Origin of the sequence: Enterococcus sp. OL5, from assembly GCF_006491895.1 — a bacterium.
Lineage (GTDB): Bacteria > Bacillota > Bacilli > Lactobacillales > Enterococcaceae > Enterococcus_D > Enterococcus_D innesii.
Genome location: NZ_VHIL01000001.1, coordinates 345,609 through 403,279 on the forward strand (window position 1 = coordinate 345,609; position 57,671 = coordinate 403,279).

The 57,671-nt window shown below is 42.5% G+C and carries 43 protein-coding genes and 1 pseudogene (2 of these 44 cut by a window edge); 11 read left to right on the forward strand and 33 right to left on the reverse strand.

Annotated features, from left to right (window positions below; genetic code table 11):
• The 5 genes and pseudogenes from FJU10_RS01665 to FJU10_RS01685 all read right to left on the reverse strand — a co-directional run.
• Positions 1-819, reverse strand: a pseudogene (locus tag FJU10_RS01665) (alpha/beta hydrolase); it reaches 158 nt to the left of the window's first position.
• A 3-nt stretch (positions 820-822) separates the two neighbouring features.
• Positions 823-2,187 carry a glycoside hydrolase family 1 protein gene (locus tag FJU10_RS01670; protein ID WP_140964978.1) on the reverse strand — a complete coding sequence of 455 codons (1,365 nt, stop codon included), beginning with the start codon at positions 2,185-2,187 and terminating at the stop codon, positions 823-825.
• Complete coding sequence (locus FJU10_RS01675; RefSeq protein ID WP_140964979.1) at positions 2,180-3,085, reverse strand: ROK family protein; 906 nt, start codon at positions 3,083-3,085, stop codon at positions 2,180-2,182. Before FJU10_RS01675 ends, FJU10_RS01670 begins: the two co-directional genes overlap by 8 nt.
• An 8-nt stretch (positions 3,086-3,093) precedes the next feature.
• Positions 3,094-4,446, reverse strand: a complete 1,353-nt coding sequence (locus tag FJU10_RS01680) for a PTS sugar transporter subunit IIC (protein WP_140964980.1) — start codon at positions 4,444-4,446, stop codon at positions 3,094-3,096.
• Positions 4,447-4,465: 19 nt separating this feature from the next.
• On the reverse strand, positions 4,466-6,667 hold the full coding sequence (locus FJU10_RS01685) for a glycoside hydrolase family 3 N-terminal domain-containing protein (RefSeq protein WP_140964981.1): 2,202 nt from the start codon (positions 6,665-6,667) through the stop codon (positions 4,466-4,468).
• Positions 6,668-6,826: 159 nt separating this feature from the next.
• Here FJU10_RS01685 and FJU10_RS01690 point away from each other — a divergent pair, with 159 nt between their 5' ends.
• The 3 genes from FJU10_RS01690 to FJU10_RS01700 all read left to right on the forward strand — a co-directional run bounded on the left by FJU10_RS01690 (position 6,827) and on the right by FJU10_RS01700 (position 8,894).
• Complete coding sequence (locus tag FJU10_RS01690) at positions 6,827-8,002, forward strand: helix-turn-helix domain-containing protein (RefSeq protein WP_140964982.1); 1,176 nt, start codon at positions 6,827-6,829, stop codon at positions 8,000-8,002.
• Positions 8,003-8,108: 106 nt separating this feature from the next.
• On the forward strand, positions 8,109-8,366 hold the full coding sequence (locus tag FJU10_RS01695; protein ID WP_086292114.1) for a hypothetical protein: 258 nt from the start codon (positions 8,109-8,111) through the stop codon (positions 8,364-8,366).
• 342 nt (positions 8,367-8,708) lie between these two features.
• A complete protein-coding gene (locus tag FJU10_RS01700; protein ID WP_081117991.1) occupies positions 8,709-8,894 on the forward strand; it encodes a hypothetical protein in 186 nt (61 codons plus the stop codon).
• 50 nt (positions 8,895-8,944) lie between these two features.
• Here the strand turns inward: FJU10_RS01700 and FJU10_RS01705 are convergent, their stop codons facing one another.
• The 3 genes from FJU10_RS01705 to FJU10_RS01715 form a co-directional block, all read right to left on the reverse strand.
• Positions 8,945-10,414 carry a glycoside hydrolase family 1 protein gene (locus tag FJU10_RS01705; protein WP_140964983.1) on the reverse strand — a complete coding sequence of 490 codons (1,470 nt, stop codon included), beginning with the start codon at positions 10,412-10,414 and terminating at the stop codon, positions 8,945-8,947.
• Positions 10,415-10,505: 91 nt separating this feature from the next.
• Positions 10,506-12,407, reverse strand: a complete 1,902-nt coding sequence (locus FJU10_RS01710; protein WP_140964984.1) for a beta-glucoside-specific PTS transporter subunit IIABC — start codon at positions 12,405-12,407, stop codon at positions 10,506-10,508.
• Positions 12,408-12,576: 169 nt separating this feature from the next.
• A complete protein-coding gene (locus FJU10_RS01715) occupies positions 12,577-13,419 on the reverse strand; it encodes a PRD domain-containing protein (RefSeq protein WP_140964985.1) in 843 nt (280 codons plus the stop codon).
• Positions 13,420-14,465: 1,046 nt separating this feature from the next.
• On the opposite strand from FJU10_RS01715, the gene FJU10_RS01730 reads away from it, so the two are divergent.
• On the forward strand, positions 14,466-15,329 hold the full coding sequence (locus FJU10_RS01730) for a helix-turn-helix domain-containing protein (protein WP_140964986.1): 864 nt from the start codon (positions 14,466-14,468) through the stop codon (positions 15,327-15,329).
• A 182-nt stretch (positions 15,330-15,511) separates the two neighbouring features.
• On the opposite strand, the gene FJU10_RS01735 is transcribed toward FJU10_RS01730, so the two are convergent.
• Positions 15,512-17,305, reverse strand: a complete 1,794-nt coding sequence (locus FJU10_RS01735) for an oligopeptide ABC transporter substrate-binding protein (RefSeq protein WP_140964987.1) — start codon at positions 17,303-17,305, stop codon at positions 15,512-15,514.
• Positions 17,306-17,667: 362 nt separating this feature from the next.
• Here FJU10_RS01735 and FJU10_RS01740 point away from each other — a divergent pair, with 362 nt between their 5' ends.
• The 5 genes from FJU10_RS01740 to FJU10_RS01760 all read left to right on the forward strand — a co-directional run bounded on the left by FJU10_RS01740 (position 17,668) and on the right by FJU10_RS01760 (position 22,424).
• Positions 17,668-18,972, forward strand: a complete 1,305-nt coding sequence (locus FJU10_RS01740; protein WP_140964988.1) for a DUF1576 domain-containing protein — start codon at positions 17,668-17,670, stop codon at positions 18,970-18,972.
• Entirely contained in the window at positions 18,965-19,315 is a 351-nt protein-coding gene (locus FJU10_RS01745) for a hypothetical protein (RefSeq protein ID WP_077454575.1), read from the forward strand. Before FJU10_RS01740 ends, FJU10_RS01745 begins: the two co-directional genes overlap by 8 nt.
• Positions 19,316-19,482: 167 nt before the next feature.
• Positions 19,483-19,845 (forward strand): YxeA family protein, encoded by a 363-nt coding sequence (locus FJU10_RS01750; protein ID WP_077454576.1) that lies wholly within the window; start codon positions 19,483-19,485, stop codon positions 19,843-19,845.
• A gap of 7 nt (positions 19,846-19,852) precedes the next feature.
• On the forward strand, positions 19,853-20,605 hold the full coding sequence (locus tag FJU10_RS01755) for an ABC transporter ATP-binding protein (protein WP_081119314.1): 753 nt from the start codon (positions 19,853-19,855) through the stop codon (positions 20,603-20,605).
• A gap of 13 nt (positions 20,606-20,618) precedes the next feature.
• Positions 20,619-22,424, forward strand: a complete 1,806-nt coding sequence (locus FJU10_RS01760) for an FtsX-like permease family protein (protein ID WP_077454578.1) — start codon at positions 20,619-20,621, stop codon at positions 22,422-22,424.
• A gap of 97 nt (positions 22,425-22,521) precedes the next feature.
• Here FJU10_RS01760 and FJU10_RS01765 read toward each other — a convergent pair whose 3' ends face one another.
• The 4 genes from FJU10_RS01765 to FJU10_RS01780 form a co-directional block, all read right to left on the reverse strand.
• On the reverse strand, positions 22,522-23,235 hold the full coding sequence (locus FJU10_RS01765) for a demethylmenaquinone methyltransferase (RefSeq protein ID WP_140964989.1): 714 nt from the start codon (positions 23,233-23,235) through the stop codon (positions 22,522-22,524).
• A 159-nt stretch (positions 23,236-23,394) separates the two neighbouring features.
• The gene (locus FJU10_RS01770) at positions 23,395-24,123 is read right to left on the reverse strand and encodes a GntR family transcriptional regulator (RefSeq protein ID WP_140964990.1); all 729 of its coding nucleotides are present in this window, start codon (positions 24,121-24,123) and stop codon (positions 23,395-23,397) included.
• Positions 24,124-24,223: 100 nt separating this feature from the next.
• Positions 24,224-25,579: a PTS cellobiose transporter subunit IIC gene (gene celB / locus FJU10_RS01775; RefSeq protein ID WP_081119318.1), complete on the reverse strand. Its 1,356-nt coding sequence runs from the start codon at positions 25,577-25,579 to the stop codon at positions 24,224-24,226.
• Positions 25,563-26,075, reverse strand: coding sequence for a hypothetical protein (locus tag FJU10_RS01780; protein WP_140964991.1), 513 nt, complete (start codon positions 26,073-26,075; stop codon positions 25,563-25,565). The genes celB and FJU10_RS01780 overlap by 17 nt, the downstream gene beginning before the upstream one ends.
• Before the next feature lie 418 nt (positions 26,076-26,493).
• Here FJU10_RS01780 and FJU10_RS01785 point away from each other — a divergent pair, with 418 nt between their 5' ends.
• Entirely contained in the window at positions 26,494-26,862 is a 369-nt protein-coding gene (locus FJU10_RS01785) for an iron chaperone (protein WP_140964992.1), read from the forward strand.
• A 78-nt stretch (positions 26,863-26,940) separates the two neighbouring features.
• On the opposite strand, the gene FJU10_RS01790 is transcribed toward FJU10_RS01785, so the two are convergent.
• Positions 26,941-28,272 (reverse strand): peptidoglycan DD-metalloendopeptidase family protein, encoded by a 1,332-nt coding sequence (locus FJU10_RS01790; protein ID WP_140964993.1) that lies wholly within the window; start codon positions 28,270-28,272, stop codon positions 26,941-26,943.
• Positions 28,273-28,556: 284 nt separating this feature from the next.
• On the opposite strand from FJU10_RS01790, the gene FJU10_RS01795 reads away from it, so the two are divergent.
• Positions 28,557-28,988 carry a GNAT family N-acetyltransferase gene (locus FJU10_RS01795; RefSeq protein WP_140964994.1) on the forward strand — a complete coding sequence of 144 codons (432 nt, stop codon included), beginning with the start codon at positions 28,557-28,559 and terminating at the stop codon, positions 28,986-28,988.
• Between the two features lie 197 nt (positions 28,989-29,185).
• Here FJU10_RS01795 and FJU10_RS01800 read toward each other — a convergent pair whose 3' ends face one another.
• The 19 genes from FJU10_RS01800 to FJU10_RS01890 all read right to left on the reverse strand — a co-directional run.
• A complete protein-coding gene (locus tag FJU10_RS01800; RefSeq protein ID WP_140964995.1) occupies positions 29,186-30,592 on the reverse strand; it encodes a glycoside hydrolase family 1 protein in 1,407 nt (468 codons plus the stop codon).
• 13 nt (positions 30,593-30,605) lie between these two features.
• Positions 30,606-32,492 carry a beta-glucoside-specific PTS transporter subunit IIABC gene (locus FJU10_RS01805; protein ID WP_140964996.1) on the reverse strand — a complete coding sequence of 629 codons (1,887 nt, stop codon included), beginning with the start codon at positions 32,490-32,492 and terminating at the stop codon, positions 30,606-30,608.
• A 95-nt stretch (positions 32,493-32,587) separates the two neighbouring features.
• Positions 32,588-33,427 carry a PRD domain-containing protein gene (locus tag FJU10_RS01810; RefSeq protein WP_223272944.1) on the reverse strand — a complete coding sequence of 280 codons (840 nt, stop codon included), beginning with the start codon at positions 33,425-33,427 and terminating at the stop codon, positions 32,588-32,590.
• Positions 33,428-33,656: 229 nt separating this feature from the next.
• Positions 33,657-34,967, reverse strand: a complete 1,311-nt coding sequence (locus FJU10_RS01815) for an alpha-glucosidase/alpha-galactosidase (protein ID WP_140964997.1) — start codon at positions 34,965-34,967, stop codon at positions 33,657-33,659.
• A 19-nt stretch (positions 34,968-34,986) separates the two neighbouring features.
• The gene (locus FJU10_RS01820) at positions 34,987-35,808 is read right to left on the reverse strand and encodes a carbohydrate ABC transporter permease (RefSeq protein ID WP_140964998.1); all 822 of its coding nucleotides are present in this window, start codon (positions 35,806-35,808) and stop codon (positions 34,987-34,989) included.
• A gap of 14 nt (positions 35,809-35,822) precedes the next feature.
• Positions 35,823-36,719 (reverse strand): carbohydrate ABC transporter permease, encoded by an 897-nt coding sequence (locus FJU10_RS01825; RefSeq protein ID WP_140964999.1) that lies wholly within the window; start codon positions 36,717-36,719, stop codon positions 35,823-35,825.
• Between the two features lie 50 nt (positions 36,720-36,769).
• A complete protein-coding gene (locus tag FJU10_RS01830) occupies positions 36,770-38,035 on the reverse strand; it encodes an ABC transporter substrate-binding protein (protein ID WP_140965000.1) in 1,266 nt (421 codons plus the stop codon).
• 136 nt (positions 38,036-38,171) lie between these two features.
• Positions 38,172-39,194: a LacI family DNA-binding transcriptional regulator gene (locus tag FJU10_RS01835; protein ID WP_005235039.1), complete on the reverse strand. Its 1,023-nt coding sequence runs from the start codon at positions 39,192-39,194 to the stop codon at positions 38,172-38,174.
• Positions 39,195-39,413: 219 nt separating this feature from the next.
• Complete coding sequence (locus FJU10_RS01840; protein ID WP_081119330.1) at positions 39,414-40,106, reverse strand: response regulator transcription factor; 693 nt, start codon at positions 40,104-40,106, stop codon at positions 39,414-39,416.
• A gap of 11 nt (positions 40,107-40,117) precedes the next feature.
• Positions 40,118-42,718 carry a sensor histidine kinase gene (locus FJU10_RS01845; protein WP_081119331.1) on the reverse strand — a complete coding sequence of 867 codons (2,601 nt, stop codon included), beginning with the start codon at positions 42,716-42,718 and terminating at the stop codon, positions 40,118-40,120.
• Positions 42,719-42,730: 12 nt separating this feature from the next.
• Entirely contained in the window at positions 42,731-43,267 is a 537-nt protein-coding gene (locus FJU10_RS01850; protein ID WP_081119332.1) for a potassium-transporting ATPase subunit C, read from the reverse strand.
• 41 nt (positions 43,268-43,308) lie between these two features.
• Complete coding sequence (kdpB, locus tag FJU10_RS01855) at positions 43,309-45,354, reverse strand: potassium-transporting ATPase subunit KdpB (RefSeq protein WP_140965001.1); 2,046 nt, start codon at positions 45,352-45,354, stop codon at positions 43,309-43,311.
• Positions 45,351-47,027 carry a potassium-transporting ATPase subunit KdpA gene (gene kdpA, locus FJU10_RS01860; RefSeq protein WP_140965002.1) on the reverse strand — a complete coding sequence of 559 codons (1,677 nt, stop codon included), beginning with the start codon at positions 47,025-47,027 and terminating at the stop codon, positions 45,351-45,353. Before kdpA ends, kdpB begins: the two co-directional genes overlap by 4 nt.
• A gap of 273 nt (positions 47,028-47,300) precedes the next feature.
• Positions 47,301-53,231 (reverse strand): bacterial Ig-like domain-containing protein, encoded by a 5,931-nt coding sequence (locus FJU10_RS01865; protein WP_140965003.1) that lies wholly within the window; start codon positions 53,229-53,231, stop codon positions 47,301-47,303.
• A gap of 28 nt (positions 53,232-53,259) precedes the next feature.
• The gene (locus FJU10_RS01870) at positions 53,260-53,988 is read right to left on the reverse strand and encodes a LytTR family DNA-binding domain-containing protein (protein ID WP_140965004.1); all 729 of its coding nucleotides are present in this window, start codon (positions 53,986-53,988) and stop codon (positions 53,260-53,262) included.
• A gap of 655 nt (positions 53,989-54,643) precedes the next feature.
• A complete protein-coding gene (locus tag FJU10_RS01875) occupies positions 54,644-55,687 on the reverse strand; it encodes a DUF916 and DUF3324 domain-containing protein (RefSeq protein ID WP_140965005.1) in 1,044 nt (347 codons plus the stop codon).
• 111 nt (positions 55,688-55,798) lie between these two features.
• A complete protein-coding gene (locus FJU10_RS01880; protein WP_140965006.1) occupies positions 55,799-56,446 on the reverse strand; it encodes a WxL domain-containing protein in 648 nt (215 codons plus the stop codon).
• Entirely contained in the window at positions 56,443-56,751 is a 309-nt protein-coding gene (locus FJU10_RS01885) for an LPXTG cell wall anchor domain-containing protein (RefSeq protein ID WP_140965007.1), read from the reverse strand. The genes FJU10_RS01880 and FJU10_RS01885 overlap by 4 nt, the downstream gene beginning before the upstream one ends.
• Positions 56,752-56,765: 14 nt before the next feature.
• Positions 56,766-57,671, reverse strand: partial view of an adhesive domain-containing protein gene (locus FJU10_RS01890; RefSeq protein WP_140965008.1) — the 3' portion only. Its footprint extends 564 nt past the window's final position; 906 of the gene's 1,470 nt are visible here — the last part of the coding sequence; its start codon lies beyond the right edge, outside the window — the gene reads right to left on this strand; it ends in the stop codon at positions 56,766-56,768.

Sequence of the window (57,671 nt, forward strand, 5' to 3'; positions counted from 1 at the left end):
GCAACAGCAAGCGTTTGTTTTCATCTGAGTCGAACAATACCCGAATCGGCCACTGGCCAAGATCAGGCAGCAAAGCTGGTTTAGTAACCTTTTCTGCCCAATTCAACTCTAGCCATTCGACGCATTCATCAAACCAGCGAGCAAAGCGCGGATCGACCATTTCTTTACGATTGCCAAAGCGTTCGGTCGCCAAAGAAAGACCGTGACGTCCTTTTTGGAAAATATGACTTTCAAAAGGGACCTCATGCTCTTCTAGGGCTTGTAAGTAGGCCAGCGAGTTTTCGATAGGAACAACATTGTCTTCATAGGTTGAAAACAAAAAGGTGGGCGGCGTATCTTTCGTGACACATTCATTTAATGAAGGCGCGTCGATCTGCATGACTGTGGCAAATGAGGACAAAATCGCTGGATAGCCTAACAAACATAAACTTGGTTTCATAGGGGAGATCGTCGATAGCGCAGCTGCTAGATGACCGCCGGCCGAAAAACCGATCACAGCGATTTTTCGGCGTCGATTCGCCATTCACTGGTTAGTTCTTGGATTTTAGCAATCGCTTTTTCGGCATCTACTAAGGAAAGGCTGAAACTGCGATGCACCCCCACATGATAGCGTAAGACTCCGGCGTGAAAGCCTTGGGCAGCAAAATTTAAAGCGATCGGCTCGGCTTCTCGCTCACTGCAAAAGGAGTAGCCGCCGCCAGGGATCACCAAGACAAACGGTCGATTCCCCACCCGATCATACTCCGCTTTTTCCTCGTGCAGATAAACCGTCAACCCGGCTTGTGCTTCTTGATCAAATAGATATTCCTGAATAAACACCGCTTACTCTCCTAACCCGTTTTTATCGATGACGTTTTGATACCAATAAAAACTGTCTTTCTTGTATCGCGCCAAGTCTAGCAGCTGCTCATCCGTGCGATTGACATAGATAAACCCGTAACGTTTAGCGATACCTTCATGAGTACTGATAAGATCGATGGCACTCCACGGACAATAGCCGATCACATCGACACCATCTTCGATCGCGAGTGCCATTTGTTCAATGTGCTGTTGCAAGTAGTCGATGCGATAATCATCGTGGATTTTACCATCGGTTGTCAAAACATCTTTGGCACCGATGCCGTTTTCCGTGATCAAGAGAGGCAGACGATAGCGGGAATAAATTTCATTCAACGTAAAGCGAAACCCTTCAGGATCAATGGGCCAGCCAAATTCAGTCATGGGCAAATGAGTGTTTTCTACTGCTTGAAAAAACCCGGGAATTCCAAAACCAGACTGTTGATCGAGTTTTGTCTCTTTTTGAAAATAACTGCTGACGGTCATCGTGTTGTAGTAATTCAATGCAATATAGTCACAGGTACCCGCTGCCAAAATCTTTCGATCTGCTTCGGTCACTGTGGGTGCTGCGCCAATCGTCTCTAATAAATGCCATGCGTTATGATTGTACGTACCGAAAACAGCGACATCTAGGAACAACCAATTTCTCAGGGCACTCATATAAAGAGCTGCCAGCTGATCGGCTGGTTTTTCAGATGCAGGATAGACACTGGCGATATTCGGTGCCGGGCCAATCCTGCCGTTAAAATTGCCTGCATGAAATTGCTGAGTAACCAATGCTTGTGCCACCAGCATATGATGATTTTCTTGAAATTTTTCTTTCATGGATTTTTGACTCGTACCAATGACCGAACCAGCAAGCGCCATCACATTTTGTTCATTGATGGTTTGCCATAGTGGGACTTGTTGACCAAAGTTCTCGAACAGCACTTGGCAATAATCAGCAAATGCTTGGATCGTTGCTCGGTTTTCCCAACCACCTTCTTCGGCAATGGCAACGGGCAGATCAAAATGAAAGACTGTTACGATTGGTTGGATCTCATTTTCAAGTAAAAGGTCGATCAACTTCTGATAAAACGCCAATCCTGCTGGGTTGACTTTACCATCAGGCATGACTCGGCTCCATGAGATGGAAAAACGATAGGCTTTTAACCCTAATTCTTTAAACAATTTCACATCTTCTTCATATCGGTGATAGTGATCTGATGCTACTTTAAAATCAGTGGTCCCTTGCGGAATCTCTTTGATGTCTTGCACTGAGGGACCCTTGCCGTCTTCTGCCCATGCGCCCTCTACTTGATAAGCACTAGTGGATGCTCCCCACAAAAATGCTTCTGGAAAATTACTCATTCCAAGATTCCTCCTTAACTGCACCGATCAAATTGGCATCCGCTTGAAAATAAGCGGCTTGGATCGCAACTGGTTGCAGTGTTTTTTCAATGATTGGTGCCGTTTTAAAAATTCCTTGATAGCTGGTGGTTATGGCATCGATCACACGCGGCTGACGACTGATACCGCCACCGATAACGATTTTCTCCAGTCCCAATAGACACTGAAGATCAAAACATAAGACGGCGACTTCTTGGGTATAGGTCGAAAGCAATGCCTCTGCTTCAGGGTCGCTGGTTTTTTCAAGCGTTTCGAAAACCCGCGGACCATCAGCTGTTACCTTCAAACAAGCAGCCAAACGCTCAATCAAGCCGACGGCGGAAAGACCGACTCCAACGAAGGAATTTCTGTCCATGATTCGCCGATCACGGATCATGAAACTGACCTCCCCTGCTTGACCGCGATTTCCACGATAGAGCTTTCCATCAAGGCAAATTCCGACACCAACACCCGTTCCTAAAATAATCGCCGTCCCATTTTGAATGCCTTGCAGATTTCCAGCTTTCATTTCTCCTAACACTGCGGCCTTTGCGTCATTTTCGACCGTAATGGTTGTCACCTTTTCTTCACTTAACTGGCAAAGCAAATCGGGTAAGTTCACCCCATCGAGGTACGGCAGGGCGCCGCCAAAGAAGACCGTCCCTGTTTCATCGACGGAACCAGGAACTGCGATAGCTACTTTGGTGAAAGAATCTTGACGAGCATAGGTCTGGAGGATCATTTTGATGGTTTCATTAAATGCCTTCAGTGTTGTCGGTGTGGGAAAACACTGTCTTTCATTGACCTCGTTGTTTTTGACCCATCCCGTTTTGATGTGCGTCCCGCCGATATCAATTCCTAAATAAACCAATTGTGCCACTCCTTTGTTTACGCTTGTACTTCTTCGATGATTTTTTCTGTCATTCCTGTTGCTTCACTTGCTTGCTTTTTTTCAGCAGCCAGTTCTAATTCATATTCTTTCTTGTCGGCAATTTTTAAGAATGGATACCACATAACAATCCCAATCAGCATACAGATGACCATCAAGATCGTGTAATTGAGCCCTCCTGAAAACGGCATTTTGATGAAGGTCGGTGTCGTCCACGGCAACAAGCTCATAGTAGGATTCAAGCTAATAGGTAAAATCGTTGTCGCCAATCCCCAGGTCACGAACCCAGCAATCAGTTGTGTGAATACCTGTGGGATAAAGAACAAGGGATTCAAAATAATCGGCATCCCAAACATGATCGGTTCCGTGATGTTAAAGATCGATGGGATAAATGACAACTTTCCTAGTTGTTTCATTTTTGCCGATTTGCTGCGGATCATAAAAAAGGTGACAAAGCCCATGAAGCCGGCAGCATACATCCCCATGTAGATCACAGAAGGAATCAGATAAGGCAACGCTTGGCCTTGTTGGTAGGCGGCAATATTTGAAACGACCATGGTCATGCTAATCGCCCCAAGCGGCCCTTGTAAGACTGCGTTATGGATCCCAAAGAACCATAAGACGGCTAATAATTCCATAATGATGATGATGGATAATGGGCTAGCAACCAATGAATTTAACGGTGCATTAATTACATCAATAACGAATTGGAAAATCGAGCCTGATGAAGTAAACCCAAACAAGACGCGTATGACAAAAACGACGACAAAAATAATCGTGACCACAAACACTGGTGCTAAGGATTGGGTTACCATTGGGGGAACACTATCCGGTAGCTTGATCATGATATTTTTTCTTGATAAGAAAGCATAGAAACGTGTCACCAATAAAGCCGTCAGCATGCCGATAAACAATCCTTGTCCGCCTAGAAAATCAAGCTTCAAAGCTCCGATCGTTTGTTCCACTGCTTGGCCATCTTGCATGACAGTCGTTGCCACCGTTTGAGGCATCAACATGATGAAACTAGCTAATGAAATAATCGCCGAGTTGCGTTCGTTGCTTCCCAACTGTTTTGCGTAGGAATACGCCAAACTGTATACGACATACAATGCAAAGACGCCAGTTGCTCCGTTGGTGATCGCTTCAACATGTTGGAAGATGCCAATTTTCGTCAAATAGTCCGTCCAACCGGGAATCGGAAAGTTACCCACGATTGTGATAAAGGCGATCCCTAAAGTGATGGGACTTGTTCGAATAAACCCTTCCATCAAAGCCGCCAAGACTTTGTTTTGCTGCAATTTTTGTGACATTGGTAATAGTTTGCTACTTAAAAATGCTTCTAATTTTTCCATTTTCTCTCACTCCTTTAATTTATATGGTTACGGTAAGCAACGTTTCTTTTTGATCGATCCGCATCAGGAATCGATAGGTACCATTAGATAAGTGTTTTGCCCCTTGATTGTCATAAAATCCGAGTACTGATATCGGCAACGACAATCTTTTCTCTTTGTCTTCTTGGGGTGCCAATAAGACGAGGTCACTCGCAATCAATTGCCGACTTGGACGAACCATCGATGCAGGGCGCTGCAAGAGATAAATCTGAACGACGGTTTCTCCAACTACTTCCGCTTGATTTTTGATGCGATAGTCTAGTTGGATCGTTTCACTGAGGACCGCACTCCCTAGCCATTCACCAGTAAACGTACCATAACTGAGACCTGTCCCGAATGCGAATAAGGGTCCATTTGATTCATCTCGGTATTTTGACAAAAAGCGATCAGAATGCTCACTAGCTGTCAAAGGTCTCCCCGTTGGCAGCTGGGCACTGTATATTGGAATCTGCCCTTCACTGCGAGGAAAGGTCATGGACAGTTTTGCCGTCGGAGAAGCCTGACCACTCAGCAGATTGGCAATTCCGATCCCACCCATCGTTCCCGGATACCAAACTAGCAGTAGGCTGTCAAACAGCGGCTCCACTTGGGTCAAGACGAGAGGCCTGCCAGTGTAAAGCACGCCGATCAAAGGCTTACCAGTCTTTTTCAACGCTTGGATCAAGCGAATTTGTTTCAGCGGCAGCTGCAAATGAGCTTTTGATGCACCTTCGCCGCTCTCCATAAATTGTTCTCCAAAGGTCAAGACGATGACCTCTGCTGCCTCAGCCGCTTTGACGGCTTCCACAAGCAGCTGATCTTCTGGTTCGATTGGTCCATTCAGCTGCTCGATGCCGGCTTTTAAAGGACCGAATTGCTCATAGGAATCAAACAAATTGTATCCGCGGGCAAAGATCAGGTTCTCAGCTGCGAAATGTTGCAACAACCCGGCTTTTAAAGGAATCGTGTCTTGTGGCTTGCCGCTGACAGATGCCCAAAATCCTAAGGTCAACCGGCTTTCTCCATAAGGACCGATCACAGCGACGGTCTGGTCTTTTTTCAAAGGTAAGCTGCCATCGTTTTTTAACAACACACAGCTTTTTTCTACTAGCTTAACGGCTAGCTCTTTGGCTTCATCCGATAAAACCTCTCCAGTGTGTTGCGTTCTCAACCCTCGATAAGGATTTTCAAACAGTCCTAGTTGATTTTTTAATACCAGAATACGCCAAACTGCTTCATCTAATAAAGCCGCAAGTTCAGGTTGCTTGATCAGTTCTGGTAAGTGAGTTGCATAGACCGAAGTCATCATATCAAAATCGACGCCTGCTTCCAAACCTTTTTGGGCGGCTTCTCGTTCATCTTTGGCAAACCCGTGAGGGACCAATTCCTTGATGGCTGCATGATCGGAGACCAGTACCCCATCAAAACCGAAACGTTCGCGTAAAATCTCTCGGTTCAGCCAGCGACTGCCAGTTGCGGGCTCACCATTCAGTACATTGAAGGCCGTCATCACCAGCAATGCTTGAGCTTCGATTGCCGCCTGATACGGTTGCAAGTATTCATTGAATAAGCGCTGATTGGACATATCGACTGTATTGTATTCTCTGCCCGCTTCTGGTGAACCATAGCCAGCAAAATGTTTGATGCAGGCAGCTACGTGATTTTCTGCCAGTCCACGGGTGAGATCGCCTTGATAGCCCGTCACGACACTTTGGGCAAAACGCTTTGCCGTATACACATCCTCTCCTGGCGACTCCATTACTCTGCCCCAACGAGGATCCCGAACAAGATCCAGCATGGGTGAAAAAATAACATGAAGACCATTTTGGTAACATTCTTTGGCGGTCATCTCAGCGGCTTGCTCAATCAAATCAAAATCGTAGGAACCTGCTTGGGCAAGCGGAATTGGAAAGATTGTCCGAAACCCATAAATGACGTCGGACATAAACAACATAGGAATCTTAAGTCGGCTGTGTGCTAACGTTTCCCTCTGTAACTGAATCAATTTTTGGTAATCGTTCACATTATAAATCGAACCAATCTCGTGAATGTTCAAATTTTTGGGAAGCCCCAAATCTTGCATCGGGCCAGTAGTCATCACCTCATTTTCGGTGACCAGACTCCCATTTAGTTGAATCGTCTGGGCGATTTTTTCTTCAGGAGTTAGTTGCTGAAACAACTCTTTCAATTTTTCACTATCCATGTTTGATCCTTTCTGTAACCGTTTTATTTAACTGAATTATAGAAGGAAAGAAATCTTATATATACTAAAAAACTAGTATTTATAGCAATATATTTATTGAATACGAAAAAAATTACGTTATACTAAAAGAAAAATACGACTAAACTTTGAGGTGTTTCCATGAATAAAAAAACGCTGACCACCGCAATGGATCTGCTTTATCGCAAATACTTGATTCCCATGATCCTCTTGGACCAAGACGGGAGTCCTTTATATCCCTCACTGACCTTAACATCCAACAATTCCCTCAAACACTATTTGGAAGAAACGAATGGCCCAGTTGCCAATCTCTATCATTTTGGAAAATATATGCTGGGGTGTTTTGCGTTTCAGCTAGCTGGAAGAACCTGTTATATGGTCATCGGTCCCTGTGGCGTGATCGGCACACCCGAGACGTCTTACACGTTTCTTGAACATGAATACCACTATAATGTGCATTACTCCAAAGAAGATACATACTCCTTTGAAGAATACATCCAGCTGCTTTATACGCTGTTTGTGGAGCGGCCACTGGAAAAAGACCAAATCCATTGGCATTACCAAAATGATCCCCACGACCGATCAATGCAAACGGATCTGAGTCTGGAAACCAATCTTTATGAACGTCGTGTGCATGAAGCCACCTTTGATTCTTATCATTTTGAATTGCGTTATCTTGATTACATCAAGCGGAACGAGCCTGAAAAAGTGGTTTGGGTATTTAACAAAATGAAAGAGACTTATAGTGTTTCTCTCTCCCCTTATGAACTTGAAGGCTTGAAGCTGAAGTTCTCAGCCTTTGTCGCTGTCGTGACCCGCATGAGCATTGATGAAGGCGTACCAGTCAACCAAGCATTCGGTTTATCCGACTCTTTGATTCAAGGACTAGTTTATATTCATTCTGCCGAAGAATGCCTCCGCTATATCAAAGAAGCAACTTATCGTTTTATGGAACTTTTGCATAGCTATCCATTGGCAAAAAAATCACTATTGGTCAAAACGATCGTTAATTATATTGATAGCCATCTCTATGAAAAAGTAACCATTGATGACCTCGCTGCCATTACTGAAAAACATAAGACGCATCTATGTAATCAGTTCAAAAAAGAAATGAACAAAACGATCCACAATTACATTCAGGAACGAAAAATCAGTGAAGCCAAACATCTATTGCTGTTCACCGATTATTCCTACGAGAAAATCAGCACCCAGTTGGCATTTGCAAATCAAAGCCATTTTATCCGTAATTTCAAGGCCGTTACTGGGCAAACACCAAAAGAATTTAAAGAAAAACATTACGCTCACGCTTTAAGTTAAAACACGTTTTTCTTCACTAAGCCTCATCAGCAAGGGTTATTATTTTTAATAACAAATGTTGTAAGCTATCCTTTTACTCAAATCAATTTGAATGAGGAGAGATAAAATGATCCAACTTGCTCGCTTGATCTTTTGGGTACCAGTCATCTTTTTTTCGTTAGGATTGATCATCGTAACGAAACGATTACCGCGTTTCACATGGGTTTCCTTATCCATCACGGTTTCTTTAGTGATCTTTGTTTGTAAGATTTTAGAGTATTCCTATGAGATGGCTGATGCACTGTTAATCTTTTATTTCCTAGGATTTTTGCTTTCCGCTAGTCTCCTCGGTTATATTTTTTACTTACGAACTAGAAAACGTTGACTGGTAGTTGCTGACTACACACTTACACAGGTCGTGCATTCAGCAACTAAGCACACGTAGCTCCATCAAATATGCGGTTTCTTCCAATAGTTCCAACCACCAGCATCCCCTGAAAAGTTTTTTTTTATTGAGGGCTCTGATTCTATCCTCAAGCATACTCAGTTACTCTGTTAGATTTTGAACTTAAGTTCAATGACATGCCAATCGTTTGTCTATCCCCTTCTTTCAAGCGATCACTACTCCCATAAGCACCTTGCCTCCTTGATAGATTAAATATATAATCAAATTGTAATTTAAAACACACAACAAAAACCGCCAACACTCTTGAAAGGAGCTTGCTCTATGAATTGGCTCACCTTTATTATCCAACCACTGACCCTGTTGTTTTTTCTTACAGTATTCTCTCTTGTCTATTTGATGCCCGAATCCGTTGTGCCTAAATTAAAAATGAAAAAATGGGCGTTGACTGTTTCATTGATCTTTCTAGCATGGCAGCTGCTAACCCCCTTTCTCTTCTTTTTTTACTGAGCACAACAAAAAAGCGGCTCTCTTTGGTGAGAGCCGCTTTGGTTTATTTTTTAATCCGGTAACAAACTACCGCCATTGGTAGCAATGACTTCTTTGTACCAGTAGAAACTATCTTTACGGGAACGGTCAAAGCTACCGTTTCCTTCATCATCCGCATCTACATAGACAAAGCCGTAACGTTTCGACATTTCTGACGTTGAAGCCGAAACTAAGTCGGTACAACCCCAAGGCGTATAGCCCATCAATTCCACACCATCTTCGATTGCTTCATACATTTGTTCGATATGTGCCTTCAAATAATCGATGCGATAGCTGTCATGGATCGATCCATCCTCTTCCACCGTATCCAAGGCACCTAAGCCGTTTTCAACAATAAATAATGGTACTTGGTAGCGGTCGTACAAATTATTCAAAGTCACACGCAAGCCGATTGGATCGATTTGCCACCCCCAGTCAGAGGCTTCCAAGTAAGGATTTGATTCGCCTAAAGAAAAGTTTCCGGCAGTTGCTTCGCCACCTTCTTCAGGATTGTGGCGGGCAATAGAACTCATGTAGTAAGAAAAGGACATGAAGTCAACAGGGTATTGCGCAAGAATATCTAAATCGCCGTCTTCGAAGGTCACTTCGATGCCATTTTCTTTAAAGAAGCGCTTCGTATATGCTGGATATTTCCCACGAACTTGGACATCAGAAAAGAAGAGATTCTCGTGATCACGCTTGATTTCTTCCATCACATCTGCTGGATTTGGTGTTGCTGGGTAGGCTTGCATTCGTGCCAACATCATTCCTACTTTGATGTCAGGATTGATCTCGTGGGCAAATTTTGTTGCTAAACTAGAAGCCACAAATTGATGATGCACAGCTTGATACATGTCAGAAAGGTTTTGCGTGCCATCTTCGGATAATAAGGCACCGCCAACATAGCCAGAGATCCCCATGATATTGATTTCATTGAAGGTCAACCAGTATTTGACTTTGTCTTTGTAACGGGTCAAGACGGTTTCTGCGTATTTAACAAACAAATCGATTACTTGACGATTTTTCCAGCCGCCATAGTTTAACGCGATCCCAATAGGTGTTTCGTAGTGAGAGAGGGTCACTAAGGGTTCGATCCCATATTTTGCACACTCATCAAACACATTGTCATAAAATTGCAAGCCTTCTTCATTTGGCTGAGCATCGTCACCATTTGGAAAAATTCTTGACCAAGCGATGGATAGACGGAAGGTTTTGAAGCCCATCTCTGCGTACAAGGCGATATCTTCTTTGTAACGATGGTAGAAATCTGATCCCCAACGTTTTGGATACAAGCCTTCTTTGTCATTTAAAGCAAACAAGACTTTTTCCCGGGTCATTGGTGCAGCAAATTCTGCCATGTTTTTGCGGTCTTCTGGTTTGACAGCAATCGCTGTATCGGATGTCGCTGGACCACGTCCGCCTTCGTTCCATGCTCCTTCAAATTGGTTGGCTGCAGTGGCGCCGCCCCATAAAAATCCTTTTGGAAATTGTTTTTCTGTCATGATTAGCCTACTTTCTTTTTTCTCATTGATCGGCACAGTGGATCAGCAAGAAAGCAATCTTACTGATCCAACGACGTGCCGTTAAACCTATTTATTTTACGACTTCAATCAAATCGTCCTTCGCTGTTACTTCTTTTGACTGTGTCGTTTGGATGTCACTATAGTCGCTAGAGTTCGTGACGATGACTGGTGTCAGCAAGGAATAGCCTTCCGCGCGAATCGCCTCTGTATCAAAAGAGATCAATTTTTGACCGGCTTTGACTTTGTCTCCTTGGTTGATGTAGGCAGTAAAGTGATTGCCTTCAAGTTCCACCGTATTCATGCCGATGTGGATCAATAGTTCTGTTCCATCTTCTGTCACTAAGCCGATGGCATGTTTTGTTGGAAACAAGATTTTGACTTCTGCATCTGCTGGCGCAGTGATTTCACCGATCGCTGGTTCAACGGCGATCCCTTTTCCCATAGCACCTGAAGAAAAGACTTTGTCTTCCACATCTGCTAATGCAACCACTTGACCGGTTACTGGGCTTTTGACTGTTTCATCTTTGACGCTGGCAGAAACGGTTTTTGCTGCTGGTGCTGGCGCTGCTGGTGTTGCTTGTCCGTCGACTGGTGAATCAACAGTTGTATACAATGTTGGTACTTTCAACAACATCATGATGATAAAGGATGCCACGATCGCAATCACTGTACCGATGGCTAAGTGAATGACGCTATGGAAGCTGCCTGTTGCTGGATCGATATATGCAGGATACAAGAAGATCCCCATACCACCCATTGCGTAGCCAGTGACATTAAAGATCGACAAGTAGATACCGACGAAACCTGAAACTAAACAAGAAACGATAAATGGTGTTTTCATTGGCAACGTGTACCCGTAGATCGCAGGTTCAGTCACACCGAAGATCGATGAGATCAACGCTGGCATTGCGCCTTGTTTGACTTTTGGTTCTTTCGTTTTCAACCAAATCGCTGCTAACACACCCGTTTGCGTGAAACATGGTAGCACTGCGGCGGTCAAAATAATCGAAGAGCCGTTTTGCGCCATATCCATGATTGCCAATGGCACAAGCCCCCAGTGAAGACCAAACATTACCAATACTTGCCATAATGCCCCTAAAGCAAAGCCGTAAATGATTGGGCTGAAATCATAAACCGCTTGGAAAGCAATACCGATCCAGCTAGATGCTGTATTTGCGACTGGGCCTACCACAAAGAAGGTCAACGGCACAGTGATCAAAATCGTTACAAAAGGAACCACAAACATTTTGACTACATCAGGTGTAACTTTGCGCATAAACTGTTCAATTTTCGAAGCGACAAAAATCGCTAAAATAATCGGCAGTACGCTGTTAAAGTAGCCCCCTGCTGGTAAGGTCAAGGTTAGACCGAAGACTTTGCTCGCTTCAGCAACGCTTTCTGCTAAGCCCGGATAAACCATCGCCCCTGCGATCGCCAAAGCCGTATAGGTATTCATCTTGAATTTCTTCGCTGCGGTCACGGCTAAGATCATTGGTAAGTATTGGAACAAACCATCGCCTAGGGTATTCATTACCACATAGATACCATTGGTCGCTTCCATCCCTGTTGCTGCAAGTAATGCCGTAATTCCTTTTAAGATACCGGCTGCCGCTAATGGACCTAAGAACGGTTGAAACAAACTTGAGATGACATCGATAAAGCGATCAAACAAACTGCCTTTCTTTTCGTCACCTTCATCGATATCAAGGCTGCCACCATCGGCTAATCCGCCAACTTTCAACACCTCATCATAGACATCTGGTACATGATTGCCGATAACCACTTGGTATTGTCCACCTGCTTTGACGACTGTTACAACACCGTCACGTTTTTGTAAGTAATCGGTATCGGCTTTGCTTTCGTCTTTTAAGTGGAACCGCAAGCGTGTCACACAGTGTTTTACAGAAGAGACATTTTCTTTGCCGCCAACGTGGGCCAAAATGTCTTGTGCTAATTCAGTATATTTTGCCATTTTGATTTCTCCTTTTTAATAGATCATTTAATAAAAATAAAAAGACCGGCCATTTCTACAATAAACAAGCAAGAGTATCACCCATAAAAAACGAGACGGGTCTCCTCAACGAGTATTGTAAGAAAGTGCAGGTCTTGCCAGCCGAACTGTAACGAATCCATTTCCATTCTTAAGTCAATTTTGAGTGAGCGGATAAGTTGCCGATATGCAGAATCAAATACATCAATTCCATATCGTTGACATGCCAGCCCTTTTGTTCAAATAAGTATTCTTTGATCGAATCTGCGGTTTCTTTTTCTTTCGGATAGCTGCTGAAAGCCAAGGCAATCATCGGATTAGCCAATACTGGCTCTTCTTTTTCTTGACTTTGTCGAATTAAATAATAGCGAATGTGGGTCACAAACCGTTGGAAGTAGGAAGAATTCTCATCGTACTCGATGTTCATGCTATACTTAACGATCCGTAAAATATTGTTGGTCAACTCGGTGTGCTCATAGGCACTTTGATTGGCGCTTTTTTCAATTTGCGCATTGACGAAATGCAAGGTAATAAAAGCAGCTTCTTCTTGTGAAAAATCTGGGTACAGCTCTTTGCGGATCAACTCCACCGCTTGAAGACTGACCGCATATTCTTTGGCGTAAATCTTCTTGATTTCCCAGTGCATGGGATTGGTCAAAACAATGTCTTGCTTTTGACGACTGATGGCAAACAAGATATGATCCATCAGTGTGAAATAAACATTCGGATTGAAATCGGTTCCAACACTTTCCCGAAAAAGACGCACGATTTCATAAATCACGGCCATTTGTTTTTCGTCAGCCTTCGTCATGACTTTCGACATATGTTCCACTGTCAAGTCATCTTCTGGGTAGTATTTTTTTTCGATTCGCTCAGCCGGAATCAGGTCACCCGGTTTCGTTTGAAAGCCGATCCCTTTTCCCATTAGGATCACTTCAACTTCATCTTCTTTTGAAAGTACAACATTGTTGTTGATCCTCTTGATAATCTTCACGAACGATCCTCCTTGATCAGCATAGCCCGCTCAATACCATACATGGCTTGTCTTCTATGCAGAAGGTCTTTTATTTTTTTCTCTGAATTGCCCCTAAGTGATAAGAATACTAACTGTACCATACAATGATGCAAAAATTATTCAAACCTAGCTGGCAGTTCATTGGCGCTCCTCTTCTCCCCTCCTTCGATGATCAATGACTGGATCTTACCTTGGAACCGGTTCTTTTTTAGCGAATAGAAATTATTGAGCAAAAAAAGAAGACCAAAGCAAAAAAGTGTACAACCCAAGAAAATTTTGGGTAATCAACGCACTTTTTTCCTCTGGTCTTGCCTGCCGAACAGTAACGAATCCAGTAATGAGAACACTCTCGTGTTCCGTTGAGATAATAGTACTCATTCTGAGAAAAAATGTCAACACTTTTTTTGCAAACGTTTTTCTTTTTTTGTTTTTGACTTTTTTTCACTATCTTTCTCACTGAATTTATTGTCTAGCTTTGGTCTTTTAGTTCACTTGAAATAAACGGTTTACTGTATAGCACAATTAGATCACAAAAAAACCGTAATCTTCGTGCATTACGGTCATAGCTGGAAGTATGATGCTTGAAAGACGATCAATCACAAAGAATCAGAAAATTGGGGAAGGTCTGGTGCATGACAGACATTCAATGGGACTGACCACCTTGCGCGATTCATGCGTTTCATGACTTCCACAAACGAAAAGGTCTCTTTGAGCGGGGGAATCAATCAAATAACCTTTCGATTCTTCAAGATCTTCTCTTTCCTGCTTAGAATGTTCGCAGTTCGCCGCGTAAAAAGCAGGAGCTAAACGAAATTTCATTCATCAATCTGTCACTGATTATTCAATGACAAGTATCTAAATGAAAGCCTGTACTAGTTTTTAAATGGGTTGATTTCCCAAGGACCAAATGGTTCAAATTCCATGAAAAACGACCTCCTTTATTATTTGCTATACCCTATTATATTTGATAACATGTTATTAAAATCACATTGTTCAGAAATGCGTCACAGTTAAGGAGGTCCCCCATGAAACAGCAAGGCTCTTTAATCAAAAAACTGCGCACAGATCGCAAAATCTCGCAAGCCAGGCTTGCCGAAGGTATTTCCTCTCGTACCACCCTTTCTTCTTTCGAAAATCGTAAAACAAACCTCTCTTCACAAACCCTGTTTGATTATTTTGATAAGATGAATATCACAGTTCATGAGTTTAGTCTGCTTCTTGACAGCGAAGCCACGGATCAAAAACGACAACTCGTACAAGACTTCTATACCCGTTATTATGACAGAACACTCACCCTTGATTACTTGACGAGCCTAGAAGAACGTTACTTTGAGACACAAAATTTTTTTTATTATTCTTTGTATATCCAAGGCCTGTTACTGCTCAATCGAGAATCATTTCTTAAGAATCAGCAAGCGTATTCGAAAGAAGTTGAATTAGTGAAGCAATATTTGTTCGATATCGAAACATGGGGACGCTTTGAACTGAATCTGTTCTCCAATTTGTTATTTATTTTTGACCAAGAAACCATCAGCTATTATTTAGACCATGGAATCAAAAAAATTCTTCGCTATGCCAATGATCCCTTTTATGCAAATCTGTTAAGTGTCGTGATCTTAAACGGCTGTGCATTCGCCAGCGAGAATAAGGATTCCTACTTGCTTAACAAGTTTCTGCTCTTGTCTCATCCCTTGCCTAATACACCTCTTTATTTTTATTTAAAAATCCATCAAGTGTTGTATCAAGAGATCTATTCGTACTTACAATCTTCTCAATTAAACAAAGAAGTGTTAAGAAACAGCTTAATCGTTATCGAACAAGCCGGGTATCAGAATCATAACATCGATTTAAAAAATCTGATTTATGCTGTGACGAGCATCTCCATTTAGTTTTCAGCGCTTCGTGCTTTCCTATACTCCCTGTCTGCCATCTAAAGGACGTTTTTTCAGACAAGCATACTCTATACTTCTACACAAAAAACCAGTTAGGCCCATAGGCCTAACTGGTACTGGTAAGGGTCCGTCTGTCAGAAAACAGAGTCTACGACTATTCTTGTGGTTTAGCTTCCCGACTAACGAGATTCTGAAGTAACCCCAATAGTCGCCCATGGGTTATGATCTGGATCATATGCCCAAGTGAAGTTTGCGACCCGATCAGAGATCGGCAATACTTGGTTACGATAAAGTGTTGGAATACCGAATGCTTCTTCCAATGCATACTCTTGCCATGCGTCAAATGCTTCTTTACGTTTTTCTTCATCAAATGAATCATTTGAATCGATAGCTGCCAACAATTCTGTATTGCGGTCTGACTCATAGCGAGTGTAGTTGAAGGCAGAATTTGGTCCCCATAGACCGGTCGGTGAAGGATCAGATCCTGTTCCCCAAGCAGCTAAATAAACGTCGATGTCTGGATCATCATTTTTCAGCTTGTCGTAGAATGCTTGGAAGTCAATCAAACGTCCTGTTGAGTATTGAACATCCAAACCGATTTCTTGCCATTGTTGGACATAGTAATCCGCCAACGGTTGTGCAGTTTCTCCACCTGCCATTGAAGCAAAGTTGATGGTCAATTTGTTGCCATCTGGATCTTCACGGAAGCCATCGCCATCCACATCAATAAAGCCAGCATCATCTAGGAGCTGATTCGCTCTATCTAAATCTAAATGGTAGCCTTCAGCTTCTGAATTGTGCAATGAGCCATAAACAGGTGGGATCAGAGTGCTAGCATTTGAGCGCAAACCATAATAGAAACGCTCGCCAATTGCATCATTGTCTACTGCATAGCCCATCGCTTGGCGCAACGCTTTATTTGCCATTTTTGCATCCGGATCGTATTCGACACTATTTGTTTCTTCATTCCAAGTACCCAATTTGAAACCAAGGTACGTATAGGATTGTTCTGGACGGCCTAAGATTTGATATCCATCAGTATCCGCGTAAGAATCGTAAGTATCAGTAGGCATTTTCAGTGCAAGATCATATTGTTTCGCATTCAATGCTTCGTTGATTGATGCGGAAGGAACGCCACGCATAACGATTTTGTCCAAAGGCGGTGTATCTCCGTAATAATGCTCATTCGGGATATATTCAACCGTCTCACCTGGAACGATGTTGCTCATTTGGTAAGGACCAAAACCAATTGGGTTGCTTCGAACGGGATCACTAGATTCCATATCTGCCACTTCAATGCCTTCAAAAGTATGTTTTGGTAATGCTGAATACCATACACCGCCACCTAGTTGCATCATTCCTGGATGCATTTCTTTAAATTCAATCTCAACAACTTTATCGCTGACAGCGGTAATTCCCGAAATCGTATCTGAATCTCCGTTGTGATATTCTTCCATTCCGACTACATTGGTAAAGGTGTTGTCATAACGAATACCGGTATAGTCTTGATGTCCAATAACTTCGTAAGAGAAAATAACGTCTTCAGCTGTGACATCTTCCCCGTCTGACCATTTCAAGTCATCTCGCAAAGTGATCGTTGCTATATTATTCTCAATATCTAAATCAAGATCAGCTGCTCCACCATCAACGATTTTGAAATCTGCATCTTTTAAAAAGAGCTGTTCGTGACTAGGTAACATAAAATCATTGTCATACGTATCTTGATAGAACTCCCATTGGAACAATCCTTGGAATTGGGTATCCATGACGACTGCTACATCCAATGTACCGCCATCCATTACTTCACCATCGTTCACTACTGCCAATGGCATGGTGCTGATATCTGATGCTGCCGCGTCTGATGACGACTCTCCTGTATCTGTGGATCCTGTCCCACCTTCGTTACTTTGTCCGCACGCACCTAAAACAAGCGCTGCCAATAAAGTGATCATGCCAAACTTCGTTTTCTTCATACTCTTCCTCCTTATTTAAATCCCCTCATTTATGATTCACTGATAAAAAAACCAAGCAAACAGTTTTTTTTATCTTAAAATGGCTTTTTTATTAGAAAATCTGAACGAGATTAACTAAATTATAACAATTTTCGCAAAATTCTTTCTGTCAATAATTTCACTAGGTAATGAAAATATTGAAAAAACCGCTAGAATTCTTACTAAATCGCTATTATTTTTCTCTAAAAATTCTTAATTTTTTCTTTTATTCAAACTCTTCTTCTCATCTTCCTTAAAAAAGAGGCTGCCGTAAACTGTCAGGAAACCCTTCTTTGATGAGAAAAGATGTGATACTATGAAAAAAAGGAGCGTTCATTGAAATTATGTCAGACAAACGAATTTTCTTACAAACAAAATCGAAACCTTTTGCACCCATTTCGCAGCTCTTAACCCAGCGCTTGCTTTTGGCGTATAGCATCGCCTTGATTCTTATTGGCTTCTTCGCCTCGCCTCCCCAAGCGTTGTGGCAAGGATCGTTGGCCATTTTGAATGCCCCTAGCAATTTGATTTCAGATTATTTTGCAGTCGGCAATCTTGGAAGCGCCTTTTTAAATAGCGGCTTATTGACCTTGATCAGTATCCTATTGGCTAAAAAGCAAGGAACCATTATTAGTGGTCCGATGATCGCTGCTTTCTTCACCATATCCGGCTTTTCTTTTTTCGGAAAAAACCTCTTTAACTCGATCCCCATTCCCTTGGGTGTCTACTTATATTCTTACATACAGCAGCGTCCTTCTACCCAAAATTCACTGGTTGCTTTATTTGGCAGTGCAGCCTCGCCAGTCATTAGTTACTTAGCATTTGGCTTAGGAATACCTTTGCCTCTAGGAATCGCACTAGGTTATGGGATTGGCGTTTTGATTGGCTTAACATTGCCACCTCTGGCAGCACAATTTTTGCAATTCCATCAAGGATTTTCTTTGTACAATATTGGGTTTGCCACTGGAATTATTACCATGTTTTTCACTAGTTTTTTACGCTTGTTCGATATGGAGGTCTATTCAAACAAACAATTGACGACTGAATACCACTATTACTTGACGGCTTTCTTGCTCATCCTTTGTTTCTCCTTGTTTCTTATCGGTTATTTTTTAAACCACCGATCTCTCAAAGACTTAAGAGACCTCTTCAAAACATCAGGGAAACTAATGACTGATTATGTCACGATTTTTTCTCTTGGCGTCACCATGATGAACATGGCAATGATGGGGCTCTTGATGCTAGTCTTTGTTTTTCTGCTCCAAGGCGAACTTTCTGGTCCCCTATTAGGGGCAGTGCTGACCGTGATCGGCTTCAGTGCCTTTGGGAATCACTGGAAAAATAGTTTACCTGTCATGATCGGTGTAGTTTTAGCAACCAAAGTCGGTTTGACATCTGATATATCGACCTTCAGCTTATTATTAACAGCGATCTTCGGCACAAGTCTGGCTCCTATCAGTGGTTACTATGGTCCGATAGCTGGTGTCTTAGCTGGAATCGTCCATGCAGCGCTAGTCACCAACATCACCTATTTACACGGTGGATTGAACTTATACAATAATGGTTTTTCCAGTGGATTTGTAGCAGCAGCAATGGTACCATTGTTAGATGAATACCAACAAATCAGAAGGCGGAGAAAAAATGATTGAAAAAGAACGGGCACGACGAATCGTCGATGAAGTGGTCACCTACTTTTTGTCCCATGACTGTCAAAAGATAACAAGTGAGATGGCCTTTGAAGCAGAGGGATTCAAAGCAGTCGTCGAAGGTCCTTTCCCAGAACAGCCCTCTGATTTAGAACATTTTATCGAAATGCTAAATACCCCAAGAGACAGTACTTTAGAAAACTATTATGTTGAATTATTAGGCGGTCACCAAACGATCCATGAAGAAAAAGACTACTATTTACTGGGTTTGATGATCGATGAAGCCGCCATAATGTATGATGAGGGACACTTAGTCGTTGAACTGTTTCGCAAAAAATACAATTGAAGAGCAATTAGCATAAAACGTTTCTGCTTTGTGAACCCCACAATTCAGAAACGTTTTTTGTTCGTTCGTCGTGACAAAATTGAAAGTTTATTGATAGATTTTTCACACTACTTTTCAGAAAACTAGCGTTATACTTTCATCATAATAAAAAACGAGGTGACCTATTGATGAAAAAATTTTTGATTGGACTGGCAGTTGTCGTACTTGTTGGATTCGGTGCATTGCAAATTGCTGAATCAGTCATCATGGGAGGCGATAGCTATTATGTTCAAATCACGACAGATGGTGAAAAAACGACTTCTAAAGATGACAACGGTAATGTCTTTACCCAATACCACTATGAATTGCCTGGATATGACGAAAATGGGAAAAGCAAAACCCTTGATTTCAATGGCTTCCAAGAGCGTCCTTTGCGTAAAGAAGCCTATCTAAAACTTACTTGGAATGAGAAAAAAGGCGTGACTAGCTATGAAGAGGTCAAAGAAAAAGATATTCCAGCGAAAGCATTAACTCAATTAAAAGGAGCGTAACTCAATCATGGAAAAAATTATTCAAGCAAATGAACTGACCAAAGTTTACGGAAAAGCCAACGAAAAACAAACCGAAGCCTTAAAAGGCATCAGCTTTGATATTGAAAAAGGCGAATTTATCGGAATCATGGGAGCTTCTGGTTCAGGAAAATCTACCCTACTAAATATTCTCTCAACCTTGGATCATCCAACAAACGGTACGATCCGCATCAACAACAACGATATCACGAAACTTAAAGGCGATGCCTTAGCAGATTTTCGCAGCCGCGAGATAGGGTTCATCTTCCAAGATTTTAATCTTTTAGAAAACTTAACAGCGTCAGAAAACATTGCCGTTCCCCTATCATTGCAAGGAGTCAAACCAAAAATGATCCAACAACGGATCAAACTTGTTGCAGAACGTTTGTCTATCACCCATATTCTCGACAAATATCCAGCAGCAATCTCCGGTGGGCAAAAACAACGGGTGGCAGCTGCTCGAGCCTTGATCACAGAACCAACGATTCTTTTTGCCGACGAACCCACGGGTGCCTTAGATTCAAAAAGCGCCAAAGATTTGTTGAATATGATGGATGATTTGAATACCAATGACCAAGTATCGATTTTATTGGTGACCCACGATCCTCTTTCCGCCAGCTATTGCCAACGTATTTTATTTATCAAAGACGGAAAGATCCATCAAGAAGTTAAACGAGAGGATCAAAGCCGCGAAGAATTTTATCGCAAGATCCTTGTCATTCTAGGAAACTTGGAACAATAAGGAGGAAGAACACATGCTTTGGAAATTATCACTTACCGGAATCAAAGGCCGGTTGAAGGATTATATCGTCCTCTTTTCTGGTTTAGTCATGGCCTCAGCCATCTTCTATATGTTCGAATCGATGGCCAGCAATGAAGCCTTTTTAAAAAGCAACTCAATCATTAGTATGGTGGTTTTCGTCTTTCGCTTTGGGTCTGTGTTACTAGGAATCATCACTTTTGCCTATATTTTGTATGCCAACTCATTTTTGATGGCAATGCGGCAAAAAGACTATGCAATGTTTATGATGCTTGGTGCTAAGGGACGTAAAATCGCCCAGATGATTTTTATCGAAACCTTCTTAGTCGGAATCGTAGCTACTGCTGTTGGTTCTTTGTTAGGGATTGGCTTGGCAAGTGGCGTGAATACCTTACTAGTGAATCAATTGAACTTGCAAATCAGTCATTATGCGGCATTTAGTCCTCAAGCATTAGTAGTGACCGTCATTTTCTTCTCCGTGCTCTTTTTGATTGCTGCTATTTTCAATGCACGGGCCATTGCCAAAAAATCCATATTGGCACTGCTTCGTGAAACAAGCACGCCTGCTCAGGCAAAACAACGGCCTATTTTATTGCTCTTGCAGACAGTGTTAGGGATCTGCTCTTTAGCGATTGGCTATTATATGATGAGCGATTTGTTGAAATTCCAATTGATTGGCATCGGCATCGCCCTCGTAACGATTGTTTTGGGTACCTATCTTGTTTTCCGATCAGTGATAATCACGATTTTAGGTCTTTTGAAGAAATCGGATGGGATCGCATTAAAACGACTAAACAATTTCACGCTCTCCCAATTAAGCTTCCGAATTCGTGATTATACTCAGATGCTTTCAATGGTGGCAATGCTCTTTGCTTTAGCCTTAGGTGCTTTGACTGTAGGTCTTGGCTTTAAAAACCAAATTCCGATCATGGCAAAAACAGCAGCCCCTTACGACTTATATTTAAACAATGCACAAGCCGTTTCAGATGAAAAGATCACTGCGTTAAAGCCAACCACAGATGTCAATTATACGTTGAAGGAAAGTAGTGATAGCATCTACTTTGTAAAAGAAGAATTTGATGATGCGAACTTATTGACCTCTGTTTACGACAACCTCAGTGTTGACGTTCATTACACCAAGGTTTCTGGTGAACAATTAGCAACCGATCCTACTCAACAAGATCAGTTACGTCAATATTTGCTCCCAGATCAACGTAGTAAAGAAATTAAAATTGTTGATCAAGCAGACTTTGATCGCTTGAGTGATCCTGAATCGAGTTTACGCATGATACAAGTCAAAGATTTTCAGTCCAACTACGAGGCATTGCATGAATTGGCTCAAGAAAATCAAACAGCAAATTCTTCTGAAACGCCGGACATGAATTTCACTCAACGAGTATTTGTCTATGATACTTACAACGGTATTTTTTCCGGCTTTGAGTTCATGGGCTTCTTCTTAGGAATCGCCTTCTTAACGATGTTAGCTAGCTGCTTGATGTTTAAAATTCTTTCTGGCGCAAACAGTGACATTCAACGTTACGCTATGTTGAAAAAAATCGGTACACGAACTAGCTTGCTGAAAGGATCGATTCGTAAAGAAATCGGCGTCTTGTTCCTAGTTCCCGGTATTTTAGGCATGATCCATGTCTTGTTCGGTCTCCAAATGTTCACGACGTTGATGATCGATCCGTATCATAACCTCTGGCTACCTTTTGGCATCTTTATCGCGCTCTATGCCGTTTATTACATGGTGACCATCTGGCTGTATACCAACATCGTGTTAGAACCAAAGAAAAAATAACTAGTAGAAACTTTCTGAATTGCTCAACGCAAAGAGACCATCGATCCGTTCGATGGTCTCTTTCATTTACTCGTGTTTTTTTAATCAAGGAGCGTTCTCAGTTTTGAGTTTTGATCCCCATGTGCATCGCTGCTGCTCCCCCTGCATAACTTTTGACTTGTAATATGCCAAAACCCGCTGCTTGAAATTCATTTGCTAACGTTTCTTTATCAGGAAAATCCCGTGCTGACTCTTGTAGCCAAGAGTATTCTTGGTAACTTTTTGCGAAAAGTTTGCCAAAAAAGGGCATGACATAGTGAAAATAAAAGGTGAACAACTGCCGCCAACCAATCAACGTCGGCTGCGACGTTTCTAAACAAACGATTTTCCCGCTTGGGCGCAGGACCCGGTGAATCTCCGCTAAGACTTGTTGACGATCAGCGACATTTCGCAAGCCGAAACCAATGGTCACATAATCAAAACTCTCGTTTGGAAAGCTTAATGCCATCGCATTGCCGGTCTGCCACAGGATTTGCGTTTGCTGTTTTTTCTGTGCTTTTTCTTGGGCAACCGTTAACATTTCTTCACTAAAATCAACACCGGTCACTTGTCCTGTCGGACCGACTGCTTCATTTAAGGCAAATGCCCAGTCTCCAGTTCCGCAGCAGAGGTCTAATATTTCAGCACCTAGCGGCACTGCCATTCGTTTCATTGTATCCTTACGCCACCGTTTGTGTAGCTGAAAAGAGATAATACCGTTCATTCGATCATAACGGGAAGCAATCGATTCAAATACATCATGTACTTTGGTTTCTTTAGCTGTTGCTGCCATTACGGCACATCCCTTCTTTTCCTCGTTTTAGACGCTAAATTCTCAACCCTTAGGTGTCAGTTGCTATAAGTTGCTGATGATTTTAGTCTAGCACGAAAAAATGGGGGGAACAAAGACCATGCTTGCTATCGTTTTTAGTCGATTTACATTGTTAATAACTTAAAGTATTATCTTTTTGTGCATATACAGGGTTGCCATCCGATAATCATAATGAATCATTGAAAATGCCAATAGTTCGCCATTTCTTAAATAACTATCATCCCTTACAATCAATGCTGGCATGCCTTCTTCTAAATGAAAGAAGGCAGCTTGTTCCTTCGTTAACGGTTTGCTCTGGATAAACTTGTCGATGAAGGCAACCGTCAGCTGTTTTTCTTCTGCCAAAGCTTGGAACATCGACCCATCCATCATTGTTTCTGAGATCTCCCCTACGATTTCAGGAATATAATAGGAACGTTCAATTAAATACGGTTTGTCATCTAGCGTACGAAACCGCTGAACTTCGATAAAGTGTTGATCTTTCGCAAATTGTTTATGACTAGGGAGAAACAACGCATCGGCTGCCTTGACCAGTCGTTTTGAGGCTTTGACTGTTCGAATATTTTTCTCACCTCGCGTCAAATCTTCATTGAAGCCAAGATCTCCTTGTTCAATGGTGGGTTTTTGGTTGCTCTGAAAGCGAATATAAGAACCTCGCCCTTGCATTTGATAGATCCAACCCATCTTGCTCAATTTATTGAGGGCTTGGCGTAACGTATAACGAGAAACGGGATAAATCGCCAAAAGCTCTCGTTCACTGGGCATCTTCCCCTGCTCATTTCCAATGTCACCGGCTTCAATCTTTCTGATCAATTCTGCTGCTAAGTCTTCAATACTGAGTTTGGTCATCTAGCTACTCCTTTCTATTCGATTCTTTACTACTATTATCATCCTCGGCGTAAAAAAAGCCAGCTATTTTTCATAGCTGGCTTATCAAAAAACGGATAGATTATGCCTTCGTTGCGTTTGCTTGTTCGTCCTTGTATAATTTGCCATCATACATTTTGATGAATGGGAACCAAATCAAGAAAGCAACGACTGCACAGATGATTGCTAAAACAAAGGCACGCCAGTCACCACCTGAACCAATAAAGCCAGATAAGCCAATTGGCGTCGGCCACGCTACTTGAGCAATCGGTGGGTTAACAAAGCCTAGGTTGATGCCAAAATAAGCAACGGACATTGAAGCCATCGGTGCTAAGAAGAATGGAATCGCTGTGTACGGGTTGTATACCACTGGCATCCCGAACAAAATCGGTTCATTGATATTGAAGAAGGACGGCACGATCGCTGCTTTTCCTAAAGCACTTAACTGCGCTGATTTTGCAAAGAAGGCGATGAAAATCACCATTCCTAATGTCGCTCCTGAACCACCGATCGTAACAAAACTATTGTTAAACTCGCCCGCAAAGGCAATGTTGGCACCATTTTGGTTTTCCACCATATTCGACAATACGATTGGCGTCAAGAATGAGGTCACGATCGTTGCCCCATGAATACCGACGATCCAGAGTGCATGCATGAAGAAGTAGATAACAAGTAGTCCGACCCAGGTACTGGTCAATTGCGTCACGAAACTAAAAGGAATCGCAATGACTTTGAAAATATCTGTGCCCATTGCGACTAATGCACCATTGATGACGATTACAGCTAATGAAGTCAGTGCCGTTGGGATCAATGCTGTAAAAGATGAAGATACTCCTGTTGGCACTGTATCAGGCATTTTGATAACAATATTGCGTTTCACACAGAATGCGTAGATTTTTACGGCAATGATCGCCATGATGATCGCTGTAAAGATCCCAGTTGTTCCTAAACGAGTCACCCCGCCAGCCATTTCCCAACCATCGATGATTTTTTGGTCATCAGAAATCACATTGACTAGTGTTGCCATACCACCTTCAAAAACTAGTTGTGGCAAGCACATAAAGAACGCCATCATTGAAAGCAACGCACCATTGACTGGGCTAAGAACGATTTTCTCTTCTTGCGCTTGGATTTTCGTGTACTCGTAACCAAACACGACACAGAAGTAAAGTGCTAAAATCCCCATTGTTGCGGTATTACCTAACATGTAAAGATTTTGGATTTTATCGAATGACGCACTCCAAATACCTTCTAATGCAGGGAAGCTTTGTGGCAAAACACTGACGATCAAGAACATTGATCCTACGATAGTGAAAGGAATCGACGCCATCCCGGCTGCCATGACCCCACGAACGATCCGTAACTGTGAGATTTTTCCCATTGGACCCATTAAGTAGCGGTCCAAGAAGGCAAACATTTTGTTATTTTCTGAATCCATTGACTGTTCCTCCTTGTGTTTCAAATGTAGTCAAATACGTGAAATACTTGTCGCGATCATGCTCGATCAACCAGGCTTTACGCTGGATGAACAGGCACGCCATCATGCCGACAGTAAACAAGGCAAGTAAGATGCCTCTACCCGATTGATTCATAAAAGGAATCAATGTTGCTTGCTGTCCGATCAAAATACCAAAAATTGCAATGAGATTAACGCCGAATTGGAGCCAATACCCGATTTTTGTCACCAGTAAACGATTCGATTGCTGCCAATATTTTTGAGTTTGTTCAATAAGTATAAGTCCATCAACGATCAATAAGGCAATGGGAATCAAACCCGCCCATGTCCATTGAGACAGGCTCAATAGGGTCCAATAAAGATTGACAAAGAAAAAGATCGCAGTCATATAACGAAAAAGTAAAAAACGATTAAACCGCATACTTTTGTTTGCATATTCTTTCTTGGCTGCTGGGGTTACCGGTTTCCTTTTGGTCACAAGTCCTCCTCCTTTCGTTTTGCTTCCGCTCGACAACTTGTTCGAACAAGTTATATTCTAGCAGAATTCCTGTTGAATGCAACCGATTTCTTTTTGAAAGTGTTCTCTGAAAATAACCTGCTTTTTCATATGTTATTTCTGAAAAGTTAAGCCGATCTCAAGGAACCGTGCAGGATAATACTGGAATGTTCCTGATGTTTGACTTTTGTACGAGCAGAAAAAAAGTTATTTTTAGCATTACTTTTGCAAAAAATATTTGTTTCTGAAGGCTTTATCCCCCACGCAAGGCAACAGGTTTGTCAACTTGCTAACTTTACAGTACACTCTAAGTAACAAAACAGTTGATTTCGAACATGCGTTATTTTTATTAATCGACATTCCCTATACTCGTTCCTTAAAACGAAAGGAGATCCTCCCAATGGATGTATTAGAAACTTACTTAGCTAGCATTGAAGATCCAGTAAAGCAAGAAAAAATGCGTGCCTTATTTGCCGCTATTACCAAGAAATTTCCTGACCTCGTTCCAGTCATCAAGTGGAATCAGCCGATGTTCACCGCCCATGAGACCTTTATTATCGGTTTCAGTGTTTCAAAACCGCATTTTTCTGTCTCCCCTGAAACCAAGTGTCTTGAACAGTTTGCCGATGCCATCGAAAAAGCTGGCTACAGCCATACGGATAACATTTTTCGCATCAAGTGGACTGAGCCGATCGATCAAGGATTGATTGAGGACATGATCGCCTTCAACCTGAAAGACAAAGCGGAGATGACCCGTTTTTGGCGCTGAGCCAATTTAGACTTCGTAAAAGAAGAGCAACCAAGAAAATCCGCAGAAGCCTGTTCGCTTCTGCGGATTTTCTGACTATTATAAGCCTAATTCTGGCGCCGGATCAAAGAATCCTGACCATAAGCTTGTTGACATCCCTAAATGTAGATGGACGCCAGTTGAATTCCCAGTCGTTCCCATACCGCCAACATATTGTCTAGCTGAGACGCTTTGTCCGACCGAGACAGCTGGCAGCGTACTAAAGTGCATGTAGTAGCTGTAAACGCCATTGGCATGTTTGATGATCACATAGTTACCAGTTGATGGGCCATAGCCCGCTTCGACAACTTCGCCGGCTTGAATCGCATAGATCGGCGTTCCTGTTCCCCCAGTAAAGTCGATGCCATTATGTTGATTTCCTGATGCCCCTGTTGGATCTGTTCGATACCCAAAACGACTCGAAATATGAACCGAATCGACTGGCATTTGCCATCCACCTGTGCTTGTTTGTTCTTTTGGCTCAGCTGCTTGCTGCACGGGTGCAGGCGTAGTTGCAGTTTTTTCTGACGACACCGATGTTTCTGACGACACTGCGGCTTCCGTCTTCGGCTGTGCTGCTGCCACTGCTGCTTGTTGAACGGCAGGACTTTCGGCGGTTTCAGCTGACTTGGCTTCTGCTGCTTGCTGACGTTTTGCTGCTTCTTCTGCTTCTTTGCGCGCTTGTGCTTCTTGCTCAGCCAGTTGCTTCAACGCTGCTTCTCTTTGCCGTTGTGCTTCTGCTTTGTCCGCTTCCAATTGGTCTTTTTTCTCTTCTTCAGTGTTCAACGCCAAGGCAAGGTCGGCTAGTACAACTTCTTGATTCAATTTGACATCAGCTAATTCCGCTTGTTTTCCTTGCAATGCGTTTGACTGTTCTTCGATCGCAACCAATTGTTCCTGCAACTCTTTTTCCAATTTCTGGCTCGTTGCGATATCTTCTTGCTGTTGTTCGACGATGCTATTGCTGGCATTCATGATCGTTACTGAAGCGATCGCCCGTTGAATGGCTTCTCCGATGGATTCCGCGTCAACGATTTTTTGGAACAAACGATTGGAAGGTTCCGACGTTTGAATGTCACGCGCTTGATTCGCCAGTACTTCTGTGCGCTTGATGATTTTCTCTTCAAGGACTTGGATCTCTTGTGCCAAGGCATTGACTTCTTCTTCCGTCGTCGTTTTCTTTTGTAGGATTGCTTGGATTTCTCCTTCAATCGATTGAATCTCTGCCTCTGTGGAGCGTTTCAGTGATTCTAATGAGGTGGATTCATTTTTTATGTCATTGATTTTTTCATTTTGCTGCTGGATCTTCTGATCAAAGCTGTCTGCGGATACCGTCACGACAGGCAGCGTCAGCAAAACAAGTGAACTTGCAACCAAAAGTGTCTTTTTCATTTTTTCTCCTTAACTAGATGTGTCTTCTCGCTTTCTCTAGCATACCGAAAGATTTCATTCTTGGGGCTATTTTCACAGAAATAACATCTGGCTGAAAGAAATTGACATCTAGCTGAAACAAAATTGTTAGAATATTTCAACGAAAAAGATTGCTTTTCTTCGCCATTTAACCTTCGTTACTTGTCAATTGGTTCATCTCCTGTCCGATTGCCTACGAAAATACCGCGATTTGCATTAATCAGCAGTGGTCCTATGCTATACTGAATAAAAAAACGGAGGTTCTCATGATACAACAAGTGACCCAATTTACCGATTCTGAATTAGAAACCATCGCCCAGATTTGGCTGCAAAGTAATTTGGATGCCCATGACTTTATTTCAGCTACCCATTGGCAAGATAACTATGACTTTGTGAAAAAGGCCTTTGCTGATGCCCTTATTTACACCTATTCGGTGGATGATCAGCCCGTCGGCTTCATCGGGATGTTGGATGATTATATCGCTGGTATTTTCGTTTTGAAAGACTATCGTGCCCACGGCATTGGCAAGCAGCTTTTACAAAAAGTACAAGCAGAACACGAGAAGCTGACTCTGAACGTCTACCAAAAAAATACAGCTGCTATTGCGTTTTATCTCAAACATGGCTTTACCATCGTTTCTGAACAACTGGACTCTGATACCAATGAAATCGAAAACACCATGGAGTGGCATCGTTGATGCTTCTCTTTTTCACTGCCTCTTCTCCTTTTAATCAATCGTACGACCGTAACCGCTGATGAACACATTTCTAGTGAATCAAAGCAGTAAAACCACTGATCGGCTTACCCATCGAATCAATGGTTACAATAAACGACAAAAAGCATTGCCTTCCATTTGCTGGATCGGCAATGCTTTCTTTATTTACTAACGGTATTTCAACCAATGGTTCCCCCATTGGTGACAATCACTTCGCGATACCAATCAAAGGATTTTTTTCGATACCGTTTGAGTGAACCAGTTCCATCATCGTTTCGGTCTACATAAATGAACCCATAACGCTTTTTCATCTCTGCGGTCGAAGCACTTACTAAATCAATACACCCCCACATGGTATAACCCAATACATTGACACCATCATCGATGGCTTTAGCAACGGCTGATAGATGATCATTTAAATAATTGATGCGATAATCATCAACAACGGTTAATTCTCCGTCAATTTCAATTAACTGATCAACAGCACCTAAACCATTTTCAACGATAAAAAGTGGCAACTGATAGAGATGCGAAAAACGGTTCAAGAGAATACGTAATCCGTCTGGATCAATCTCCCATCCCCACTCCGTTTCATCAAGGTAGGGATTTTTTAGAACGTTTGTCATATTTCCTTTTCCCTGTTGGTACTTTTCAGGCGTAGCAGAAACACATCGGGACATATAATAACTAAACGATATAAAATCAACGGTATTTTTTAATAATTCGAGATCGTCAGGTTCCATCTCAATAGTTGCATTATACCTCTGCCATTCTCTTTTGATCCAATCAGGATAATATCCACGAGCTTGAACATCCATAAAATAGTTTAAGTTTTTATCCGCCTCCAAAACAGCCAAGGTGTCTTTCGGGTTTGAAGTCATCGGATAATTATAGATCCCTAACACCATATTCCCTACCTGCATCTGTGGATCAATTTCATGGGCGGTTTTGACTGCTTGGGCACTGGCAACAAGCTCGTGATGTGCTATTTGAAAGAGATCTTGCTTAGATAAGCAATCTTTTTTTGTCATTACTCCTGCTCCCATTAAGGGAAAATTCCAAAGCGCATTGATTTCATTGAAAGTTAACCAATATTTCACTTTCCCTTGGTAACGAGTAAACACAGTCCGACAAAAACGATTAAAGTAGTCTACCAATGCCCGATTACGCCAACCATCGTAACTTTTTGTAAGGAAATAAGGTGTTTCATAATGAGAAAGTGTAATTAGCGGTTCGATCCCATGAGATAAGCAGCAATCGATCACCTCTTCATAGAACTGCAATCCAGCTTCATTTGGTTTTTCTTCATTGCCATTAGGGAAAATTCGTGTCCAAGCAATCGAGAATCGTAAGACTTGAAAGCCCATCTCAGCGAACATTTGAATATCTTCTCGATAACGATGATAAAAATCGATGCCTTCTAGTTTTAAGTTTTGCGGATTTAGTTCAGGATCTAGTGGCCTTGTGACTCCATTTGATAAGAAATCTTGAATGGAAAGTCCTTTGCCATCCTCGTTGAAGGCACCTTCTGCTTGATTGGCGGCAATCGCACCACCCCATAAAAAAGTTTCTGGAAATTTTGCCATGTTTGTCCCCTCTTTATTCAAAAATCGATACTAAAACATCACCCTGCTTGATGGTTTCATCCTCAGAATGGACAATAACGTCTGTAAAATCTGCTGTGTTTGTCACTACGATCGGTGTCACTGTTGAATATCCTTGACTAGTAATATATTCTGGATCAAAGGTTACTAGCAAATCGCCTTTTTTAAAGGTATCTCCTACTTTGATTGCTGCAGTATAACCTTTGCCATCAAGTTCGACCGTATCGATCCCAATGTGGATCAACAGCTCAACTCCTTGCTTATTTTTGATCCCAATTGCGTGATTGGTGGGAAAAATCGTCACTACTTCACCATCAAATGGGGCAACTACTTGACCGTTTTTAGGTTGAATAGCCACTGTTCTCCCCATAATCTCATTGGCAAATACACTATCAGGAATTTCATGAGTCGCCAACCGATCCCCTGCCAAAGGACTGCTGATCTCTAAAGGTGTCCGTAATGGTCGAAGTGGTTCAGCAACCTGATTCGGATTTAACGTTTGACTTTGTGAAGACACTACTGCTTTTTTCTTTCCTTCTGCATTCACAAAAAACAAAGTAAGTGCAAAGGACATTGCGAATGCAATAACAATACAAATCACTGCGTTAACGATATTTGACAGATCATCCGTTAAATAGACTGGCAACGCCAAAACACCTGCAGTTGCTGATGCATAAGTTCGCATGTTGGTCAAACCTGCCCATAAACCAGCTACTCCTCCAGAGGCTACCACGACCCATAAAGGCGTTTTTAGTTTCATCGTCACCCCATACAAAGCAGGTTCGGTGATTCCAAATAGCGCTGTAGTACTAGCCGAAAAAGCCGTTTGCTTCATCACTTTATCTTTGGTTTTTAATGCTACTGCCAGTGAAGCACCCGACTGAGCAATATTTGATGCCAACATTCCCGGTCCTAATAACGTTCCATAGCCCAATGTGGCATATTGTGCTAGTTGAACAGGCATAAAACTGTAATGCATCCCTGTCATGACGAAAAATGGGGTGAACGCCCCCATCAGGACTGGTAAAACCCAGCGTGCTTGTTCATTGAAGAATTCAAAGACTACTAATAACACATCACCAACTAATGCTCCTAGTGGACCGATAATGATCCAAGCTAACGGAGCCGTAACCAAGAAAACCAATAATGGGACCAGAAAAATCTTCACAGGATTAGGCGATATTTTTTTTGCTAAACGTTCAATGTGCGCCATTGCCCATACAATCAAAATTGGCGGTACAACTGCCGAACCATAGGATACAGCTCTGACAGAAAGACCTGCAAATGAAATAGGTTCACCAGCTGCAACCATAGCAGTAAAAGCTGGGTGAATCAGCATTGCGCCTAAAACCGCTGCATAAAATGGATTCGCTTTAAAGTATTGTGCACTTGTTACGGCTAACATTACTGGAAGAAAATAAAATGCTGAATCGGCTAGTAAACTTAAAAGCTGATACGTTTGAGCTTCTGCGTTTAATACCTCAAAGAAAACAAGTAAAGCTAAAACAGCTTTTAACATTCCTGCCCCACAGATTGCTGGAATAATCGGTTGGAAAATTGAGGTGATCGCTCCTAAAACTCGATTGATGACTTTTTCTTCTTTCGGTGATGTTGGTTCTGAAGAATCACTTCCAAAGTTCCCCATTTTGTTGATTTCTTCCGTAACATTTGCTACATCTGTTCCAATAATAACCTGATATTGTCCGCCTTTTAATGCTGTTCCTTGAACACCTGGTGTTGCTTTAAGATGATCTTCTTTGACTTTTGAATTATCTTTTAATACGAATCGTAACCGTGTCATGCAATTCGTTACAGACTCAATATTTGACGTTCCTCCAATATTTTCAACGATATTCTGTGCAAGCTCTTGATACTTAGTCATTTTTTTCCTCCTTATAAATAAAACAGACCAAATAAAAACTAAGCCTATATTTGGCTCAATCTTTATTTGGTCTTGCCCATTCGGTAACAAAACATTTAATCTAGTTCTCTTGTGGTCACTCGATTAATATGAATGACAAAATATAACAATTCTGAATCTGTAATTTTCACTTTATATTGACCAGCAATATGCTTCTTGATTTTCAAGCCAGTTTGGTAAGCTTTCGGATATAATTGCTTTACATGTTGCAATAAATCAGTTTCATCTTTTACTTCTTTACTTTCTGAAAAAATTCGGCTTACAAAATAGCGTATATGGGTCAAAAATCGGTCATAGTTCATGGACGTCTCATCCAACTTCATCCCATAATCATACTCCACGATCTGAACAATCTCTGCAATTACTTTTGTCGTAAAAATCGTCTCATTTTTAAAGCGTGAACTTGAGCTAGCGTTTACAAAATGCAGGGCTATAAAGCCAGCTTCATCTTCAATAAAACGAATCTTCTCTGATCGTTCAATAAACTGCAACGATCGCTTTGCTGCTGCAAATTCTCGTGGGTAATATTTTTTGATTTCCCACATTAAGTCATTGGTGATCGCTTCTCCTTTAAGATTACGCTCAATTGCGTAATTAATATGATCACCAAGAAATAGATAGATGCTGGAATCAAATGTTCGTGCAAGATCCTTTTCTGCTTCTTCAATAATTTTGGCGGTCAGAATCACATGCCGTTCATCCATTCCTGCCATCAGCGACCCAAATTTGTTTTGGGTAAATTCTGCATCTAAGACATATTTTTTATCAATTTTCGTTTGATCAATCACCCCACTGCCTTTTACACCGAAACCAACACCGTTGCCAATCACTACACATTCTGTGCCATTATCCTCCACGAGGACGGCATTGTTATTGTAGATCGTGATTGGTTTCATCTTTTCTCCCCCCTTCAAACAGACAAAAAAACCGACAAAAATATACACTCCGAGCATAAATAAGCTAGTGTATATTTTGTCGGTGTCGCCTTTTCAGTAGCAATCCTAAGTCCGATTATAGCTTTGACCAATTTGGTTGTCAACAACTCTTTTGCCATATCTCTTCAAAAAACCAAAGAAATGTTGGCGCTATCAGTATTCGTAAAGAAAACTGCGCGTCCATTTTTTATCAGTGATAATCTGGTAAATAATCCCCATGGGCTTCGATCAAATCATCGACTAATTGGGTAATGTCTGCCAATGATAACTCTGATGATAAATGAGGATCGAGGTAAGCTGCTTGATAAATTTTGTCTTTCTCAAGGGTCAACGCTGCTTCGACAGTCAATTCTTGCACATTGATGTTGGTTCGGTTCAATGCAGCAAGCTGCGTTGGTAAAGCGCCGACGTAGGTTGGTTGGATGCCGTTCTTATCCACCAAACATGGAACTTCCACACAGACATCCTCTGGTAAATTGGTGATCAAGCCTTTATTCAAAACATTTCCAGCAATAACGGTTGGATTGCCGCTCTTGATGGCATCCATGATATAAGAGGCGTATTCTCGACTTCTCTTATGGGTCAAATCGCCATTATCGACGATATCCTCCCGCATCGTTTCCCAATCGCGAATCTGATTTTCGCAACGGGTTAAATATTCATCCAACGGAATCCCCAGTTCGTCGATCAATTCTGGGTATTTTGATTTAATGAAATAAGGGTGATACTCGGCATTGTGCTCACTAGATTCTGTAATATAATAGCCAAAACGTTTCATCAATTCAAAGCGGACTGAATCACGGTGAGGATTTTCTTTCTCTTCAGCCAACTGACGGATCGTTGGATAGAAATCTTCCCCATCTTTGGTAATTTCCAATAAAAATGCCATATGATTGATCCCAGCAATTTTCCACTGGAAGTCAGCCAGATCATATTGTTCTTTGATCCCTAAATGCTCGAATAATTCTGGAACACATACTTGCACACTATGACAAAGCCCAACCGTTTTGATGGATGTTGCTTTCAATACCCCCATCGTCAGCATTGCCATCGGGTTCGTATAATTCAGCAACCATGCATTTGGACAAACTTCCTCCATTTCTCGAGCAAATTCCAACATGACTGGTAACGTACGCAACGTCCGAAATATTCCGCCAATGCCCATCGTGTCACCTATTGTTTGGCGTAAGCCATATTTCTTCGGTATCTCAAAGTCAATGACGGTGGAAGGTTTGTAGCCACCAACTTGAATGGCGTTTACTACAAAGTCGGCATCTCTTAGTGCTTCTTTGCGATCATGATAGACCTGTATTTCCGCTCGGTTTTGATTGGCATTTTTATTGATCGTCTTTAACATTGCTTCGGATTCACGAAGTCGTTTCTCATCGATGTCGTAAAGGGCGATGTGGGAATCTGCTAAGCTCGGGGTCAACATTGCATCTCCTAGAACATTTTTAGCGAAAATAGTGCTTCCTGCTCCGATAAAGGTGATTTTTGTCATTTTCTATTGCTCCATTCTTTTATAATTTACCGCCAGTAGTGGCAATTCCTTCAATAAATTTACGTTGAAAAATGATAAAGACAGCAACCATGGGCCAAATCGCTAGTAGCGAGCCTGCCATCAATTGTGGGAAATTGGTCGCATATTGTCCCTGAAGATTGGCTAACCCTGCTGCCAATGGCATTTGTCGAATTGATGTATTGACGATCAGTGGCCACATTAAATCTTTGAAAGCAAAGAGGGTTGTAAAAATACCTAGTGCGATCAACCCGGATTTCGCCAATGGCAGCATGATTTTGAAAAAGATCGTCCATACATTTGCTCCTTCAAGGTGGGCTGCTTCCTCCAGCTCACTTGGTAAGCCTAGAAAAAACTGTCTAAGTAAAAAGGTTCCAAAAGCGCTGACAACACCTGGCAATATCAATGCCGGTACTGAATTTAGAATTCCTAATCTTTGCGCTAATAAATATTGGGGTGTGATAAAGATTGATGCGGGAATCATCATTTGGATAAGGACTAGAGCAAAAAAAATATCTCGTCCGGGGAAGCGCAAGCGTGCGCAGGCATATGCTGCCATCGCTGAAAATAAAACGGAACCGATCACACGTCCAATGACCATCAAAAAAGTATTGAGATAGAAGGCACCAAAGGGTAAAAGATTTAAAACTGCCTGATAATTTGAAAGTTGAAAGGATTTAGGAAACCATGTTGGTGGAATCTGAGTCGATTCAACAAGTGTTTTTCCAGAAGTCAGAATCATCCATACAAAAGGCAATGCCATAATTATTCCGCCACTGATCAAAAGTAGATGGATAAGCCAATTCTTGCTAATTCGTTGCATCAAGAAACCTCCTTTTAGTAGTTGACCCATTTTTTTTGCAACTTCATTTGTAGTGCTGTGATCAGCAAAATAATACATAGAAGAAAGACGACGATTGCTGAACCATACCCTTTATCATTTAAGATAAAGGAATGTTTGTAGAACAAGTATGCTAATGATTGTGTCTTCAGCATTGCCTCACTTGAAGGTGCGATCATCATAAAAATCACATCGAATACTTGAAAGGCATTGATAACCGTTGTGACCACGACAAAGAATAGCGTTGGTGTCACAAGCGGTAAAGTGATTTGAAAAAATTGCTGCCATGAAGAAGCTCCATCGATATCAGCTGCCTCATAGTAATCTTTGGGTATCTCCTGTAGTCCAGCTAAGAAAAGCACCATGTTGTAGCCAATAGCACTCCATATTCCAACAATAATGACGGAATAAATCGCAACATTCGGATCGCTAAGCCATGCTGGACCCGTTAGACCAACTTTTGATAAAAGCTCGTTGACTAATCCATAATCATAATTGAACATCCAACGCCAGATCATGGCGACTGCAGAGGGGGCTGCAACTACAGGTAGAAAATAAATCGTTCGATAAATCGACACGCCTTTGATTTTCTTATTCATTAGGACCGCGACTAAAAGTGATAACACTATGATTGATGGAATTGATACCACTGCATAGATCAAGGTATTGATCAAGGATTGCAACACCTCTCGATCCGTCAAAAGTTTCTGATAGTTGGCTAAGCCGATCCACTCGGTGTTACCAAAACCAATTGTTCGTTGAAAACTTAGAATGATTGTTTGGATCGCTGGCCAAATATTCAATAAAATCAATCCGACTGCTGTTGGGAGAATAAATAAGTATCCCCAGAAAAGGTGGTCTTTCTGGTAATTTCCAAGCATACGATTTTTCATAGAGGTCTCCTTTTGTTTAGGTGAGTTGATTAGCTAATTTTCCGTTTTAATCAATTACTTTCAGCTAAAATTGCATCAACTTCTTCCGCAATCTGTGCAGTCCCTTCCTCGACACTTAATTCTCCAGAAAATACCCGGTTCATAATTTCTGTCTCTATTTTTTCCGCATTCAAGCCATTTTTGTTATAAGGACGAGGCACGCCATACTCTAGCATTTCTGCAAAAACACTTAAATTGAAAGTATCCGCAGAACTTGCCCAAACTTCCTCAAATCCTTTTAGCGCTGGGATCGATGCCCCTGTTTCTGCTTGAATTTGGTTGGCTTCTTCACTTGCCAAGAATGCTAATAATTTTTTTGTTTCTTCAGGATGCTTGGTATTGACACTAGCTGCCCAACCTAAACCATTTGTGATCGTCGCATTTTCTTTTCCTTTAGGTAAAACGGCAACATTCGCATGTTCAGCCAAGTATTCATTCTTTAAAAAACCTGGTGTTTGCCAGTTGCCCTCCACGATCATCGCCAATCTTCCTGCTTGAAAACGACCAACTTTATTCGTATCTTGCAATTCTTTCGCTGAAGGTGATGACTGATCATTTAGATAAAAATCAATATAATACCTTAATGCATCTTGTACTTCTTCGCTATTCATTCCCGATTTCGTATTCTCATCAATAAAGACTTCTCCACCATTTTGATAAATAAATGGCCAATAGCCTCCCTCTGTTGAATTATCCGCAGCAAATCCATAAATACCTGCTTCTTCATCTGTTAACTGAACAGCTGCTTCCTTCAATGTATCCCATGTCCACGTTGCGTCTGGATATGCAATTCCTGCTTGATCAAAGAGCTCTTTGTTGTACCACAATCCAATAACGGAGGCATCTTTAGGAATCGCGTAAAGTTCTTCTTCATACGTATAAGACTCTGCGATTCCTTCGGTGAAGTTTGTCATGTCAATGTTATTTTCTGCAATCAATTCATTTAGCCCCATCAGCATCGATTGAGACATATATTTGTATGATTCAGTTGAATGCATCGTGACAATATCAGGCATATTTCCTCCAGTAGTAGCAGCTTCAAGCTTCACCCAATATTGATCCCATGGGGTGGTTTCCATTTCGACTTTAATATCTGGGTTTTGTTCTTCAAAAGCATCAAGCATTTTTCGCAGTCCCGGTGCTTGTTCAGTATCCCAACTCGCATAACTTAACGTGACTTGACCACCACTATCACCGTTGCCATTACCACAAGCTCCTAAAACCAAAGTTCCTAAAAGACTCAAACTAACAAGTGTTACTCTCTTGAAACAATTCATCTTTCATTCCTCCTCTAGTTCTGATTCATGTATCCGCTTTCTTTCCACAAAACAAATATACTGTTTACTAATCAGTTTGTCAATACATTTTAACTAAAATAAAAAGGTAAACACTTCGCAGTGTTTACCTTGAATATTAATCTCTTTCTTTTTCACTTTCTCTGACGATCATCTTACTGGCCACCATGATTTTAACAGGTACTTGACGAATGCCTTTGATCCGCTCTTCTACCATCCGTAAAGCAATTTTTCCCAGTTCTTCCATATCGATGGCAACGGTACTTAAAGAAGGGGTCAAAAATTCTGCAACTTCGATATTATTGAAACTGACTACTGAAATATCTTCTGGTATCCGATACCCACGTTTTTGCAAGGAGCGATATGTACCAACTGCAATCGAATCATTTGCGACCATAATAGCTGAGGGAAGGCTCTCTTTGCATTGTTCAAGCAATTGCTCAGTGGCTTTGATACCGTCTAATGTGTTCCATCCTTCTAGGTAGACATTGATGTATTCTTCCAATCCTTTTTCTTTCATCCAATACACATAGGTGTTCATCCGCATATCATCTGGCGATTGATGTTTCTCACTGGATGCATCCAAACGTACCCGATATCCCCCAATAAAAGCGATATTTCGATGCCCTTTTTTATACAAACGCTCTAAGTGCTCGGTTGCTGCTATAGAGAAATCCGTATATACCGCATCCCATTCTGAAGACAAAGATGGATCATCGATCACGACGATATGAGGATTGACTGCTGCGATCTTTGCTAAAAAAGTTGGCAAGACTTGACCAATGACAAGGACGCCCTGATACTCTTTCAGCTCCTCAATGGCAACGGGGCGTTCAGACATATAATACGTTTTTTTTATGCGAAACTTATTTTGCTCTGCTTGTGCTTGAATGCCACGACGAATCGCCCGAAAATAGGGATCTTCTAATTCAGCTTCTTCCGAAACAGTGGATACCACTGCAATATTCATTGCCTTTTTCACAGGTACTTTCTTCTTACTATAGTGAAAATATTCCACGGCTTCGTTGATCTTATTTTTTGTTTCTTGCGTGACAGATAACGTAGGATCTTCATTGAGCACCCTCGATACAGTTGCGATCGATACACCCGCTCGTTTTGCGACGTCTCTAATTCCTGCCATAATACTCTCCTTTTTTACTTTATACTATGATATAAACACAAAATGATCAGAATGAAAAGAAATTTTAGTTAACAACCAACCTACTTGTTTACCCACAGTTTCAAATCATCTATGGAGAAGCAATCAGTTCAACGTCTCTTCGCAATTAACAAAAAATAGAAACGTGCAGCGCCCCAAGAGCCGCTGCACGTTTTTCCTCCTTATTTCCTATGACGCCCGCTATTCTGCTGGATACTCCCGCAAGCGATACCCGACACCGATTTCAGTGATCAAATATTCTGGCTGCAGCGTATTGGTTTCGATTTTCTTGCGAATATTTGAAATATTGACTCGCAAGGTTTGTGCATCCGCTGCAAAAGGTCCCCAGACCTCGCTGGTCAGGGTATCGTAAGTGACGACTTTGCCTAAATTCTTGAACATTACTGCCATGATGCGGTATTCATTTTTGGTCAAATGGATCTCATTTTGATTCTTGTACAGGATTTTTTTCTCAAAATCGATCGTTAACTCCTTATTTACGAGAATCGGGCTGCTGCTAAAGGCAGCTGACTCTTTGTGCCGTAATGCCGTGCGGATACGGGCAAATAACTCATTGGTACTGAAGGGCTTTGTTACATAATCATCGGCACCGAGGTCTAACGCTTGCACTTTGTCTCGTTCATCTTTGCGGGCAGAGATCACGATGATCGGTGTGTTCATGCGCTTACGAATGATTTTCAACAGCTCCATACCATCAATGTCCGGTAAGCCCAGATCCAGCAAGATGAAGTCGATGGTTTCTTCCTGCAAGAGCATCAATGCCTCCATGCCCGTGCCGACTGACGTAAAGTTGTAATGCTCTCTTTGCAAGACGACCTCCATAAAATCAACAATATTCGAATCATCTTCAATCAATAAAAAATGTCGCTGCATGTTCTCCCTCCTTACTGCTTTAAATAAATACGAAAGATCGTACTGCCGGTTTTCGTTTCGATTGCTAATTTGCCTTCATGGGCATGGATGATGGTTTTCACGATACTCAGTCCGATACCTAATCCATTTTTTGAATCCACCGGCACTTCGGTGTCATTGGTTAAATTCGCTTGGATTTTTTGGTATTGTCCTAAGGGGATCTCCCCTTGGTTTTCGATTTCAATGACCACATCCTGCTCTTGAGAAACTCGCAAGAATATCGGTGTATCGGCGGTTCCATGGCGAACCCCATTTTCAATCAAATTAAACAAGGCTTGTTCGATCAAGATTGGATCGACTTTGACAAAAATCAGCTGATCGGGCATCTTCACGATGATTTTTTGTTGCGGATAGACTTTTTTCAGGTGCGTCAAAACCGCTTCGATAATTTCTTCGATCGGTTCTTCACTACGCTTGACCGCCATATTAGTCAAATTGATGCGGGTCACCGACAGTAAGTTTTCGACCATACGGATCAACCACTGGGATTCACTTTGGATATCCCCTAGCAGTTTTTGTTTCGTTTCCATTTTGATCACGCCTTCGGTTTCGCTCAATGTTTCGGCTATGCCAGAAATCGTCGTCAGTGGCGTCCGCAAGTCATGAGAAACCGCACGCAGTAGGTTGCTGCGGACTTTTTCCCGTTCGTTTTCCAATTGGATCTGTTCTTTCTCACTCGCCAGTGAGACTTGCTCCAACACGGTCGCGATTTGGGTGATCACAAGGCGCAGATAATTCAACTGACTATTGGCCAACTGATGCTCCTCGTTGCGTTCTACCCCAAGGGCGCCTAGTGGTTTGCCGTTTAAAACGATCGGCAAGTAAAATCCATTGGCACCAATCAGCGTATCTGTACCGCGACCGGCTTCTTTTTGATTTTTCACGACCCAAAAAGCGACGGCTTTCTCATCCTTGCCAGTCAGTTGAGACAGTGTTTCTCTTGATGAATGCAGACTTCTTAAATGACCTTCTCTGTCATATAACGCCACTTCTCGCTGGAGTAAGCGTGCCAAATAGGTGGTCGTACTTTCATAGATTTCTTGCTCATTCCGTGTTTCCATGTATTGTTTGTTCAGTTCATACAATATCTCCATTTGATGCTCTTTTTCCTTGGCATTTTCTGCTTGGGTCTTCAATCGAACCATCAAGTTACTGATCATCAAGGCAACGATCAGCATGATCACTAATGTGATTGGATAGCCTGCTTTATAGACCGTCAAGGAATACAAAGGTTCGACAAAGAACCAGTTGTAAGAAAGGACACTAATGATCGATGCCATGGCACTCCATAGATAGCCACTCGTGTAACGTGCCACTAAGAGAACAAAAAAGATATAAACCAGCATCAAATTCTGATCGCCGAAATGTAAGTATTGCATGCCTTCTGTCACTATGGTGGCGAGCATGATCAGCCCAAAGGTCAAGGTGAAATCTCGACCACCGCCTTCAAATAATTGCGAAAACGTCAGCCGTGGTCGCTGCATTTTTTCTTTAAAAGGAATCAAATGGATCTCAATATCATCAAGGCGCCGAATCAAGCGGTCTTCTAAATCCTCGACAAACAATTTTTGGAACCACTTCTGAGAAACCTGTTTCCCCATGATAATGTCACTGGCACCCGTCATTTTGGCATACTCTACGATGGTCTCAAAACTGTCATCCGCTTCGATGTTGATGACTTCTGCTCCCAAACGCTCTGCCAATGGCACCTCGGTAGGTGTATCATCTAACGATCGAACTTGGATAACCGTCCATTCGGCACCCACTCCTTGGGCTAAGCGGGCGGTCCAACGAATGCATTTCTCTGCCATTTTCGGCAAGCGATCATCAATGATCGTCAAAAGCTTGCTTTGGACTCGTTTTCGACCGCCGTTCATTTGATTGATATGATTGGAAGCTTTTTGGATCGCTAATCCCCGCAGATGATCAAGTTTTTCTGGCGTAAAAAAGTTTTTTAGCGCTCGTTTGGCATTTTCGTCGGCATAGATTTTTCCTTGTTCTAATCGATCGATCAGTTCGTCTGGTTCAACATCCACCACCCGCAAGCTGGCGTGCTGGAAAAAGGTGTCAGGGACCGTTTCTCTGACTTCCACTTCCGTGACCTTTTCCACGATATCATTCAGACTTTCGATATGCTGGACATTGATGGTCGTGTAGACGGTGATTCCTGCATTCAGTAATTCATCGACATCTTGGTAACGTTTTTTGTTTCGCGCACCAATGGGATTGGTATGTGCCAACTCATCGATCAAGACGATATCTGGTTTTAGTTGGATCAGTCGATCGATATCTGGCTCATAAAGGGTCAATTGCTTGTGTTGGTATTGCTTTAATGGTACTTGTGGTAACCCTTCAAGCAATCGATTGGTATCGGGACGTTTGTGGGGTTCGATATAGCCGATCACCACATTTTTGCCCATGAGTAAACACTCATGGGCTTCAGTTAACATCGTATAGGTTTTTCCAACACCGGCAGCAAAACCGAAAAATACCCGTAGCTTGCCACGTTTAGGTCCAAAGCCCGCTTGCAGCAGCATCTCTTCTGGGATCGTCTGCTGGTTGTTTTCACTCATAGATGCTTCCCCCTATTCTTCGGGTAATTGATCGAGCTGCTGATTCAAGGCCATAATATTGACATATTCTCTCGTGGAGAACAAATCAGCTACTTTATTCCTGTTTATTATATCATGAATTGTTTGTTCATCGATGCCTCTTGTGTCAGCGATCCGCGGCAGTTGAAAAAGTGCCGCTTCGACACTGATATCAGGATCAACGCCACTACCCGAAGCGGTCACGAGATCAATCGGCACACTGGTTTGGGTTGGGTTTTCTGCAAGTAACGCCGCTGTCCGCTCAGCTACAGTCTTTTTTTGGGTCGTATCATAGGGCGACAATTGTGAAACATTTTGATCACGCCCTTGGAAGTAACCTGCTTGGTCAAAAGGTTGCGCAATTAGCTCAGATCCTTTGATCGCTCCGTCTTCCACGATTTGACTGCCGTTGGCTTGATGGGCAAAAAAGACTTGTCCGACTCCAGTGACCAACAATGTATAGAGACCGCCAAATAGCACGGTACTAAATAGTAAAAATTTGATACTGGCAAAGAGGGTGTTCTTCATCATGTTTTCCTCCTAAATGACTCCTTGACTCTGATGGATTTTTCTTATAGCAGAACAGCTGACAAAAGCAAATCTACTAGCTTGATGCAAATGAATGGTGCGATGATGCCGCCTAGGCCGTAGACGACCAGATTGTGCCGCAGCATTTGGCTGGCTGGTTTTTCTTGGTACTTGACCCCTTTCAACGCCAGAGGGATCAAGGCGATGATCACGACTGCATTGTAGATGACTGCGGACAAAATCGCCGTTAAGGGACTGCCAAGATTCATGATATTCAGCGCTGCGAGTTCTGGATAAATCGCATAAAACAGAACAGGGATCACTGCGAAATATTTGGCGATATCATTTGCGATACTAAAGGTCGTCAAAGCCCCACGGGTCATCAGCAGCTGTTTACCAATTTGGACTACTTGCAGTAATTTGGTCGGGCTGGAATCAAGATCGATCATATTGCCCGCTTCTTTGGCTGCTTGCGTACCAGTGTTCATCGCCATTGCCACATCGGCTTGGGCGAGTGCGGGTGCATCGTTGGTTCCATCCCCCGTCATCGCCACCAAATGCCCTTTTTCCTGATATTCGCGAATCAGGTTCATTTTGTTTTCTGGTGTTGCTTCGGCTAAGAAATCATCGACGCCCGCTTCGGCGGCAATAGCAGCTGCCGTCAAAGGGTTGTCCCCAGTGATCATGATCGTTTTGATACCCATCTTGCGCATGTCGGCAAATTTTTCTTTAACCCCGTTTTTCACGATGTCTTTTAAATAAACGACCCCGAGTACTTGGCCATTTTTCACTACGACCAATGGAGTTCCACCAGCCTTTGCGACTTTTTCTACGATCTCGTCACATGCCGTGGGATAGGTCTGCCCTTTTGCCGTCACATATTGCTTGATCGTATCCGCAGCTCCTTTACGGATCTCATCACCACGATAGTCGATCCCAGACATCCGTGTTTTGGCACTAAAATCGATCCAATGAACATCGGCTTGCTGAAATTCCCGTTCACGAATATTGAAGGCTTCTTTGGCTAAAATCACGATACTGCGTCCTTCTGCCGTTTCATCGGCAAAAGATGCCAACTGCGCTGCATCTGCCAACTCTTTAGCGGTGACCCCCGGTACTGGCAAGAACTCACTGGCACGGCGGTTTCCCAGAGTAATGGTTCCTGTTTTATCCAGCAGCAAAACATCCACATCTCCTGCTGCTTCAATTGCGCGTCCACTCATGGCGATGACGTTTTCTTTGGTCAAACGACTCATTCCAGCGATCCCAATCGAGGAAATCAAGGCGCCGATCGTGGTTGGTGCAAGACAAATCAATAAAGCGATCACGATCACACTGGAAATCGCCGTTCCCCGACCAGATAACTGACTGCTAAAATCAGTAAAGGGAATCAATGTGATGGAAACAGCCAAGAAGATGATGGTCAGTGTCACTAAGAACAGCTGCAGGCCAATCTCATTGGGTGTTTTTTTCCGCTGTGTCCCTTCCACCATCGCAATCATCTTATCCAAAAAAGAATGACCATTTTCAGCGGTCACTTTGATGACCAAGTAATCGGAAACGACTAACGTTCCTCCCGTGACTGCACTGCGGTCGCCACCAGACTCACGAATGACAGGTGCTGATTCTCCTGTGATGGCACTTTCGTCCACCGAAGCAGCACCTTCAACGACGTCCCCATCGGCAGGAATTTGTTCGCCAGAAGGAACATAAACCAAGTCGCCTTTTTTCAAATCTGAAGAACGGACTTCGATAAAAGCCTCTTTGGCGACATCTTCCAAGGACATGACTTTGTAGGTCATGATTTCTTTTTTTGCTTGCTTCAAACTATCCGCTTGTGCTTTGCCGCGCCCTTCTGCCACTGCTTCGGCAAAATTGGCAAACAATATAGTCAACCATAAGAAGACAGTCACACTGATGCTAAACCACAACGGGACCGTTTGTTCTTGAAAACATAAAATCGTTGTCAAGATCGCCCCTAAATAAACTACAAACATCACGGGGTTTTTGATTTGTTGGCGAGGGTCCAATTTCTTAAAGGATTCGCCGATCGCCCATTGATAGATTTTTTCATTTTTTTTCTCTCCTATTTCGTTGTAAAAAAGTCTGCGATTGGTCCTAAAGCCATCGCTGGTAAAAAGCTCAGTGCACCGATCACGATGATCACAATGATCAGCATCGTGACAAAGACTGGACTCGTGGTTGACAAGGTTCCTTCATTACGAACGGTTTTCTTTTTGGCACCCATGTTTTCTGCGAGATACAAAATGGCTGCGATGGGAACGAAACGTGAAACGAACATCAAGATACTACCCAAACTATTTAGGAAAACAGTATCTGCGGTCAAGCCGCCAAAGGCACTCCCGTTGTTGTTGCTGAAAGAAGTTGCTGCATACAACAGTTCGCTAAAGCCATGGGCGCCTTGGTTGGTTAGCCAGCTCATGATGTCAGGATGTAAGGTCATCAACATAGCCCCGAAAAGCGTCAGTAGCAATGGCGTCAAAATAACGATACTCGTCATTTTAATGTCAAAAGCTTCGATTTTTTTGCCGATATATTCGGGTGTTCGTCCGACTAATAAACCAGCGATAAAGACCGTCAATAATAGAAAAGCGATCATGCCATAAAGCCCGCTACCAACACCGCCAAAGATGATTTCTCCCAGCTGCATCAAGAACATCGGAATCGCACCCCCGAGTGGTGTGAAACTATCCAGCATGGCATTGACTGATCCACTGGAAGCAGCGGTGGTACTCACTGCCCAGAGACTCGACCAACCGACACCGAAACGTACTTCTTTGCCTTCTAAATTGGCATTCCCAAGCACTTGACTGAATTGCGGTCCATAACCTTCACTGATCACTACGCCAATAAAAGCTAGAATCAAAAAGACGGTTGCGGTGATCAAGATCGTACGTCCTTGTTTCCACTCTTTGATCCAAAAGCCAAAGGCAAAAATCAAAGCAGCTGGCAGCAACAAGATCGCTAAGTTTTCTAAAAAATTACTGAGCATCGTTGGGTTTTCAAATGGATGGGCAGAGTTGGCGCCAAAGAAGCCGCCGCCGTTGGTCCCTAATTGCTTGATGGCGATTTGACTCGCTACCGGTCCGAGCGCCATCCAAAAGGATTCCCCTTCAAATCCATTGACTTCCACGCCGCTGCTCAACGTTTGGACGACGCCTTGAGACAGGAGCAAGATCGCTAACATCAATGAAAGTGGTAAAAGAATATAGAGCAAAGAACGGGTGATGTCTTGCCAAAAATTTCCTACAGTTCGTTTTTGTTTTTGTTGCAGCCCACGAATCAAGGCACACAGTACGGCTAGTCCGACTGCCGCAGATAAGAAATTTTGCACCGTTAATCCTAATGCTTGGGAAAGATTGGTCAGTGCTTCTTCCCCAGCGTAAGCTTGCCAGTTCGTGTTCGTCACAAAACTGACGGCTGTGTTCAATGCTAAGTCAAAGGACATATTCTCAACGGCTGCCCCTTGCGGTAACCAGTGCTGGACCATCAATAATCCGGTCAAGCCGATGATGGAAAAGACACTGACGACCAAGACTGAAAATAAATAGGTTTTAGCAGTCATTTCTTTTTTGCTGACTGAACCAATCACTCGATAGGTCAACCGTTCAATGGGTTGAATAAAGCGGACAAATCGCGGTGTTTTTCCTTGCATGATTTCTTTGATATACCAGCCCAAAGGAACCGCTGCTGCTAGTAAGATCAGTAAAAATAAAAAGCCTTGCACAAAATAGCTACTCATCGTTCTCCCCCCTCAAACAAATACCAAAAGAGATAGATCATTACGATCACTCCGATTATTCCTAAAACAAGATTCATATTCTTCACTCCTTCATGACGTAAGCATACGCAAAAAGAAATAAAAATAGTGTAAATCTTCTGCTAGAGTCTTTATATCTTCTTTATACGTCTGCTTATCAGACAAGAAAACCGCAATAGTGCAGGTTTTTTTTTAGAAAATAAACCAAAAACAGCGGCTATCATTAAGGATAGCCGCTGCTAGTGTCATTGCGATTTATTTCGTTTTTCTGCTTTTGTTCGTGTGTTTTTTACGAAAGAAGAAGATCCCCGCTAGTGCCACAAGGCTTGCTCCTGCAATCGAATAGCCTTGAGTGATGGCTGTACCGGTCTTTGGTAACACCCGTTTGTCCTTTGCGGTCGCTTTGCTTTGTTTGCCAGGCTGACCTGCATCCGTTGGTTTTTCTTGCCCTTTGTCAGAATCATCTTTCTCTGGTTGCTGATCTTCCTCCTCTGGTTCTTCTGCTTTTTCAATGACTTTGATCGTCGCTGTGGCGGTGACTGCTTCTTGTGAGTCAGTACCAAATAAGCGTGCGAAAAAGTTAGGAGTTGCTGCTTCATCGGTTACGATTGAATAGTTGACTTGATAGGTGCCCGTTTTCTTCGTATCAACCGAACCGTCCACCAGCAGTTGCTCCAATGCGAGTGACTTACCGTCACGATCTGTAGCGGAGACAAAATTGTCGGCAGCTGTCCAGTTGTCACCGACATAAATCACGCTATCTTTCACAGTCACAGAGGTCTGGTCTGCCAACACGGTGATCGTGGCAGTGGCTTCGGCTTTACCGTTGCGATAGGTTACTTGGTATTTTCCAGGCACATCAGTATTGACTGTACCGCTAGTCAATACTTGATCATAATCGACTGCTTGTCCGCTTTTATCTGTTGCCGAGACAAAATTATCGACGGCTTGCCACTTCTCTCCTTCATAGATCGTACTATCTTTTGCTACGACCGTTTCTTCGTGAGCAACCACAGTGATTGTCGCTATATCGCTGACTTTTCCATTCGTATAAGTGACTTCGTATGTGCCTTCTTGATTGGTATCGACAGTACCAGTAACGATCACTCCTGATAATTCAACCGTTGCTCCCGTTTTGTCTGTGGCTGAGACAAAGTTGTCGGCAGCTTGCCAGTCATCGCCGACGTATAGGGTACTGTCTTTGGCTTTGACACTCGTTTGATCAGCTAACACGGTGATCGTGGCAGTCGCTTCGGCTTTGCCATTGCGATAAATTACTTCATATTTCCCTGGTGTGGCGCTGTCGACTGTACCTACTGTTGTGATATCAGCCAGTTTTACTTCGTTGCCGTCTTTGTCTGTTGCCGACACAAAGTTGTCGGCGACTTGCCAGTCATCGCCTTCGTAAATCGTACTGTCTTTAGCAACTAACGTTTCTTGGTCAGCCACCACGGTAATCGTAGCAATAGCTTCTGTTTTACCATTGCTATAAGTAACTTTGTACTGACCTTCTTTGCTCGTATCAACTGAGCCACTGACGGTCACTGCTGAAAATGGTAGGTTTGCTCCGGTTTTGTCTGTGGCTGAGACAAAGTTATCAACCGCATGCCAGTCATCCCCGACATATAAGGTGCTATCTTTGGCTTTAACTGATGTTTGATCAGCTAACACGGTGATCGTCGCTGTTGCTTCGGCTTTGCCATTGCGATAAATTACTTCATATTTCCCTGGTGTGGCGCTGTCGACTGTACCTACTGTTGTGATATCAGCCAGTTTTACTTCGTTGCCGACTTTGTCTGTTGCCGACACAAAGTTGTCGGCGACTTGCCAGTCATCGCCTTCGTAAATCGTACTATCTTTGGCGACTACCGTTTCTTGGTTGGCAACGACCGTAATCGTCGCCGTTGCTTTTACTTTGCCGTTTTGATAAACCACTGGATATTGACCTTCTTTGGAAGTATCAACGGCTCCACTAACGGTCACATTTGAAAATGGGACATTCGCTCCGGTTTTGTCTGTGGCTGAGACAAAGTTATCAACCGCATGCCAGTCATCCCCAACATATAAGGTACTGTCTTTGGCTTTGACACTCGTTTGATCTGCCAATACAGTGATCGTCGCTGTTGCTTCGGCTTTGCCATTGCGATAGGTTATTTGGTATTCTCCTGGTACTTTCGTATCCACTTCACCACTGGTGGTGACTTCTGCCAAGCTTAACGATTGTCCCTTCTTATCTGTTGCTGAAACAAAATTATCAGCTGCTGTCCATGCATCGCCCACATAAAGTGTACTATCCTTGGCAACGACTGTTTCTTGATTGGCAACCACGGTGATCGTCGCTGTTGCTTTTTGATTGCCGTTTTGATAAACCACTGGATATTGACCTTCTTTGGAAGTATCCACGGCTCCACTAACGGTCACATTTGAAAATGGGACATTCGCTCCTGTTTTGTCCGTTGCCGAAACAAAGTTATCAGCAGCTTGCCAGTCATCCCCAACATATAAGGTACTGTCTTTGGCTTTGACCGAAGTTTGGTCCGCTAAGACCGTGATCGTAGCAGTTGCTTCGGTTTTGCCGTTACGATAAATAACTTGGTATTCTCCTGGTGTATCCGTGTCAACTTCACCGATAATGGTCACTTCTGTTAGTGACAAGACGTTTCCATCTTTATCCGTTGCCGATAGAAAATTATCTGCTGCTGTCCATGCATCGCCCACATATAACGTGCTGTCTTTGGCTGTCACCGTTTCTTGGTTGGCAACAACAGTGATCGTCGCTGTATCGCTCACGTTGCCATTCATGTATTTGACTTCATAAGTGCCGACTTTAGATGTGTCGACCTCACCGTTGACGGTAATTTCCGAGAAGGACATCCCAGTGCCATGCTTGTCTGTTGCCGAGACAAAATTATCTGCAGCATGCCACTCGTCTCCCACGTAGATCGTACTATCTTTCGTGACGATCGTTGATAAATCTTCTTCTGGTGTGATGCCTACTGAGAACTGATTGCCTGTCCGATTCACTTGGATTTCTTTACCAAGCTGAAGCTCCTGCGGCACAACGTAGCCTTCTGGGACGGAGGAAACATAAAGCGTATAGGTCCCCGTATAAATATCAGCTAATTGATACTCTCCCTTCTCATCTGTTACAACAGAAATGACATCTCCAGTCAACTGATTCCAAAGCATCAATGTAACGCCTGCAATTTTCTGAGTTGGTTCTTCGGTATTATAAACATCAAGTGACGCACTAGTTTTGTAAATGATCCCGTTTGAGTCACCTGCCGAAAATTGCAGGTTAGTCACCGTCGAAGTAGCCGTCCGTTTGGCTTCCGACAAGGTATCAATCGTATCAGAAACGATCGTTGCTGAAGCTGAGATTTGTCCGGCGTTTTGTGAAAGTACGTTGTAACTGATTTCGATATTTTTCGTTAGAACATAGTTTGAAAAGACAAGCTGTACGTCTCCGTCAACTTCTTTGACTTCGTAGCTGTCATCTGGCACATTCGAAACATTGATTGAACCTAGATCAATTTCACCATTGGTATTTCCCAATGATTTAAGAAGAATCGTTGGATTGGCTACCTTTTTCGAGCCATCATCGATATTTTTTGTTGTGACCTTGACCTGCGTCATGTTTTTTGTATTATTCACGGTATTTTGAGTAATCCCAATAATATCCGTCGCCGTATTGGAAACGGAGATGGTAGCTGAGCCTTGCTGATTATTTGATAACGGCTCTTTTGCAAAACCAGGCACATATATCGTACTCATTTCCTGCCAACCATTGGCGTACTGATAGGAAATGATGTAGCGTCGATTCGTCGTCCCAAAGTCAAAGGTGTAATAGTTGGTTGCCTCATCATGGGTGATCGTCGGATAATTTGGATCGCTTTCTTTCATGGCTTGATTATTATAAGCGCCGCGATCCCAATATTGCGGATAAATGCCGTTTACTTGATCATTGGAAACATCAATGATCGAAAAAACAACCTCCGTGTTTTTCGGGACATGGGTCTCCACAGTCAAATCACTGATGGTATCTTGACGAGCGTTGACCAAAAATTGGTTTTTACTACTTTGAAGCGTACGTTCAGAGTATAGTTTCCTACCGGTATAGACGGAGGTGTGAACCGTGTCAAGTCCCGTCGCGGAAATCGTGATTGGAATTGTATCATTAGGAATTGATTTTGTCGGTGCTAAACTATCTGGCACGTAATTGAAACCAATATCAAATTGAACGGAATAGGTTATGGGCGACGTAAAGGTGACCATCGTTCCGCCTGCTACTTCTTCAATCGTATAATCTTTTCCTAATGTGTAGTAAAAACTGACTTTTGGTACCTTTCTCAAAGAAAGATACTCTGGATGTTCAATAAACATTTGTAAATTTTCGATTGGTTGTGAGGTGCTGCCTTCGATGTTAACGGAGGTATCACTCATGTAAGCACCATTTTGATCATAATTTCCCCAAGCCGTTTCAGCGTTATTGGGATTAAGAACACTGATTGGTTCGACGTAGTTGTCTTCAACGATTTTGAATTCTTTATTAGCAATTAACGGTGTCGAGACATTGAGGATGATATCTTTCTGATCAAAGGGTACGGTTATGTTGGTGGAACCAAGAGTGAGATTGCTGTCTTTTGTGGCGGTCACAATCAGTTTGTCCCCATTATTTTCGACAGAAAAATAATCCGTAAAAGTCACATTTTGATAGAAGGCGTCTCTTGCTGTTAACTGTTTCGCCGTGATCGGCTGTCCGTTTTGACTCGAAAGAATGATTTGTTGGCCTGCTTTCATCTCCGTCGGCATTTGATGAATTGATACATAGTAGTTTCCTTTAGAAAGGCCATTCATAAAACTGGCAGAAGCAACCCCCATATAATACCTAGAATCGACTTCCTTTTCATCTTTGCTGGTTTTTGCGGTAAAGGAAAACCCTCTATTTTGGGCAGCTGTTGATTTTAGCTGAACCGAACCAAATCCGGTCGTCGGATACCCTTTTGAAAAAGAAGCAGAATAATCCGTCAGCTCGGTCAAGCTCATGGTGAATTGATAAGAAACCCCATAAGCCTTTTGTTTGTCCATCTGTTTGATTTTCACAGCAGTATTGTAAAGACTATCTGAGGTGATTGTGTAGTCTGTCCCTTCGACTAAGGCTGTTTGTGTTTCTGGCTTGATCTTTCCTTTGATATCCACCTCATAGCTGAAAACTTTTAACGGTTGGGTCTCAATCTTTTTGAACACTGCTCCCGGTGTATCAACCAATCGTAATGAGAGGGTCTCTGTCCCAGACAACATCCGATCAACGTTGTAGTAGACCATTCCTTCCATCCCAAAGACATTTTTTTCTGACACATATTGAATCGGGTCAACTTCTTCATACAAATCAATGGCGTAGCTTGTCTGGTTTTGATCGCCGATCTCAATGGTGAGCTGAGGCTTGTCTTCTGAATAAAGATAACTAGTCAACTCGATCGAAAACGATGCATCATGAATGGATTGGTTAAAGGTGATCGTTAATTGATGGGCGGCACTATCTACTGCCCACGAAGCATTGATTGCTTCATTTGATCCTTGCATATCACTAAAACCAAGGCCTTCCGGCAGGTCAAAAACAGCAGTGGTGCCGGCTAAATAGTCTTCGTCATTGATTTCAAAGTCTAATTTCAGTTTCACCGGACTATTGTTTAAAATCCGCGTTTCTTCCGTTTGACTGAACTCCTCACCAGCAATCGTCAGTAATGTGCCTTTTTCTAAAAGCTCTTGTCCATTGATGCGGGTGCTGACACGAGCACTCTTTTCGGCTCCTTTGGCCTCTTTCGATTCGGTTTCTGAAGAACTTTCTTGCGTCGAATCTGTGGTATCTACTGTATGTGTTGAAGAAGTTGTAGCAGGCGTTTCAATTTGACTCGTTGCTGCTGCATCCGTCTCTGAGGTTGCTTCGCCGCTTTCTTCTGAAGGACGATCCGTTTGAGTAGTCTCAGTTGTTTGCGCGTCGCTTGTGTTTATTTCATTGGCAACGCCGCTAGTTGATTCCAGCAGATGATTTGCGTTATCTAAAGTACGAATGGTCTGTTCCTGTTCCGTGGTTTCCGCAAGTGCCATGACCGGAGTGATTACTTGGGACAGACCTAAAGCGGTAACAACAATGCCATGACGAATTCGTTTATTTCTCTTTTTCATTTTTTTCCTCCATTAAATATATGTAGTTTTAACTGATTGCTTTACGGATTTTTTTTCCAACTTCTAATTCTTCCCCATTAAAAAAGCAAAGAACATTGTTTGTTCGATCAATCATTTTGATTTGTCGCGCATTAATAATGTACGATTTGAATACTTTATAATATTCAGGTAGATCTAGCTGTTTGATGACCTTTAACGAAGTTTCAATGCACTCAACTGATTTCTTTTGATGGAATACGATTCGGTTTCGCTCTCCTTTGATCGTTGTTATGTAGTTGATTGCTTCTGCATCAACGATCATCAACTCTCGTTTACTGACAATTTTTAATAAGTGCTTTTTTCCCAGCAATGATCGTTTCACTTCAATTGCTTCTGTTAACAAATTTCTTAACTGCATTGCCACATCCTTTTCTTCTGTATCGATGATTCCTAAAGGACAGATAAGATTCAGTTTCTTGATTTCGATTTTGGACGCATAGGCACCATAAAAAGCAATTTGACACTTTTTGCACTGCTCCCTCAATCGCCCTGCTAATTGAAAACTTCGATCAAATCCCATCATTTCAATGGAAAATAAAAATAAATCGTTCACATCTGTTAGGTACCCTTCAAGAAAAGAATCTAGTTCTTCCGGTGAAATGATCTCCACCATAGAATAAGGAACATGACTTTCAGTGATCATTTTTTTCATCACATTTCCATTAAAAAAGTTGTCATCTACTATATAAACAGCGAAATTGCTCAAATTTGCAGACATCTTAATTCTCCTTTTCACATCATTTCTAATTGTATTCTTAATTAAAAATGCCTGCTTGCACTTTCAAACGAATTAACGAAACGTTTATGCAAAAAAGGTAGTTTAAATTAAAAACAAAGTAAGAAAAGACTTTATAATTGGTCTAAACCTATTATAGTAAAGGAGATTCCGGCGTACTGCTTTCTTAACACATTTATAAGACAGAAAGCGCAAACAACAATAATAACTTATGTTTTTTTAAGTAGTTCAACTAGTTGGCTATTCCAAAGCTTACCGACTGCTGACCAACCTTTCTAATGATTTTCCAAAAATAAACTTCGCCCCAAAAAAATACTAATCGTTATTTATTTTTCGTTTTTGTGCAAAAAAAAAGCTACCCTCCTCTTGGGGCAGTCCGTTCATGGGTAATCAACTGTTTCCTCTGAAGATTTTCCATCAAAATAAAAGTGATCATTAGCTGCTGCAAGATGCAATTAAAAAAAATTTTCTACTTAATTTACCATATCGAATCTTCATGGACACGACAAAAAACCATTTATTTTGAACAATAAATGGCCTGTTTGCTGCTTTTTTTTATGCTTCTGATTTACATGCATCCCTTGAATTTTACTTGTTTTCTTTCCTTCTATATTAGTAAGGAATTTCTTACAAGTGCTCATGGGGTTTTATCATCTGTTTTTTTTAATGCTCGTTTTAGTTTTCGATTATGCCAAATCAGATAGGCGATGATCAGACATAATACACTACCAATCGATAAATAGAGAAGGAGCGGCGAAGAGGTTTCTTCAATACTGACATCTTGCTCGTTTCTTTCTTGCGCTTCTTGACTTGCAACTTGGAAGGTAGGCTCTCCTTGCCATTCTTGATCAGCTGCTTTGAGAATTGTTTTTATTTCATACTCTCCTGATTGCAGTTCGTTTCCCTCTAATGGCAATGCGTAATTCATTAACGCATTGGGCGCTAATTGGACCTCTTTTTCCCCTTTGATCGCTGTTGCTTTCCCATCATGAAACACTTCGTACGTAAGCGTAGCTTTACTAAGATAATCGGCCGCTGTGTTTTCCACCGCTACGATGATGACATTACGGCGATTGATTTCTTCCAGATGGGCTTCCTCAATTTGGACCGCTGGCGGGATGTCAGATTCTTTGTTTCTAAGCAATACTGCTACTTCTCTGGCTAATAGGTTTTGAACATTCCCTTGAAATTCTTGACTGCCGATTTGCTGGACGTATAGTCCCCCTGCCAAAATCCCATCAAAGGATTTAGATGGCATCTGGACTGTCAAGGTGATTTCTTTTTGCTCATTAGGAGCTAACGAAAGGGTTTCATCACTTAAAGTGACGAGTTCTTCGATCGCGTATGGAGCAGAAGGCGTTGCTTCCTCATTTGCCCCCGAGTACTCAACGACACCCGTCATGTTTGTGACCGCTCGATTAAAGGATAGCTGTAAATTGATTGGTTGCTCGCTTTTATTGGAAACCATGACCGCTAGTTTTTCTTCCGCCTTGGGCTCCAGCAACAAATCATAGTACATCAACTCTTTGTCCCGCTGTGACTCTGGCAATTTGATTTGAACATCGAAGGTATCAAGTGAATCTGCTGCCCCCGTACTACTAGTACCAATGAAAAATAAGACCATTAGAATACTTACTAGCCAATTCTGAATTCCTTTGCCTCGAACTTTCTTCTGATGCATCCTGTCAGATCCTTTCTACACAAAATAGGAAAGAAAAACCAGCTAGCATAAAAAGCAGCCGCTTAGGCAAGCTGCTTTTTTTCTGCTAACTGTTACGCAATGACTACTGCCCTATGGGGTCGTCGGCGCACTACTGATCGTCCAAACGAGGGTCGTTTGATAGGTTGCTGATTGTTTTTCCGTATTGGCTGGGATCGAAAGGGTAAATTGTTCTAAAGGCATCGACGTTTCACCGATCCCTTCGCCAGCGTTGGCGGTCAAGAAGGCATACTCATTGTTGATCGCCGCAAAATCAAGCTCGCCATTGGCAATATCACTGGCTCCGGTTGGCGGCAAACTTAAGTTGTTGGTCAAGGTACCCGTATCTACTGTTAATACCGCACCGTCCAACGTGCTGTCTCCTGCCGTAAATTGGGTTGCTTGCCGTACTTTGATTGCCCAAGAAGAGTTCGCCTGTCCTCGGTTATCGCTGACTGCAACTGCCCCTCTTTGCAGCGTTGACCCATCCCCAGGTAGTCCAGTCCCATCCGTAGTAGCCACCCACGTTTCGGCATTTTCTGTTTGGATCTCATGGGCACCAAAATCTAAATTCGTTGGTAGCTGCGTATTGGGATCACTCCCGCCTTTATCCGGGTCAAACACGATGCCACCAGAGGTATATTCTACGACACCGGCCGTGTCGTCCGCTTGCACTGTCGCACCGATGCTAAGTGTCGTCAATATTCCTAATGCCCCCACTACGTATTTCTTTGAAATCATTTTTCCGTCCTCCTTTTTTTGATGCTAAAGATCAATGTCAGACTAATGAAGAATCCGCCTATTATGGGCAGCCAAAAGTAATTGGCCTCTGCAAGCTGCGGCAGCGGTTCTTCCGCGTTAGTGACCGTTTCTTGACTGGTCGGTGGTTCAATTTCTTCATCAATTGAATCACTGCTAGATGTTTTCGTTGGTCCTTCATAAAACTCAATGTTGCCGGTCGTCGTATTGGCTACTGCTGATGGAACGATACTGTAGAAACTGCCGATCAGCAAAATCAGAAGAAGCACAAGGGAATTTTTTTTCATTCTGCTCTTCCTTTTCAAGGTGTATCGGAAACGGTCCACACGACTGTGGCGCGATACTGACCTTGAAATTTAGGTGTTTTCTCAGGTACAAATAAATTGAACTGGGAAAAATTAACAGTCAGTCCACCAGTCGATGCCGCATTTTCCAACGTCACCACATTTTTTTCGACATTTTGCTGCAGGGCAATCGTTGCATTATCAGGTAAAACCACTCGACCGTCCGTAAAGGTCGAATTGACAGTTCCAAGCTGAACCCTTAATTCGGCGGCTGGCAATGTGCGTGTGCCATTGACCCAATTGGTGGATTGTCTGACCTTCACTTGCCATTTTTTCTGCCGATTGCGGGTATCATTGATCCGTAAAAGCCCAGTTGTAGCAGTTGCGCTTTGATCGCCGTTGGCGGTTGCCCGCCACGTCTCACTCTTTTTCGTTTGAATGGCATGTCGGCCAAAATTCAGCTGAGTCGGCAGATTCGTCCGATCCATCGTCAATGCTTCGACCATAAAATAAACCATAGTTTGGCGACTGCTGATATTTAGCGCACTAAAGTTCAAGAGATTGATATCCGTCGGCTTTGCCTTCAACACAGAAGCGGAAAAGTTAGCGGTCCAATTTGCGGTCAACTGACCTGGACCTGAAAGTAACGTCGGAATTTGAACATCCGTTGCTCCTAAAACAGCTGCATCAGCCATTTGTTCTTGGACAGTTGCCAAATCATTCAACGCTGAATTCACGGTGCTAAGCAGAGTATTGAGCAACCCTTGCAGCAATGCGCGAACGACGCCGCCAATATCGATGCCGATTACTCGGATCTGAGTATTTTGAATCGCGGTACTTAAATTCCGTAGAATTTGCGGGACATTGGTTCCTAAGACGACACCAAGGTTCGAACTCATATTGGTATACAAAGCTTCTCTTTG

Bases quoted from the DNA above. Each gene is read 5' to 3' on its own strand.
- FJU10_RS01705 (WP_140964983.1), bottom strand. From the start codon at position 10,414: ATGACAGAAAAACAATTTCCAAAAGGATTTTTATGGGGCGGCGCCACT.
- FJU10_RS01700 (WP_081117991.1), top strand. From the start codon at position 8,709: ATGAATTGGCTCACCTTTATTATCCAACCACTGACCCTGTTGTTTTTT.
- FJU10_RS01745 (WP_077454575.1), top strand. From the start codon at position 18,965: ATGATTGAAAAAGAACGGGCACGACGAATCGTCGATGAAGTGGTCACC.
- FJU10_RS01810 (WP_223272944.1), bottom strand. From the start codon at position 33,427: ATGAAACCAATCACGATCTACAATAACAATGCCGTCCTCGTGGAGGAT.
- FJU10_RS01770 (WP_140964990.1), bottom strand. From the start codon at position 24,123: ATGACCAAACTCAGTATTGAAGACTTAGCAGCAGAATTGATCAGAAAG.
- celB (WP_081119318.1), bottom strand. From the start codon at position 25,579: ATGGATTCAGAAAATAACAAAATGTTTGCCTTCTTGGACCGCTACTTA.
- FJU10_RS01820 (WP_140964998.1), bottom strand. From the start codon at position 35,808: ATGCAACGAATTAGCAAGAATTGGCTTATCCATCTACTTTTGATCAGT.
- FJU10_RS01785 (WP_140964992.1), top strand. From the start codon at position 26,494: ATGGATGTATTAGAAACTTACTTAGCTAGCATTGAAGATCCAGTAAAG.
- FJU10_RS01795 (WP_140964994.1), top strand. From the start codon at position 28,557: ATGATACAACAAGTGACCCAATTTACCGATTCTGAATTAGAAACCATC.
- FJU10_RS01735 (WP_140964987.1), bottom strand. From the start codon at position 17,305: ATGAAGAAAACGAAGTTTGGCATGATCACTTTATTGGCAGCGCTTGTT.
- FJU10_RS01690 (WP_140964982.1), top strand. From the start codon at position 6,827: ATGAATAAAAAAACGCTGACCACCGCAATGGATCTGCTTTATCGCAAA.
- FJU10_RS01765 (WP_140964989.1), bottom strand. From the start codon at position 23,235: ATGGCAGCAACAGCTAAAGAAACCAAAGTACATGATGTATTTGAATCG.
- FJU10_RS01685 (WP_140964981.1), bottom strand. From the start codon at position 6,667: ATGGATAGTGAAAAATTGAAAGAGTTGTTTCAGCAACTAACTCCTGAA.
- FJU10_RS01845 (WP_081119331.1), bottom strand. From the start codon at position 42,718: ATGAGTGAAAACAACCAGCAGACGATCCCAGAAGAGATGCTGCTGCAA.
- FJU10_RS01790 (WP_140964993.1), bottom strand. From the start codon at position 28,272: ATGAAAAAGACACTTTTGGTTGCAAGTTCACTTGTTTTGCTGACGCTG.
- FJU10_RS01670 (WP_140964978.1), bottom strand. From the start codon at position 2,187: ATGAGTAATTTTCCAGAAGCATTTTTGTGGGGAGCATCCACTAGTGCT.
- FJU10_RS01870 (WP_140965004.1), bottom strand. From the start codon at position 53,988: ATGTCTGCAAATTTGAGCAATTTCGCTGTTTATATAGTAGATGACAAC.
- FJU10_RS01840 (WP_081119330.1), bottom strand. From the start codon at position 40,106: ATGCAGCGACATTTTTTATTGATTGAAGATGATTCGAATATTGTTGAT.
- FJU10_RS01850 (WP_081119332.1), bottom strand. From the start codon at position 43,267: ATGATGAAGAACACCCTCTTTGCCAGTATCAAATTTTTACTATTTAGT.
- FJU10_RS01875 (WP_140965005.1), bottom strand. From the start codon at position 55,687: ATGCATCAGAAGAAAGTTCGAGGCAAAGGAATTCAGAATTGGCTAGTA.
- FJU10_RS01830 (WP_140965000.1), bottom strand. From the start codon at position 38,035: ATGAATTGTTTCAAGAGAGTAACACTTGTTAGTTTGAGTCTTTTAGGA.
- FJU10_RS01835 (WP_005235039.1), bottom strand. From the start codon at position 39,194: ATGGCAGGAATTAGAGACGTCGCAAAACGAGCGGGTGTATCGATCGCA.
- FJU10_RS01800 (WP_140964995.1), bottom strand. From the start codon at position 30,592: ATGGCAAAATTTCCAGAAACTTTTTTATGGGGTGGTGCGATTGCCGCC.
- FJU10_RS01880 (WP_140965006.1), bottom strand. From the start codon at position 56,446: ATGATTTCAAAGAAATACGTAGTGGGGGCATTAGGAATATTGACGACA.
- FJU10_RS01750 (WP_077454576.1), top strand. From the start codon at position 19,483: ATGAAAAAATTTTTGATTGGACTGGCAGTTGTCGTACTTGTTGGATTC.
- kdpA (WP_140965002.1), bottom strand. From the start codon at position 47,027: ATGAGTAGCTATTTTGTGCAAGGCTTTTTATTTTTACTGATCTTACTA.
- FJU10_RS01760 (WP_077454578.1), top strand. From the start codon at position 20,619: ATGCTTTGGAAATTATCACTTACCGGAATCAAAGGCCGGTTGAAGGAT.
- FJU10_RS01865 (WP_140965003.1), bottom strand. From the start codon at position 53,231: ATGAAAAAGAGAAATAAACGAATTCGTCATGGCATTGTTGTTACCGCT.
- FJU10_RS01680 (WP_140964980.1), bottom strand. From the start codon at position 4,446: ATGGAAAAATTAGAAGCATTTTTAAGTAGCAAACTATTACCAATGTCA.
- FJU10_RS01825 (WP_140964999.1), bottom strand. From the start codon at position 36,719: ATGAAAAATCGTATGCTTGGAAATTACCAGAAAGACCACCTTTTCTGG.
- FJU10_RS01755 (WP_081119314.1), top strand. From the start codon at position 19,853: ATGGAAAAAATTATTCAAGCAAATGAACTGACCAAAGTTTACGGAAAA.
- FJU10_RS01815 (WP_140964997.1), bottom strand. From the start codon at position 34,967: ATGACAAAAATCACCTTTATCGGAGCAGGAAGCACTATTTTCGCTAAA.
- FJU10_RS01740 (WP_140964988.1), top strand. From the start codon at position 17,668: ATGTCAGACAAACGAATTTTCTTACAAACAAAATCGAAACCTTTTGCA.
- FJU10_RS01805 (WP_140964996.1), bottom strand. From the start codon at position 32,492: ATGACTAAGTATCAAGAGCTTGCACAGAATATCGTTGAAAATATTGGA.
- FJU10_RS01885 (WP_140965007.1), bottom strand. From the start codon at position 56,751: ATGAAAAAAAATTCCCTTGTGCTTCTTCTGATTTTGCTGATCGGCAGT.
- FJU10_RS01710 (WP_140964984.1), bottom strand. From the start codon at position 12,407: ATGGCAAAATATACTGAATTAGCACAAGACATTTTGGCCCACGTTGGC.
- FJU10_RS01695 (WP_086292114.1), top strand. From the start codon at position 8,109: ATGATCCAACTTGCTCGCTTGATCTTTTGGGTACCAGTCATCTTTTTT.
- FJU10_RS01730 (WP_140964986.1), top strand. From the start codon at position 14,466: ATGAAACAGCAAGGCTCTTTAATCAAAAAACTGCGCACAGATCGCAAA.